The 53,743-nt window shown below is 69.7% G+C and carries 60 protein-coding genes and 3 tRNA genes (1 of these 63 cut by a window edge); 35 read left to right on the top strand and 28 right to left on the bottom strand.

All coding sequences use genetic code 11. The annotated features are described in order from the left end of the window. Positions 1–228 precede the first annotated feature (228 nt). The 3 genes from QBJ89_RS06350 to rimO form a co-directional block, all read right to left on the bottom strand. Positions 229–936 carry a replication protein A gene (locus QBJ89_RS06350; protein ID WP_277979694.1) on the bottom strand — a complete coding sequence of 236 codons (708 nt, stop codon included), beginning with the start codon at positions 934–936 and terminating at the stop codon, positions 229–231. 315 nt (positions 937–1,251) lie between these two features. Then, a tRNA-Met gene (locus QBJ89_RS06355) sits at positions 1,252–1,328 on the bottom strand. Between the two features lie 52 nt (positions 1,329–1,380). Further along, positions 1,381–2,718, bottom strand: a complete 1,338-nt coding sequence (gene rimO / locus QBJ89_RS06360; protein WP_277979695.1) for a 30S ribosomal protein S12 methylthiotransferase RimO — start codon at positions 2,716–2,718, stop codon at positions 1,381–1,383. Positions 2,719–2,812: 94 nt separating this feature from the next. Here rimO and QBJ89_RS06365 point away from each other — a divergent pair, with 94 nt between their 5' ends. Continuing rightward, positions 2,813–3,907, top strand: a complete 1,095-nt coding sequence (locus QBJ89_RS06365; protein WP_277979900.1) for an anhydro-N-acetylmuramic acid kinase — start codon at positions 2,813–2,815, stop codon at positions 3,905–3,907. Positions 3,908–3,910: 3 nt separating this feature from the next. Here QBJ89_RS06365 and QBJ89_RS06370 read toward each other — a convergent pair whose 3' ends face one another. From QBJ89_RS06370 to aroA, 7 genes are all read right to left on the bottom strand, one after another. Continuing rightward, complete coding sequence (locus QBJ89_RS06370; protein ID WP_277979696.1) at positions 3,911–4,333, bottom strand: DUF4112 domain-containing protein; 423 nt, start codon at positions 4,331–4,333, stop codon at positions 3,911–3,913. A gap of 5 nt (positions 4,334–4,338) precedes the next feature. Next, positions 4,339–5,724, bottom strand: a complete 1,386-nt coding sequence (locus tag QBJ89_RS06375; protein ID WP_277979697.1) for an ABC transporter substrate-binding protein — start codon at positions 5,722–5,724, stop codon at positions 4,339–4,341. A gap of 74 nt (positions 5,725–5,798) precedes the next feature. Beyond that, positions 5,799–5,882 (bottom strand) — tRNA-Leu (locus QBJ89_RS06380). Between the two features lie 49 nt (positions 5,883–5,931). Further along, positions 5,932–6,216 carry an integration host factor subunit beta gene (ihfB, locus tag QBJ89_RS06385; RefSeq protein ID WP_277979698.1) on the bottom strand — a complete coding sequence of 95 codons (285 nt, stop codon included), beginning with the start codon at positions 6,214–6,216 and terminating at the stop codon, positions 5,932–5,934. 193 nt (positions 6,217–6,409) lie between these two features. Continuing rightward, complete coding sequence (gene rpsA / locus QBJ89_RS06390; RefSeq protein ID WP_277979699.1) at positions 6,410–8,116, bottom strand: 30S ribosomal protein S1; 1,707 nt, start codon at positions 8,114–8,116, stop codon at positions 6,410–6,412. A gap of 325 nt (positions 8,117–8,441) precedes the next feature. Further along, a complete protein-coding gene (gene cmk / locus QBJ89_RS06395) occupies positions 8,442–9,092 on the bottom strand; it encodes a (d)CMP kinase (RefSeq protein WP_277979700.1) in 651 nt (216 codons plus the stop codon). Further along, positions 9,089–10,432 (bottom strand): 3-phosphoshikimate 1-carboxyvinyltransferase, encoded by a 1,344-nt coding sequence (gene aroA, locus QBJ89_RS06400; protein WP_277979701.1) that lies wholly within the window; start codon positions 10,430–10,432, stop codon positions 9,089–9,091. The genes cmk and aroA overlap by 4 nt, the downstream gene beginning before the upstream one ends. 100 nt (positions 10,433–10,532) lie before the next feature. On the opposite strand from aroA, the gene QBJ89_RS06405 reads away from it, so the two are divergent. The 22 genes from QBJ89_RS06405 to QBJ89_RS06510 all read left to right on the top strand — a co-directional run bounded on the left by QBJ89_RS06405 (position 10,533) and on the right by QBJ89_RS06510 (position 29,198). Beyond that, positions 10,533–10,853, top strand: coding sequence for a TIGR02300 family protein (locus tag QBJ89_RS06405; RefSeq protein ID WP_223010578.1), 321 nt, complete (start codon positions 10,533–10,535; stop codon positions 10,851–10,853). An 84-nt stretch (positions 10,854–10,937) separates the two neighbouring features. Then, positions 10,938–11,013, top strand: a tRNA-Ala gene (locus tag QBJ89_RS06410). 192 nt (positions 11,014–11,205) lie between these two features. Further along, complete coding sequence (locus tag QBJ89_RS06415; RefSeq protein ID WP_277979702.1) at positions 11,206–11,370, top strand: hypothetical protein; 165 nt, start codon at positions 11,206–11,208, stop codon at positions 11,368–11,370. 376 nt (positions 11,371–11,746) lie between these two features. Continuing rightward, positions 11,747–12,118, top strand: a complete 372-nt coding sequence (locus QBJ89_RS06420; protein ID WP_277979703.1) for a CsbD family protein — start codon at positions 11,747–11,749, stop codon at positions 12,116–12,118. A gap of 13 nt (positions 12,119–12,131) precedes the next feature. After that, positions 12,132–13,643, top strand: a complete 1,512-nt coding sequence (locus QBJ89_RS06425; RefSeq protein WP_277979704.1) for a PAS domain S-box protein — start codon at positions 12,132–12,134, stop codon at positions 13,641–13,643. Next, positions 13,640–13,816, top strand: a complete 177-nt coding sequence (locus QBJ89_RS06430; RefSeq protein ID WP_277979705.1) for a hypothetical protein — start codon at positions 13,640–13,642, stop codon at positions 13,814–13,816. Before QBJ89_RS06425 ends, QBJ89_RS06430 begins: the two co-directional genes overlap by 4 nt. Positions 13,817–13,818: 2 nt before the next feature. Further along, positions 13,819–14,700 carry a hypothetical protein gene (locus tag QBJ89_RS06435; protein ID WP_277979706.1) on the top strand — a complete coding sequence of 294 codons (882 nt, stop codon included), beginning with the start codon at positions 13,819–13,821 and terminating at the stop codon, positions 14,698–14,700. Between the two features lie 60 nt (positions 14,701–14,760). Beyond that, complete coding sequence (locus QBJ89_RS06440; RefSeq protein WP_277979707.1) at positions 14,761–14,904, top strand: entericidin A/B family lipoprotein; 144 nt, start codon at positions 14,761–14,763, stop codon at positions 14,902–14,904. Positions 14,905–15,060: 156 nt separating this feature from the next. Then, positions 15,061–16,593 carry a tryptophan halogenase family protein gene (locus QBJ89_RS06445; protein WP_277979708.1) on the top strand — a complete coding sequence of 511 codons (1,533 nt, stop codon included), beginning with the start codon at positions 15,061–15,063 and terminating at the stop codon, positions 16,591–16,593. 309 nt (positions 16,594–16,902) lie between these two features. Next, complete coding sequence (gene leuC, locus QBJ89_RS06450; protein ID WP_277979709.1) at positions 16,903–18,330, top strand: 3-isopropylmalate dehydratase large subunit; 1,428 nt, start codon at positions 16,903–16,905, stop codon at positions 18,328–18,330. A gap of 135 nt (positions 18,331–18,465) precedes the next feature. Continuing rightward, the gene (gene leuD / locus QBJ89_RS06455) at positions 18,466–19,095 is read left to right on the top strand and encodes a 3-isopropylmalate dehydratase small subunit (protein WP_277979710.1); all 630 of its coding nucleotides are present in this window, start codon (positions 18,466–18,468) and stop codon (positions 19,093–19,095) included. After that, positions 19,058–20,059: an NADPH:quinone oxidoreductase family protein gene (locus QBJ89_RS06460; protein ID WP_277979901.1), complete on the top strand. Its 1,002-nt coding sequence runs from the start codon at positions 19,058–19,060 to the stop codon at positions 20,057–20,059. Before leuD ends, QBJ89_RS06460 begins: the two co-directional genes overlap by 38 nt. Positions 20,060–20,200: 141 nt before the next feature. Continuing rightward, a complete protein-coding gene (locus tag QBJ89_RS06465) occupies positions 20,201–20,524 on the top strand; it encodes a DUF1476 domain-containing protein (RefSeq protein WP_277979711.1) in 324 nt (107 codons plus the stop codon). 7 nt (positions 20,525–20,531) lie between these two features. After that, positions 20,532–20,765, top strand: a complete 234-nt coding sequence (locus QBJ89_RS06470) for a BolA family protein (RefSeq protein ID WP_223010306.1) — start codon at positions 20,532–20,534, stop codon at positions 20,763–20,765. A 24-nt stretch (positions 20,766–20,789) separates the two neighbouring features. Beyond that, positions 20,790–21,128, top strand: a complete 339-nt coding sequence (gene grxD / locus QBJ89_RS06475; RefSeq protein ID WP_277979712.1) for a Grx4 family monothiol glutaredoxin — start codon at positions 20,790–20,792, stop codon at positions 21,126–21,128. A gap of 546 nt (positions 21,129–21,674) precedes the next feature. Further along, on the top strand, positions 21,675–22,043 hold the full coding sequence (locus QBJ89_RS06480) for a BlaI/MecI/CopY family transcriptional regulator (RefSeq protein WP_277979713.1): 369 nt from the start codon (positions 21,675–21,677) through the stop codon (positions 22,041–22,043). Further along, positions 22,040–23,584, top strand: a complete 1,545-nt coding sequence (locus QBJ89_RS06485; RefSeq protein ID WP_277979714.1) for a M56 family metallopeptidase — start codon at positions 22,040–22,042, stop codon at positions 23,582–23,584. Before QBJ89_RS06480 ends, QBJ89_RS06485 begins: the two co-directional genes overlap by 4 nt. A 92-nt stretch (positions 23,585–23,676) precedes the next feature. Beyond that, a complete protein-coding gene (locus QBJ89_RS06490; RefSeq protein WP_277979715.1) occupies positions 23,677–24,540 on the top strand; it encodes an MBL fold metallo-hydrolase in 864 nt (287 codons plus the stop codon). Then, a complete protein-coding gene (locus tag QBJ89_RS06495) occupies positions 24,525–25,232 on the top strand; it encodes a DUF4230 domain-containing protein (protein WP_277979716.1) in 708 nt (235 codons plus the stop codon). The genes QBJ89_RS06490 and QBJ89_RS06495 overlap by 16 nt, the downstream gene beginning before the upstream one ends. 37 nt (positions 25,233–25,269) lie before the next feature. After that, on the top strand, positions 25,270–26,268 hold the full coding sequence (gene nadA, locus QBJ89_RS06500) for a quinolinate synthase NadA (RefSeq protein ID WP_277979717.1): 999 nt from the start codon (positions 25,270–25,272) through the stop codon (positions 26,266–26,268). Between the two features lie 238 nt (positions 26,269–26,506). Beyond that, complete coding sequence (locus QBJ89_RS06505; protein WP_277979718.1) at positions 26,507–28,591, top strand: prolyl oligopeptidase family serine peptidase; 2,085 nt, start codon at positions 26,507–26,509, stop codon at positions 28,589–28,591. Positions 28,592–28,778: 187 nt separating this feature from the next. After that, entirely contained in the window at positions 28,779–29,198 is a 420-nt protein-coding gene (locus QBJ89_RS06510) for a Dabb family protein (RefSeq protein WP_277979719.1), read from the top strand. 206 nt (positions 29,199–29,404) lie between these two features. On the opposite strand, the gene QBJ89_RS06515 is transcribed toward QBJ89_RS06510, so the two are convergent. Next, positions 29,405–30,592 carry a thiolase family protein gene (locus QBJ89_RS06515; protein WP_277979720.1) on the bottom strand — a complete coding sequence of 396 codons (1,188 nt, stop codon included), beginning with the start codon at positions 30,590–30,592 and terminating at the stop codon, positions 29,405–29,407. 312 nt (positions 30,593–30,904) lie between these two features. On the opposite strand from QBJ89_RS06515, the gene QBJ89_RS06520 reads away from it, so the two are divergent. Further along, positions 30,905–31,657: a prepilin peptidase gene (locus tag QBJ89_RS06520; protein WP_277979721.1), complete on the top strand. Its 753-nt coding sequence runs from the start codon at positions 30,905–30,907 to the stop codon at positions 31,655–31,657. Next, entirely contained in the window at positions 31,654–32,109 is a 456-nt protein-coding gene (locus QBJ89_RS06525; RefSeq protein ID WP_277979722.1) for a hypothetical protein, read from the top strand. The genes QBJ89_RS06520 and QBJ89_RS06525 overlap by 4 nt, the downstream gene beginning before the upstream one ends. A 79-nt stretch (positions 32,110–32,188) precedes the next feature. Here the strand turns inward: QBJ89_RS06525 and QBJ89_RS06530 are convergent, their stop codons facing one another. Continuing rightward, entirely contained in the window at positions 32,189–32,347 is a 159-nt protein-coding gene (locus QBJ89_RS06530) for a YdcH family protein (RefSeq protein WP_183920558.1), read from the bottom strand. A gap of 193 nt (positions 32,348–32,540) precedes the next feature. Here QBJ89_RS06530 and QBJ89_RS06535 point away from each other — a divergent pair, with 193 nt between their 5' ends. Together QBJ89_RS06535 and QBJ89_RS06540 are read left to right on the top strand one after the other, a co-directional pair. After that, positions 32,541–32,750, top strand: a complete 210-nt coding sequence (locus QBJ89_RS06535; RefSeq protein ID WP_277979723.1) for a YdcH family protein — start codon at positions 32,541–32,543, stop codon at positions 32,748–32,750. A gap of 69 nt (positions 32,751–32,819) precedes the next feature. Continuing rightward, positions 32,820–33,281, top strand: a complete 462-nt coding sequence (locus QBJ89_RS06540; RefSeq protein WP_277979724.1) for a DUF1465 family protein — start codon at positions 32,820–32,822, stop codon at positions 33,279–33,281. A 283-nt stretch (positions 33,282–33,564) separates the two neighbouring features. On the opposite strand, the gene QBJ89_RS06545 is transcribed toward QBJ89_RS06540, so the two are convergent. Together QBJ89_RS06545 and QBJ89_RS06550 are read right to left on the bottom strand one after the other, a co-directional pair. Further along, the gene (locus QBJ89_RS06545; RefSeq protein WP_277979725.1) at positions 33,565–34,536 is read right to left on the bottom strand and encodes an NAD(P)H-dependent flavin oxidoreductase; all 972 of its coding nucleotides are present in this window, start codon (positions 34,534–34,536) and stop codon (positions 33,565–33,567) included. A gap of 366 nt (positions 34,537–34,902) precedes the next feature. Beyond that, complete coding sequence (locus QBJ89_RS06550) at positions 34,903–35,427, bottom strand: gamma carbonic anhydrase family protein (RefSeq protein WP_277979726.1); 525 nt, start codon at positions 35,425–35,427, stop codon at positions 34,903–34,905. Between the two features lie 95 nt (positions 35,428–35,522). Here QBJ89_RS06550 and QBJ89_RS06555 point away from each other — a divergent pair, with 95 nt between their 5' ends. Continuing rightward, the gene (locus tag QBJ89_RS06555; RefSeq protein WP_277979727.1) at positions 35,523–35,696 is read left to right on the top strand and encodes a hypothetical protein; all 174 of its coding nucleotides are present in this window, start codon (positions 35,523–35,525) and stop codon (positions 35,694–35,696) included. 557 nt (positions 35,697–36,253) lie between these two features. On the opposite strand, the gene QBJ89_RS06560 is transcribed toward QBJ89_RS06555, so the two are convergent. Beyond that, entirely contained in the window at positions 36,254–37,549 is a 1,296-nt protein-coding gene (locus tag QBJ89_RS06560; RefSeq protein ID WP_277979728.1) for an MFS transporter, read from the bottom strand. A gap of 130 nt (positions 37,550–37,679) precedes the next feature. Here QBJ89_RS06560 and pgsA point away from each other — a divergent pair, with 130 nt between their 5' ends. Genes pgsA through QBJ89_RS06575 form a run of 3 tightly spaced genes read left to right on the top strand, consistent with a single transcriptional unit; the run spans position 37,680 to position 38,931 of the window. Beyond that, the gene (gene pgsA, locus QBJ89_RS06565) at positions 37,680–38,246 is read left to right on the top strand and encodes a CDP-diacylglycerol--glycerol-3-phosphate 3-phosphatidyltransferase (protein ID WP_277979729.1); all 567 of its coding nucleotides are present in this window, start codon (positions 37,680–37,682) and stop codon (positions 38,244–38,246) included. Between the two features lie 5 nt (positions 38,247–38,251). Then, positions 38,252–38,503, top strand: coding sequence for a molybdopterin converting factor subunit 1 (moaD, locus tag QBJ89_RS06570; RefSeq protein ID WP_277979730.1), 252 nt, complete (start codon positions 38,252–38,254; stop codon positions 38,501–38,503). Then, the gene (locus QBJ89_RS06575) at positions 38,500–38,931 is read left to right on the top strand and encodes a molybdenum cofactor biosynthesis protein MoaE (RefSeq protein WP_277979731.1); all 432 of its coding nucleotides are present in this window, start codon (positions 38,500–38,502) and stop codon (positions 38,929–38,931) included. The genes moaD and QBJ89_RS06575 overlap by 4 nt, the downstream gene beginning before the upstream one ends. A 133-nt stretch (positions 38,932–39,064) precedes the next feature. Here the strand turns inward: QBJ89_RS06575 and QBJ89_RS06580 are convergent, their stop codons facing one another. Continuing rightward, entirely contained in the window at positions 39,065–39,736 is a 672-nt protein-coding gene (locus QBJ89_RS06580; RefSeq protein WP_277979732.1) for an energy transducer TonB, read from the bottom strand. Positions 39,737–39,883: 147 nt separating this feature from the next. Then, positions 39,884–40,786, bottom strand: coding sequence for a hydrogen peroxide-inducible genes activator (locus tag QBJ89_RS06585; RefSeq protein WP_277979733.1), 903 nt, complete (start codon positions 40,784–40,786; stop codon positions 39,884–39,886). Positions 40,787–40,929: 143 nt separating this feature from the next. On the opposite strand from QBJ89_RS06585, the gene QBJ89_RS06590 reads away from it, so the two are divergent. Next, positions 40,930–41,475 carry a peroxiredoxin gene (locus QBJ89_RS06590; protein WP_277979734.1) on the top strand — a complete coding sequence of 182 codons (546 nt, stop codon included), beginning with the start codon at positions 40,930–40,932 and terminating at the stop codon, positions 41,473–41,475. Positions 41,476–41,596: 121 nt separating this feature from the next. Continuing rightward, positions 41,597–42,118, top strand: coding sequence for a carboxymuconolactone decarboxylase family protein (locus QBJ89_RS06595; protein ID WP_277979735.1), 522 nt, complete (start codon positions 41,597–41,599; stop codon positions 42,116–42,118). A 39-nt stretch (positions 42,119–42,157) separates the two neighbouring features. Here QBJ89_RS06595 and QBJ89_RS06600 read toward each other — a convergent pair whose 3' ends face one another. Continuing rightward, positions 42,158–42,928 (bottom strand): sulfite exporter TauE/SafE family protein, encoded by a 771-nt coding sequence (locus tag QBJ89_RS06600; protein ID WP_277979736.1) that lies wholly within the window; start codon positions 42,926–42,928, stop codon positions 42,158–42,160. A 197-nt stretch (positions 42,929–43,125) separates the two neighbouring features. On the opposite strand from QBJ89_RS06600, the gene epsC reads away from it, so the two are divergent. Continuing rightward, the gene (gene epsC, locus QBJ89_RS06605) at positions 43,126–43,812 is read left to right on the top strand and encodes a serine O-acetyltransferase EpsC (RefSeq protein ID WP_277979737.1); all 687 of its coding nucleotides are present in this window, start codon (positions 43,126–43,128) and stop codon (positions 43,810–43,812) included. Further along, on the top strand, positions 43,812–44,153 hold the full coding sequence (locus QBJ89_RS06610) for a DUF2794 domain-containing protein (RefSeq protein ID WP_277979738.1): 342 nt from the start codon (positions 43,812–43,814) through the stop codon (positions 44,151–44,153). The genes epsC and QBJ89_RS06610 overlap by 1 nt, the downstream gene beginning before the upstream one ends. A gap of 45 nt (positions 44,154–44,198) precedes the next feature. On the opposite strand, the gene QBJ89_RS06615 is transcribed toward QBJ89_RS06610, so the two are convergent. The 10 genes from QBJ89_RS06615 to QBJ89_RS06660 form a co-directional block, all read right to left on the bottom strand. Beyond that, complete coding sequence (locus tag QBJ89_RS06615) at positions 44,199–45,224, bottom strand: hypothetical protein (RefSeq protein ID WP_277979739.1); 1,026 nt, start codon at positions 45,222–45,224, stop codon at positions 44,199–44,201. Between the two features lie 67 nt (positions 45,225–45,291). Beyond that, positions 45,292–46,191 carry an SDR family NAD(P)-dependent oxidoreductase gene (locus QBJ89_RS06620; RefSeq protein WP_277979740.1) on the bottom strand — a complete coding sequence of 300 codons (900 nt, stop codon included), beginning with the start codon at positions 46,189–46,191 and terminating at the stop codon, positions 45,292–45,294. A 77-nt stretch (positions 46,192–46,268) separates the two neighbouring features. Further along, entirely contained in the window at positions 46,269–46,787 is a 519-nt protein-coding gene (locus QBJ89_RS06625; protein WP_277979741.1) for a hypothetical protein, read from the bottom strand. Positions 46,788–47,034: 247 nt separating this feature from the next. Further along, positions 47,035–47,727, bottom strand: coding sequence for a phosphate regulon transcriptional regulator PhoB (gene phoB / locus QBJ89_RS06630; RefSeq protein WP_183920541.1), 693 nt, complete (start codon positions 47,725–47,727; stop codon positions 47,035–47,037). Beyond that, on the bottom strand, positions 47,727–48,425 hold the full coding sequence (gene phoU, locus QBJ89_RS06635) for a phosphate signaling complex protein PhoU (RefSeq protein WP_277979742.1): 699 nt from the start codon (positions 48,423–48,425) through the stop codon (positions 47,727–47,729). Before phoU ends, phoB begins: the two co-directional genes overlap by 1 nt. Before the next feature lie 17 nt (positions 48,426–48,442). Beyond that, positions 48,443–49,210, bottom strand: coding sequence for a phosphate ABC transporter ATP-binding protein PstB (gene pstB / locus QBJ89_RS06640; protein ID WP_277979743.1), 768 nt, complete (start codon positions 49,208–49,210; stop codon positions 48,443–48,445). Then, a complete protein-coding gene (pstA, locus tag QBJ89_RS06645) occupies positions 49,210–50,505 on the bottom strand; it encodes a phosphate ABC transporter permease PstA (RefSeq protein ID WP_277979744.1) in 1,296 nt (431 codons plus the stop codon). Before pstA ends, pstB begins: the two co-directional genes overlap by 1 nt. Beyond that, on the bottom strand, positions 50,498–51,874 hold the full coding sequence (gene pstC / locus QBJ89_RS06650; protein WP_277979745.1) for a phosphate ABC transporter permease subunit PstC: 1,377 nt from the start codon (positions 51,872–51,874) through the stop codon (positions 50,498–50,500). The genes pstA and pstC overlap by 8 nt, the downstream gene beginning before the upstream one ends. Then, entirely contained in the window at positions 51,874–52,932 is a 1,059-nt protein-coding gene (locus tag QBJ89_RS06655; protein ID WP_277979746.1) for a substrate-binding domain-containing protein, read from the bottom strand. Before QBJ89_RS06655 ends, pstC begins: the two co-directional genes overlap by 1 nt. Positions 52,933–53,060: 128 nt before the next feature. Then, positions 53,061–53,743 carry the 3' portion of a sensor histidine kinase gene (locus QBJ89_RS06660; RefSeq protein ID WP_277979747.1) on the bottom strand. Its footprint extends 517 nt past the window's final position, so only the last 683 of its 1,200 coding nucleotides appear in the window; its start codon lies beyond the right edge, outside the window — the gene reads right to left on this strand; the stop codon is at positions 53,061–53,063.

The following is a 53,743-nucleotide window of genomic DNA, read 5'->3' on the forward strand; positions in this document are numbered from 1 at the left end:
CATATTCGGCGATGGAGCGAGACGCGGATCGACGCATCCGCGAGCGCCACAACCCGCCAAGTCCGGCACGGATCCTCCTCCGCCCCCCCGGCAGCCCCGGGGCGGCGCAAGCCGCCACGCTCGACCGCCGCATCTGGGCGGTCGAGGAGCGTGGGCCGCACGGTTTCGGCATGGAGGCGAACAAATCAGCGCATGGCCTCGCTCTCGGCGAGGCCATTCCTCATCTCTCTAACCGCGCAGTGCGGGGTTCATACCACCCGGCGGTATCGCGTTGCGGTCGATCGCGCGCCCGAGGCGGGCGAGTTCGCGACCCAAAGCGGTGTCGCCGGCACGGAACCGCGCCAGCTCCTCGGCAGACAGAGTCGCCAGCATCGCCGCGACCCGCTCCTCCTCCTCGCGACGGCGCGTGACGTCATCGTCGGGCGGCGGCGCGCGGCCGAGCAGCCGGCGCACCAGCTCGGCGGCCGAGCGCGGCAGCGTCAGCCGGTAGGCGTTGCTGATCTGGCGCACCTGAGGGCCGAACGGCTCAGCGTCCTCTCGCGGCGCGAAGCGGCGGATCCAGTCGAGGAAGCCGTGCGAGCGGAGCCGCTTCAAGGCCGCGTGCACCGCGCTCCGCGTCCGCCGCAGTCGTTCGGCGAGATAGTCGATCGAGGGGTCGAGCCGGCCGGTGCGAAAGTCGATGATGCGCATCATCTCGCGCAGCACTTCGATCGCGATATGTCCTAGCGGACCGTTGCGCTTGCCCGGCTCCTTGCCTTCGCGGTCGTAGCGCTCGGCCGCGCGCATCCGCGCGTTGCGCTCGCGCCGGTCGAAGGCGGACCAGAAGTCGCCCTCGCGCATGCCGATGCGGTAGCTCGATCGTCGTATCGGCTGACCTGTGCGGTGCTTCTTCGGCCCGACGGCGGAGACGATCTCATGGAGCGAGCGCGCCGTCATTGCCGCGCCTCCGACAGATCGAAATCATAGACGGTGAATAGGAGAGCTCGGCGCTTAAGGAGCGCGCAGGCCGGCATCCCTGGGTGCGACATCGTCGAAATCCCGGAGCTAGCGGTCGTAGGGCGCACGACGTCAGCGGCCGAGGCGACTCCGACCGTGGCAGGACGTGCGAGGCAGGGCGGCGACATCGGTCGCCATCTCGAATCGGGCTCAAGGAGGAACGGGGATGCGCGCTGACGAGCGCACATGCACAAAGCCGCCCGCCACGAGTGACGAACGGCTCAAGCTCTGAACGAGCGGTGTTGGCGATTACGATGGTAGCGGAGGAGGGACTTGAACCCCCGACACGCGGATTATGATTCCGCTGCTCTAACCAGCTGAGCTACTCCGCCCCAAGGGCATTCGCCGAAGCGAGGGCGCCTCTTAGCAGGGCGCGCGGTGCCGTCAAGCGACAACCGGCACGCCGTAAAGATCATGCTCGTCGGCGTCCTCGATCGCCACGCGGACGATGTCGCCGGGCGCGAGATGGCCGGCGTCGCGCAGCTGCACCTCGCCGTCGATCTCGGGCGCGTCCGCCTGCGAGCGCGCGGTGGCGCCGCCGCTCGCCGGGTCGACCGCGTCGACGATCACCTCGAGCGTGCGCCCGACCTTGGCGGCGAGCTTGGCCGCCGAGATCGCTGCGGTCTTCTCCATGATGCGGGCATAGCGCTCCTCCTTGACAGCCTCGGGCACCGGGTCAGGCAGGTCGTTCGCCGACGCGCCAGAGACCGGCTCGAAGCGGAAGGCGCCGACGCGATCGAGCTGCGCCTCGTCGAGCCAGTCGAGCAGATACTGGAAATCGGCCTCGGTCTCGCCGGGAAAGCCGACCACGAAGGTGGAGCGGATCGCGATGTCGGGGCAGATCTCGCGCCAGGCGCGGATCCGGCCGAGTACCTTGGCGTCGTTGGCGGGCCGCTTCATGCGCCGCAGCACCGCGGGCGCGGCGTGCTGGAAAGGAATGTCGAGATAGGGCAGCACCAAGCCCTCCGCCATGAGCGGGATCACCTGGTCGACGTGCGGGTAGGGATAGACATAGTGGAGTCGCACCCAGGGGGCGATCCGGCCGAGCTCGCGCGCCAGGTCGGTCATGTGCGGCCGCACCTCGCGATCCTTCCAGCGCCGCGGCTGATCGCGAATGTCGATCCCGTAGGCGGACGTGTCCTGGCTGATCACCAGCAGCTCGCGCGTCCCTGCCGCCACCAGCTTCTCGGCCTCGCGCAGGATCGCGTCGGGGCGACGGCTGACCAGATCGCCGCGCAACGACGGGATGATGCAGAAGGAACAGCGGTGATTGCAGCCCTCCGAGATCTTCAGATAGCTGTAATGGCGCGGGGTAAGCTTGAGCCCGGCATCGGGGATCAGATCGACATACGGGCTGATCGCCGCCGGCGCGGCGGCATGGACCGCCTCGACCACCTGCTCATATTCATGCGCGCCGGTGATGGCGAGAACGTCGGGGAAACGATCGCGGATCGCCTCCGCTTCCTTGCCCATGCAGCCGGTGACGATCACGCGCCCGTTCTCGGCGATTGCTTCACCGATCGCCTCGAGGCTTTCCTCCTTGGCCGAGTCGAGGAAGCCGCAGGTGTTGACGAGTACGACGTCGGCGCCGGCATAGTCCGGCGACATCTGATAGCCGTCCGCGCGCAGCTGGGTCAGGATCCGCTCCGAATCGACCAGATTCTTGGGACAGCCAAGCGAGACCATGCCGACACGCGGCGGGGAGGGGAGTACAGTTGCCATGAGACGCCGCGCACATAATGCGCGACGGCCGGATTTGCCAGCACCGCTGACGTAGCGATAGGAACGCGAAGTGAACGGGCGGGAGACAGACACGATGCTGGCGATCGGGCTGATGTCGGGCACCTCGCTCGACGGCATCGACGCGGCGCTGATCGAAACCGACGGCGAGCGCGCTGCGCGGCTGGTGGCGTTCCGCGGCGAGCCCTATTCGGACCCGGCGCGCGCGCAGCTCGCCGCCGCGACCCAGCTGGCGCTCGGCTTCCGGCGCCCGCGCGCCAGCCCGCCGATCGTCGCCGCGGCCAAGCTGATCACACGGACCCACACGCTGGCCGTGCAGAAACTGCTGCGCGACGCCGGAGTGACGGCGGTCGAGGTCGAGGTCATCGGCTTCCACGGCCAGACCGTCGCGCATCGCCCGGATCGCGGCTGGACCTGGCAGATCGGTGACGGCCAGACGCTCGCCGACGTCACCGGCATCACCACCGTCGGCGACTTCCGCTCCGCCGACGTCGCCGCGGGCGGGCAGGGCGCGCCGCTGCTGCCGGTCTATCACGCCGCGCGCGCCGCCGCGCTCGACGAACCGGTCGCGGTGCTCAACCTCGGCGGCGTCGCCAACATCACCCTGGTGGCGGATGGTGCCCCGCTCGCCGCCTTCGACACCGGCCCCGCCAACGGCCTGATCGACAGCTGGATGGAGCAGGAGGCCGGCGAGCGCTTCGACCGCGACGGTGCCACCGCCGCGGCCGGACGGGTCGATGAGAGCGTGTTGGGCGCCATGCTCGACCATCCTTTCTTCGACGCGCCCTATCCCAAGTCGCTTGATCGCAGCGACTTCACGATCCAGCCGGCACGTGGGCTGGGCTTGGCCGACGGCGCGGCGACGCTGACGGCCTTCACCGCAGCGAGCGTCGCGGTGGGATTGCGGCTGCTGCCGCGGGCGCCGCGGCGGCTGCTCGTGGGCGGCGGCGGACGGCTCAACCCGACGCTGATGCGGATGATCGCCGAGCAGACCGGATTGCCGGTCGAGCCGGTCGACGTGCTGGGATGGAACGGTGATTCGCTTGAGGCCGAGGGCTTCGCCTTCATGGCGGTAAGGACGCTCCGCGGGCTGCCGATCAGCTTTCCCGGCACAACCGGCGCACCACGTGCGCTGTGCGGCGGTACCGTCTTCCGGCCCCGTGCGCGCTGAGGCTCAGCGCGTGACGGTCACCGTGGCGGGGTGGTGCTTGTCGAGATAACGCTTGATCCGCCTCACGTTGCGCGTGTTCGAGCGATACAACAGGTCGGCCGCGTCGCCGATCAGCGGGATCGCGCCGAGCAAGGTGTCGAAGCCGATCCGCGCGGTCATGCCCATCAGGGCGGCGCGGCTCATGCCGAGATTCCGCGCTTCCCAGACGACCCACATGCCCATTGCCGCGGTGACCAGGTCGCCGATCACGGGGACCAGCCCGATGATGGCGTCGAGCCCGACCCGACGATTGATGCCGGGGATGACGAACAGCCCCTCGAGCAGCTGTTCCATCGCCTCGACTCGGCGGCGCACTGAGGCGGGATCACTGCCGGTCGGCAGCGAGTGGAGCAGCGACGCGGTCAGCGGCGTGGGACGGGCGTTCATGGGACTTAATTGGTGTCGACGCGCAGCCGGTTCAACGGGTGCCAGGCACGCGCGTTCGGCTGCCACTGGCGCAGCCGCAGCGCCACGAGCGACCAGCGGAACGGTTGCGCGAGCGGGATGAACGCGACGTCATCCGTGAGCAGGCGATCGGCGGTGGCGCTCGCGCGCGCGCGCGCGTCAAGCGTGTCGGCGAGACGTGCCGCCTCGATCGCCTCGCGTGCGTCGTCGGAGCAGGCGACGCAGGCCTCGCCGAGGTACCAGCGCGCGCTGTCATAAGGGGCGACCGCGTCGACGAGACGCAGGTCAGCGTCCGCCGCATCGGCGGCGACTCGGATCGGGCGCACGCCGATCGCGTAGAGGTCGCGCGCGAGCCGCGCCCACAGCAAGGTGCCGCCCGCGCCGACCGGCAGCGCGAGCCGAAGCCTCGGTGCCGCCCCGCTGGCGAGCCGCCACGCGCTCACGCGCGCGCGCGCCGCCGCCTGGCGCTGCTCGGTCAGCACGGTGCTCCATCCGGGGTTGGCGGGCGGCGCGGCGGAGTCGAGCTGCTCCGGCAGCACGGTCTCGCGCGTCGCCCAGTCGGTCGAAACGCTCGCCACCAGGTCGCCGCGGTCGAACGCCATGGCGATCGCGCCGCGGTTGGCGGCATCGGCGAGGAAGCCGTCGCGCCGCAGCACCGCCAACCCGAACAGTCCGGCGGCCGGATCGATCTTGACGTTGATCGGCGCGGGGTTGGCGGCGCGCAGGAGCGGCCATGCGGCGATCGTACCGCCGGAAACGAGGTCGGATTGGCGCTCGACGAAGCGCAGGATCGCGGTCGCCGCGCGCTCGCCGCGGAGCAGCACATTATCCTCGGGGGCGGGGCCCGGCTCCTCCGGATCGCGTTCGGGATCGAGCGCGGGGGTGAGCAGCAGCCCGCCCCCGCGCTCGGCACGCTGGCGGAACGGACCCGCGCCGCCCGGCGGGCGCGGACGATCGCGCACCAGCGCGAGTTCGGGCTGGGCGAACAATTTGAGCAGGTCGGGCCTGGGCCGCGCCAGCTCGACCTCGATCACCTCGGGGGTCATCTCGACGATCGACGACACCGCGGTGAGATAGGGGGCGAGCCGGTTGCCTGAGCGCGGGTTTATTTCGCGCCGCAGCAGTGCCACCACCTGCGCCGCACGCACCGGCGCCCCGTCGGGCCAGTGCGCGTCGCGCAGGCGAAAGATGTAGCTGCGCCCCTCGTCGGTGACGATCCAGCGCTCGGCCACGCCCGCCTCGACCTGCCCCGCGGCGTCCAGCCGGACAAGACCCTCGGCCAGCGAGTCGGTGAGTAATCGATCCGGTTCGGTGAGGCGCGCGCGGTCGCGTCCGGGCAGATGGGGCGCGCCGCCGATGACGCTGACCACCACCGGCCCGACATCGGCGCGCCGCCCGCAGCTGGCGGTGGTGAACAGCAGGGCGGCCGCGGTTGCTCGCCCGAAGATGGTGCGGACGGCGGGACTCGAACCCGCACGCCGATGGCAGAGGATTTTAAGTCCCCAGCGTCTACCGATTCCGCCACGTCCGCCCATCGTCGCCCACGAAGCGGTTGCGACCGACCGCGTCAACCCGGCGCGTCACTCACCGACGTTGAGGCGGACGCGCATCTCCTTGCCGGGCTTGAAGAAGGGTACGCGCTTGGCATCGACCTCGACGGTCTCGCCGGTGCGCGGGTTGCGGCCCACACGAGCATCCCGCGCGCGGGTGGAGAACGCACCGAAACCGCGCAGCTCGACTCGGCCGTTGCTGGCCAGGCGCGCGGTGATTTCGTCGAAGAACGTAGCCACGATCGCCTCCACGTCGCGCTGCGCCAGCTCCGGATTACCGGCGACCAACTGCTGCACCAACTCCGAGCGTATCATCCTGCGTCCACTTCCGGCGTATACCAATCGAGCCGGGTTGATACAGATAAGCCTTCCCACGCGATAGCACCGATCTGGTCGTTTTTCAGCATAATGGGTCAGTGTTGTACGGTTGAGCGCTAACATCGAATGAGAAAAGGGGACCGGCCTCGCGGCCGATCCCCCCACGTCACCTCGCGGTGCCGCATCCCGCTTACTTCTTGGTGTCGCGCGCCTTGAGCGCCTCGCCCAGAATGTCGCCCAGCGACGCGCCCGAGTCGGACGAGCCATACTGCGCCACCGCCTGCTTCTCCTCGGAGATCTGCATCGCCTTGATCGAGAAGGTAGGCTTTTTCGAACGATCGAAGCCGGTGACCATCGCGTCAAACTTCTGCCCGACCTGGAACCGCTCCGGACGCTGCTCGTCGCGATCGCGGCCAAGGTCGGTGCGCTTGATGAAGCCGGTCGCGCCGTCATCGCCCTGCTGCACTTCGAGACCCGCGTCGCGAACCTCGAGCACGGTGACGGTGACGACCTGGTTCTTGCCCAGGCGATCGCCCGCGCCCGCCGCGACAGGGCCGCCGCGCTCGAGCTGCTTCATGCCGAGCGAGATGCGCTCCTTTTCCGGATCGATGTCGAGCACCACCGCCTGCACGGTCTCGCCCTTGCGGTGCAGGTTGAGCGCGTCCTCACCCGATACGCCCCAGGCGATATCGGACATGTGGACCATGCCGTCGACGTCGTTGTCCAGGCCGATGAACAGGCCGAACTCGGTCGCGTTCTTGACCTCGCCCTCGACGGTCGAGCCGATCGGGTGCGCGGCGGCGAACGCCTCCCACGGGTTGTTCTGCGCCTGCTTCAGACCCAGCGAGATGCGACGCTTGTCCTCGTCGACCTCGAGCACCACCACGTCCACCTCCTGCGAGGTCGACACGATCTTGCCGGGATGGACGTTCTTCTTGGTCCACGACATCTCGGACACGTGGACGAGACCCTCGATGCCTGCCTCAAGCTCGACGAACGCACCATATTCGGTGATGTTCGTGACGCGGCCCGACAGCTTGGCGCCGACCGGATACTTGGCCGACGCGCCATCCCACGGATCGCTCTCGAGCTGCTTCATGCCCAGCGAGATGCGCTGCGTGTCCTTGTTGATGCGGATGATCTGCACCTTCACGGTGTCGCCGATGTTGATCATCTCGCTCGGGTGGCCGACGCGCTTGTAGCTCAGGTCGGTGACGTGCAGCAGCCCGTCGATCCCGCCCAGGTCGACGAAGGCGCCGTAGTCGGTGATGTTCTTCACCACGCCGTCGATGATCTGGCCCTCGTGGAGCGACTGGATCAGGCCCGAGCGCTGCTCGGCGCGAGTCTCTTCCAGCACGGCGCGGCGCGACACCACGATGTTGCCGCGCTTGCGGTCCATCTTGAGGATCTGGAACGGCTGCGGGATGTCCATCAGCGGCGTCACGTCACGCACCGGGCGGATGTCGACCTGCGAGCCGGGGAGGAATGCCACCGCGCCATTGAGGTCGACGGTGAAGCCGCCCTTGACGCGACCGAAGATCACGCCCTCGACGCGCGCGGTCTTGCTGAACTCGAGCTCGAGCTTGTCCCAGGCGGCCTCGCGGCGCGCACGGTCGCGGCTGAGCATCGCTTCGCCGTGCATGTTCTCGACGCGATCGACATACACCTCGACCTCGTCGCCGACCTTGAGCTCGGCCTTCTGTCCGGGTGCCGGCGCGAACTCGCGGAGCGGCACGCGGCCCTCGCTCTTCAGACCGACGTCGATCACCGCCAGGTCGTTCTCGATGCCGGTCACGGTGCCGAGCACCACGCGGCCCTCGAAGCTGTCGGCACCGCCGAACATGTCATCGAGCAGCGCCGCGAATTCGTCGCGCGAGGGAGTTGCCGTAGAGGCCATAAAATCGTTCGTCCTAGTCGTGTTTCCGGCCAAGCGGTTGGGTCCGCTGGTCTTGGCCATCACTGTCGCGCCGACCCCATGTCGCGCGCGACATCCATGTCGGCACGAGGTGCGAGGAGACGCCGCCCATAAGCGAAAAGGCGCGAGAGGACCTGCCTGTCGCGCCATGCCTCCGCGAGCCCCAGCCCACCGGACGTCTGTTATATAGCGGATGATGCAGGAGGCGACAAGCGTATGGCGCATCGGCGGCAGAGGTGCCGCCAAGGCACTGTCAGACAGGCGCCTGGGCTGCCGCCAACGCTTCGCCGACGTCAGAACATCATGCTCACGCCGGCGGCACGGCCATCGCGGCGGCGCGCGCAAGTCGCGCCTCCACCAGCACGATCGCCTTGGCCACCGCTGCCTCGATCGACAGGAAACTGGTGTCGAGCTGCGCCGCGTCGATCGCGGGCACCAACGGTGCGGTGGCGCGCGAGCTGTCGCGATCGTCGCGCGCACGAATGTCGGCCAGCACCTGGTCGTAGCTGGTGTCGTCGCCGCGCGCGCGCAGCTCGGCATGGCGGCGCTGCGCGCGGATCGTCGGCGTCGCGCGAATGAACAGCTTGGCATCGGCGTCGGGGGCGATCACCGTGCCGATGTCGCGCCCGTCGAGCACCGCGCCGCCGGGCTGGTGCGCGAACCTTTTCTGCCGCTGGAGCAGCGCCGCGCGCACCAAGGGATGCGCCGAGACGATCGACGCGATCTGCCCGGTCGCGTCGTCGCGCAGCGCGGAGTCGGCGAGCAGATCCTCGTCGAAGCCGCAGGCGGCGACCGCATCGGCCTCGATCGACGGATCGAGCTCGAGCCGCATCACGGTGATCGCCACCGCCCGGTACAACAAGCCGGTGTCGAGGTGGGGAACATGGTAGTGACGGGCCAGCGCGCGCGCGATCGTGCCTTTGCCCGAGGCCGCAGGCCCGTCCACCGCGATGATCACGCCGACTCTCCGGAAAGCTCTGCAAGCTGCTGATAGAAGGCGGGATAGCTCGTAGCGACCGGGCTCGCGTCGTCGAGCGTGATCGCGTCGCGCGCGTGCAGGCCGGCGACCGTCATGCTCATCGCGATGCGGTGATCGAGTTGGGTCGCCACGGTGGCGCCACCCGCGATCTTCTCGCCGCCATTGCCGTGCACGGTGAGCCCGTCCTCATGCTCGACGGTGGTGACCCCATTCGCCTCAAGCCCGGCGCGCATCGCGGCGATCCGGTCGCTTTCCTTGACGCGCAGCTCCCCGGCACCGCGCGCGACGGTAGCGCCGGAGGCGAAGGCGGCGGCGACGAACAGTACCGGATATTCGTCGATCATCGACGGCGCGAGATCGGGCGGCACCTCGATCCCGCTCAGCGCGGCGTGGCGCACGTGCAGGTCGGCGACGGGCTCGCCGCCCACGGTGCGCGGCTCCAGCTCGGTGATGTCGGCGCCCATCATCCGGAGCGCGGTGACAAGCCCGGCGCGGGTCGGGTTGAGGCCGACATTCTCGATCACCACGTCGCTGCCGGGCACCACCGAGGCAGCGACCATCCAGAAGGCCGCGGACGAGGGATCGCCCGGCACCGTGATCGACTGCGGCCGCAGCTCGGCCTCGCCCTCGAGCGCGATCACGCGGCCGCGCGGCCCCTGCTCGACCGTCAGCCGCGCGCCGAAGCCCGCGAGCATGCGCTCGCTGTGGTCGCGCGTCGGCACTGGTTCAATCACGCGCGTGATACCCGGCGTGTTGAGCGCGGCGAGCAGCACCGCCGACTTCACCTGCGCCGAGGCGACCGGCAGCTCATAGTCGATCGGCACCGCGGGGACGAGGCCGCGCACCGTCAGCGGCAGCCGCCCGCCCGGCGCCGCGGTGATGTCCGCGCCCATCTGCGCGAGCGGCGTGATCACGCGCCCCATCGGGCGCGCCGACAGCGAGGCGTCGCCCACGAAGGTGGCGCTGATCGCGTGGCTCGCCACCAACCCCATCAGCAGTCGCGTCGAGGTGCCCGAGTTGCCCATGTCCAGCGCCTGCACGGGCTGGAGCAGCCCGCCGACGCCGGCGCCCTGGACGCGCCACACTGCGTCTTCGCCGCGCGCAATCGTCGCGCCCATGGCGCGCATCGCGGCGGCGGTGGCGAGCACGTCCTCGCCCTCAAGCAGCCCTTCTATCCGGCTCTCGCCGACGGCCAGTGCCGAGAGCATCAGCGAGCGGTGGCTGATCGACTTGTCGCCGGGCACTCGAATGCGGCCGGAAAGCCGGGCGGGCACGCGGATCACTCGCGCGGAGGGAGGGGTGTGAGGGGAATGCGCCATTGTGCGCGGTGCTTGCCAGCCGGCTTGTGCTATGGCAAGGCGCGCCCCACTTCGACGGCCATCCATCGTCGATCCACCCATCCGAAAGGCTTTGCACGGCATGATCAAGCCGGAATGGGGCACGAAGCGTACGTGCCCGAAATGCGCGACGCGTTTCTACGACCTCGAGAAAGACGACCCCGTCACCTGCATCAACTGCGGGCACGCGTGGGAGCCCGAGCCGATCCTCAAGTCCAAGCAGCCGATGCCGTTCGAGCAGGCCAAGCCGGACAAGCAGGAGCCCGATCGCGATCTCGCCGGTGACGACGAGGATCTGGAGACGAACGAGGACGAGGAGCCCTCGCCCGACGACGAGGTCGATCTCGGCGGTGACGACGATCTCGGCGTCGAGACCAGCAGCGACGAGGACGAGAACAACTAAGTTCGAAAAAATGCGAGGCAGGCGGCCCAGGCCGCTTGCCAAGCCAGCAGACCCCGGCTAGGGGGCTGCCTCCCGGGACGGAATGGGGCCGTAGCTCAGCTGGGAGAGCGTCGCAATGGCATTGCGAAGGTCAGGGGTTCGATCCCCCTCGGCTCCACCATTCCCTCGTCCCGCCGCCCGCGCGACTGTCGCGGAGCCTCAAAGCCAGTTCTGATCCTCGCGCCGCCGCGATCCTGCTTGGCTACCAACCTGGCCTACTAGCCGGCTGGTACTTCAAGCTCATTTTCTCGTCTCCACGCGCAGCCTAGGTCGGGGATCCGGCCTGATCGGCCGTTTGAGGGATGAGGCGAGCATGGCGGCCAAGAAGATCGACCGGGCATATCTCCTGCGCCGCTCCGAGGAGCATCTGATCCGCGCCGCCCGCGCGAGCGACGATTCCGCGCGCCTGCTGCACCAGCGCTTCGCCGATCTGTACCGCGCGCGTGCCAATGGGGAGCGCCTGGTACAACAGGACTAGTCCTCAAGCGCAAAGCTACCAGGAACCCCCTAATCTGCGATAGGTTTAGCTCCCGAACCGGATGCATGTAGCGTCCGGACCGGAGGGTTGATCGTGCGCTACCTCGTCGGCCGGATCAGTGCTGCTTCGTCGCCGCTCGGCGCCGTGGCGGCGGTGCGTTCGTCGTCATCTGGTTCGCGTTTCCGCTCGGCCCAGCCGCGGCAGCGTCACGACGCGGCAGCCGCGAACCGGCCCGCTTTGCCGGTCCTGAGCCGCTACGCTGCACCGGGCGCGGTGCGGGCGGGGTCGATGAGGCCGGGAGGGCGTGCGGCCGATCGAGCGCGTCACTCGCGGCGCGCGGCGCCGAGCCGTCCGGGCGACTGACAGGAGGACCAAGATGAACAAGCATGAGCTTCACGGTGGTGCCCGCTATCTCGGCGGCAAGGTGGAGAAAGCGATCGGCGATGCGGTGGACAGCCGCGACTGGCAGGTCAGCGGCGTCAAGGATCAGGTCGCCGGCGGTGCTGAGAACGTGTTCGGCCGCGCCCAGTCGGTCGCCGAGAACGTCGCCGACGCCACCCCTGGGCTGATCGAGGAAGCCCGCGAGAAGGTCGGCGACGCCGCCACACGAGCGGCCGATGCCGCAACGCGTGGTGCGCACGAGGCGCGCGACGCGGTGCGGAACGGCGACGAGCGCTTGCTGTGGGCGGCGGTCGCCGCGATTGGCGGCTTCGCGCTCGGCTGGCTCGCCAGCGGCCGGCGCGGCTGACGCGGGAGCGCGCGTGTCACCGTCGCTGAAATCGCTGCGCGAGACCGCCGATCTGCGCCACCTGCGCCAGATCATCGCCGGTCTCGACGAGGGCGTGATCCTGATCGATCCCGACGAGACCCTGCTGTGGGCCAATGCCGCGGCGCTGGCGATGCATGGGGTCGAGCGGATCGAGGAACTCGGCAGCACGGTCGACGCGTATCGCGCGCGCTTTCAGCTAAGATACCGTAACAACCATCGGCTCGAGGCGGACGATTACCCGATCGAGCGGGTAGCGGCGGGCGACTCCTTCTCCGAGGTGGTGGTCGAGGTCACCGTCGCGGGCGATGAGGAGCCGCGCTGGGTGCATCAGGTGCGCAGCCTCGTGCTCAACGACGGCGACGAGGATGCACCATCGTGCGTGGTGCTGGTGATCCAGGACGTCACCGCGCGCTACGAGGCGGAGGACCGCTTCGAACAGTCCTTCAACGCCAACCCCGCGCCGGCGGTGATCTGTCGCCTCGCCGACCTTCGCTTCGTTAAGGTCAACCAGGGCTTCCTCGAGATGACCGGGCATGCGCGCGACCAAGTGCTGTGCAAGACCGTCTACGACATCGACGTGTTGCGTGGCGCCGACCGACGCGAGCTCGCCAAGGAGCGGCTCGCCGAGGGGCGCACGATCCCGCAGATGGAGGCCGAGCTCGAGCTGCCGGGCGGCGGCACCAAGCTGGTGATCGTCGCCGGCCAGCCGATCGACATGGGCGATCAGCCCTGCATGCTGTTCACCTTCGCCGATCTCGAACCGCGGCGAAAGGCGGAGTCGCAGCTGCGCCACAGCGAGGAGCGCTTCACCCGGACCTTCCAGATGGCGCCGGTGCCGATGGCGATCGGCGCGCGCGACGGACATCTGCTGTGTGAGGTCAACGCCAGCTTCACCGCACTGACCGGCTATGCCGCGACCGAGATCATCGGCCGTTCGCTCGCCGACGCCGGCCTGTGGTCGAGCGATGCGGTGCGCGTCGACATCGAGGCCGCGATCGAGAACGGATGCGACCTGCGCGCGCACGAGGCGCGAATCGCCGCCAAGGACGGCGGCGCGATCGACTGCCTCGTCTCCACCGAGGCGATTACGCTCGGCGACGATGCCTGCCTGCTCTGGGCCTTCCAGGACATCACGCGGCGCAAGGCGACCGAGCTCGAGCTGGTCGAGGCGATCGAGGCGGTGATGAAGGATACGAGCTGGTTCAGCCGCTCGATCATGGACAAACTCGCGCGGCTGCGCGCGCCTCAGCCCGACGCGGGCGGGCCGGGGATCGACGATCTCACCGCGCGCGAGCGCGAGGTGCTGGCGCTGATCTGCCGCGGGCTCGACGACAAGTCGATCGCGCGCGCGCTGGGCGTCTCGGGCAACACCGTGCGCAACCATGTCGCGCGGATCTACGCCAAGATCGGCGTCAACCGCCGCACCGCCGCCGCCGCCTGGGCGCGCGCGCGCGGGTTCGAGAGCGAGGCGGTCGCGGTCGGTGTGCGGGAGGTGCCAGCATGACGAAGGATCCCGAGCGGCGTGAGGCGGCGGATCGTCGCCGCGCCAAGGGAGCGGCGCGCGCGGCGATCGGCAAGCTGATCGGCGACGATGCCGCGGTGCGCGAGGGGCGCGCGCAGCAGGAGGAGGTGGGGCGCACGCCCCGCCCCGACCGCAAACAGGAAGAACAGGAGTGACTATGGCGACGAATGTGACGGGCGGCTACGCGCCGCTGGATGAGGTGGCGTTCGCGCGCGCGGGCAAGCGCGTGTCGTGGGGCGCGATCTTCGCGGGCGTGGTACTGGCGGTGGCGGTACAGCTGCTGCTCGGCATCCTCGGCACCGGCATCGGTCTATCGATGGTAGACCCGGTCGAGGGCACGACGCCTGGCGCGACCGGCTTCGGCATCGGCGCCGGGCTGTATTGGCTGATCACCACCGTCGCCGCCCTCGGCGCCGGCGGCTACGCTGCGGCGCGGCTGTCGGGCGTGACCGAGCGGTTCGACGCGCTGGTCCACGGGCTGGTCGTCTGGGGGGTGACGCTGATCCTCACTTTGTATCTCCTCACCTCGGCGGTGGGCGGCATCATCGGCGGCGCGTTCCGCACCGTCGGCGCGGTCGCCGGCGCGGCGGGCACGACGGTCGGCGCAGCGGCACCGAAGGTCGCGCAAATCGCGGGCGTCGATCAGAATGACGTGCGCGACGAGGCATCGGCCTATCTTTCCGACGCACCCAGCGACCCGGCGCAGATGACGCCGGAGCAAGCGCAGAAGGAGATCGCCAAGCAGCTGCCGGGGCTGACGCGCGGCGGCACCGACGGCGCTCGCGCCGAGAGCCGCATCGTCGACATCGTCGCGGCGCAGCGCAAGATCAGCCGCGCCGAGGCGCAGGCGCAGGTGACTCGCGCCAAGCAGGATTTCGTGAAGGCGAAGAACGACGCCGTGCAGACTGCCAAGTCTGCCACCGACGCCGCCGCCGGTGCTGCCGCCAGCACCTCGTTCATCCTCGTGCTCGCGCTGCTCGCCGGCGCCGGTGCGGCCGCGTTCGGCGCGATGTCGGCGACTCGCCGCCGTCTGCGCTGATGACCGGCGGCGGGCAAGCGTACCACGCCCGCCGCCACCTTTCTCTGCAAGGAGCCTGACATGACCAAGAAGATTGGCCTGGGCATCGGCCTTGGTGCACTGCTCGCGCTCACCGCCTGTAACACCGTCCACGGGGCGGGCAAGGACCTCGAATCGGCCGGTGCCGCCGTGTCCGACGCGTCGGGTACCAGCAAGAAGAAGTAATTGCCGCTTCCCTGTGCGACCATGGCGGCCGGGTCACGTCGAAGGGCGCGGCCCGGCCGCTCGCGTCCTAACGAGGCGACGCGGCAGCTTCCCGCCGCGGCCCGGCTGGGCCAAAGACGGCGGAGCGCCGCGTGACGCGCGACAAGGGGAGAGCGGTTGGTCAACGAGCATACGATCCGCGACGTGGTCATCCTCGGCGGCGGCACCGCGGGCTGGATGACGGCGGCAGCGCTGTCGCGCTTCCTCGACAATGGCGTGACGCGGATCACGTTGATCGAGTCGGAGGAGATCGGCACCGTTGGCGTGGGCGAGGCGACGATCCCCCCGCTGATCACCTTCAACCAGATGCTGGGCATCGACGAGGACGAGTTCCTGCGCGCCACGGCAGGGACGTTCAAGCTCGGCATAGAGTTCGTCGACTGGGGCGCGCTGGGCGAGCGCTATCTGCACCCATTCGGCGCGCACGGGCGCGACCTCCAGGGGATTCACTTCCACCAGCTCTGGCTGCGCGCGGCACGGCGGGCGCGAGCGGCCGGCGGCAGCATGCCCGATATCGCCGACTGGGCGGTCAGCGGCGTCGCCGCCCGCGCCGGCCGCTTCGCGCGCCCCGCGTCCGACGCACCCGCGTCGCTGCGCGAGTTGCGTTACGCCTTTCATTTCGACGCGGCACGCTACGCCGCCTTCCTGCGTCGCTACGCCGAGGCGGCGGGCGCAATGCGGATCGAGGGGCGCGTCGTCTCGGTCCGCCGCGACGCCGCGACCGGGCAGGTCGCCGCGCTGCGCCTTGCCGACGGTCGTGAGGTGGCGGGCGAGCTGTTCGTCGATTGCTCCGGCTTCCGCGGACTGCTGATCGAGGAGACGCTGGCGACGGGCTATGAGGATTGGCGTCACTGGCTGCCGTGCGACCGCGCGGTCGCGGTGCCCTGCGCGCTGTCGGGCGACCCCGAACCTTACACGCGTGCAACCGCGCGACCGTTCGGTTGGCAGTGGCGCATCCCGCTGCAGCACCGGCTCGGCAACGGCTATGTCTATGCCAGCCGCTATCTCGACGACGACGCGGCCGAGACGGCGCTGCTCGGCTCGCTCGAGCGCGAGCCAGAGGCGACGCCGCGCCGCCTATCCTTCGTCGCTGGGCGCCGCACGCTGGCGTGGAACGCCAATGTCGTGTCGCTCGGGCTCGCGAGCGGCTTCGTCGAGCCGCTCGAGTCGACTTCGATCCACCTCGTCCAGGCCGGCATCGCCAAGCTGATCGCGCTGTTCCCCGACCGCCGCTTCGATCCGGAGGAACGCGACGAGTACAACCGCCACATGCGCGACCTGTTCGAGGACGTGCGCGACTTCATCATTCTCCACTACAAAGCGACGCGGCGCGCCGACACGCCTTTCTGGAACGCGGTGCGTACGATGGACGTGCCCGAAACGCTGCGGCGGCGGATGGCGCTGTTCGCGGGCAAGGGACGGATCTTCCGCGACACCGCCGAGCTGTTCACCACTGCGAGCTGGGTCGCGGTCGGGCTCGGTCAAGGGCTGATGCCGGCGGACTACGAGCCCGCAGTGGACGCACTCGACGAGGCGAAGGTCGCCGCCGCGCTGCGCCAGATGCACGCTGCCGGCGCGGCCGCGGTGGCGACGCTGCCGACCCACGCGGATTATCTGCGGCGGTCGGGGATCATGGCGCAGGTTGAATAGAGGCGGACGGCGTTTCCGTCGTCTTCGCGGCGACTGATGGGTCGAGACGGAACATCGCGTTTGTACGACGGCGTCATTCTGCGCTCGTGTCGCCCACCGTCCGCACACCCACATGCCGAGGTGTTCGCGACAGGGTGGACCCTGAAACGAGTTCAGGATGACGCCAGCAAGTGCGGTGATGTCAGCCGCCCCTCGCGTGAGAGACGTGTCCACGCTTACCCATTTCGCCGATTACCAGCCCCTATCCCACGACATTTCCTATCTCCCCGCCTTGGACGCGCACGCCTTTTCGGTTAACAGCCGCGGATCATGCCAAGCCCGCGCACCTTGTACGAGAAGGTCTGGGACGCTCACGTGGTCGAGCGCCGAGACGATGGTTCCTGCCTGATCTACATCGACCGCCACCTCCTTCACGAGGTGACGAGCCCACAGGCGTTCGAGGGCCTCCGCGCCGCCGGCCGCTTTGTGCGCCGACCCGACCTCACGCTCGCGGTGCCCGACCACAACCTCCCCACCACCGCGCGCACCGACGCCGCAGGGCACGAGCTGCCGATCGCCGACCGCGAGAGCGCCGAGCAGCTCGCCGCGCTGCGCCGCAACGTCGCCGAGTTCGGCGTCCCCTATATCGACGCGCTGTCGGCCAGGCAGGGGATCGTCCACGTCGTCGGCCCCGAGCAGGGCTTCACGCTGCCGGGCACCACGATGGTGTGCGGCGACAGCCATACCTCGGCACACGGTGCGATGGGGGCGCTCGCGTTTGGCATCGGCACCAGCGAGGTCGAGCACGTGCTCGCGACGCAGACGCTGATCCTCTCGCCTTCCAAGACGATGGAGGTGCGCGTCGACGGCGCGCTCGGCTATGGCGTCAGCGCCAAGGACGTGGTGCTGGCGATCATCGGCCGGATCGGCGCCGCGGGCGGCACCGGCCATGTCATCGAGTTCACCGGCGAGGTGATCCGCGCGCTGTCGGTCGAGGGGCGGCTGACGATCGCCAATATGTCGATCGAGGGCGGCGCGCGCGCGGGCATGATCGCGCCGGACGAGACCACCTTCGCCTATCTGAAGGGGCGCCCGATGGCGCCGCAGGGCGAGGACTGGGCGCGCGCGGTCGACTGGTGGCGCACGTTGCCGAGCGACGCGGGCGCGCGCTTCGATAAGGTCGTGCGGCTGGCGGCGAGCGACATCGCCCCGGCGCTCACCTGGGGCACCAGCCCCGAGGACGTCGTGCCGATCACCGGCAGCGTTCCCGCGCCCGACAGCTTCGCCGACGCCTCGAAGCGCGCCGCCGCGCAGAAGTCGCTCGATTACATGGGTCTCACCCCGGGCATGCGGATGCAGGACGTGCCGATCCAGCACGTCTTCATCGGCAGCTGCACCAACAGCCGCATTGAGGACCTGCGCGCCGCCGCCTCGGTGGCGAACGGCCGTCGCGTCGCCGACGGCGTGCGCGCTCTGGTCGTGCCCGGCTCGGGCCTGGTCAAGCGCCAGGCCGAGGCGGAGGGGCTCGACCGCATCTTCACTGCGGCAGGCTTCGAGTGGCGCGAGCCGGGCTGCTCGATGTGCCTCGCGATGAACCCGGACAAGGTGCCGGCGGGCGAGCGCTGCGCCTCCACCTCGAACCGAAATTTCGTGGGAAGACAGGGACCTGGCTCGCGTACCCATTTGTTGTCGCCGGCAATGGCGGCGGCGGCGGCGGTGACCGGGCGGCTCGCCGACGTGCGCGAGCTGATGGGATAATCGACGCGATCACCCGAGGGGATAGTCCATGAAGAAAGTGCTCATGTTCCTGATCGCCGGCTCGGTGCTGAGCGGCGTGGCGGCTTATGCGGCGATCGCCAAGCCCGCGATCCCGCCGAGCAACCCGGCGCGCTGATGCAGGCCGTCACCCGCGTCAGCGGCACCGCTTATCCCTGGGGCGCCGAGAACGTCGACACCGACGTCATCATCCCGGCGCATTGGCTCAAGACGATCACGCGCTCGGGGCTCGGCCGCGGCGCGTTCGAGACGGTGCGCGCGCAGCCCGGCAACCTCTTCGACGACCCGCGCTACGCCGGCGCGCCGATCCTGATCGCGGGCGACAATTTCGGCTGCGGCTCGAGCCGCGAGCATGCCGCCTGGGCGCTCGCCGACATGGGAGTGCAGGCGGTGATCGCGCCGAGCTTTTCCGACATCTTCTCGGGCAACGCCTTCAAGAACGGCATCGTCACGGTCGTGCTGCCGCAGGAGGCGGTCGATCGGCTGGTCGAGGTAGCAAAGACCGACCCGGTCACCGTCGATCTCGAGACCATGACCGTCACCACGCCGTACCAGGATCGCTATACGTTCGAGCTCGACGCGTTCCGCCGCCGCTGCCTGATGGAGGGGCTGGACGAGGTCGGCCTCACGCTGGCAAAGGATACCGTGATTTCGAAATTCGAGGAGCGGCTCGGCGTCGAGCGGCCCTGGATCAGCGGGAGAGCGGATGATGCGGGCCTTGCTGTCGAGGGCGCCCGGCGGACCTGACACGCTGGAGATCGGCGAGCTGCCCGATCCCGTCGCGGGCGCGGGCGAGGTGGTGGTCGCGGTGAAGGCCTGCGCGATCAACTACCCCGACGTGCTGGTGATCGAGGATCGCTACCAGATGCGTCCGCCGCGCCCCTTCGCGCCGGGCGGCGAGATAGCGGGCGTGGTCGCTGCGGTCGGGGAGGGCGTTACCCGCTGGCGGATCGGCGACCGCGTCATGGGCAACACGTTGATGGGCGGGCTGAGCGAACGACTGCGCTTCGCCGAGGACTCGCTCCACGTCGTTCCCGACGGGCGCAGCTTCGAGGAAGCCTCGGCGCTGCTGCTCACCTATGCGACCACGATCCACGCCCTGGTCGATCGCGGCGCGATCGTCGCGGGCGAACGCCTGCTGGTGCTCGGCGCCGCAGGCGGGGTCGGGCTCGCGGCGGTGGAGCTGGGCAAGGCGCTCGGCGCGCACGTCGTCGGCGCGGTGTCGAGCGAGGTCAAGGCGGCGGCGGTGCGCGACGCCGGGGCGGACGAGGTGCTGGTCTACGAGCGCGCGCCGTTCGACAAGGACCAGAGCAAGGCGCTGGCGGACCGCTTCAAGGCGGTCGGTGGGCCGGATGGTTTCGACCTGGTCTACGACCCGGTCGGCGGCGCCTATGCCGAGCCCGCGCTGCGCGCGCTCGGCTGGGGAGGGCGCTACCTCGTGGTCGGCTTCCCCGCCGGCATTCCCAGGCTGCCGCTCAATCTCACGTTGCTGAAGAGCTGCGACGTCCGCGGCGTCTTCTGGGGCGCGTTCGCCGCGCGCCATCCCGAGCGCAACCGCGCGCACATCGCCCGCCTGTTCGCGCTATGGGGCGAGGGCAGGATCGCCCCGCGTGTCACCGAGGTGTTCCCATTCGAGCGTGGCGGCGACGCGATCGCGCGCATGGCCGCGCGCGAGTCGGTCGGCAAGCTGGTGGTGCGGGTCGGGACGTAGGTTCATCGCTTGCGCCGCCGCGAACAAGTCCGGATGACGGAAGGTGTGAGGAGCGCGCCCCCACATCCCCACCGCCTGACCGCCCGTTGCGCCGCGCCCCCGCGCGCACTATCCCGGTACGCTACACCGTGGGGAACCAGCATGACCGCTTTCGAGGACCGCCAGCGCGCGTTCGAGGCCAAGTTCGCGCGCGACGAGGAAGTGGCGTTCCGCATCGTCGCGCGGCGCAACCGCCTTGTCGGGCAATGGGCCGCCGAGCTGATGCAGCTCACCCCGGCCGAGACCGACGCTTATGCCAAAGCGGTCGTCCAGGCCGACTTCGAGGAGGCCGGCGACGAGGACGTGGTGCGCAAGGTCTACGGTGACCTCACTGCCGCCAACGTCGACGTCGAGGAGGCCGCGGTGCGCCGCGCGCTCGAGGAGAAGACGATCGAGGCGCGGCGTCAGCTGCTGCAGTCGGAGTAGGACGGACATGCCGATGGAGGGAGCGGAGATCGCCGCGCTGATCAAGGCGGGCATCCCGGATGCCGAAGTGGAGATGACCGATCTCGCCGGCGATGGGGACCATTGGTCCGCACGCGTGGTCGCGCCGTCGTTCGCGGGCATGCCGCGGGTGAGGCAGCACCAGGCGGTCTATGCCGCGCTGGGCGGGCGCATGGGTGGCGTGCTGCACGCCTTGCAGTTGACCACCGCCGTTCCGAAATAGGCGCGGTACAAGAGGGTTTAAGCGATGACCGACGACACGAACGCCCGCATCGACGCGGTGGTGAAGAACAATCCGGTGGTGCTGTTCATGAAGGGCACGCCGCTGTTCCCGCAATGCGGTTTCTCCAGTCGAGCGGTGGCGATCCTGGAGCGGCTCGGCGTGACGTTCGAGAGCGTCGACGTGCTGCAGGACCAGGCGATCCGGCAGGGCATCAAAGGCTATTCGGACTGGCCGACGATCCCGCAGCTCTATGTCGGCGGCGAGTTCGTCGGCGGCTCGGACATCATGATGGAGATGTACGAGTCGGGCGAGCTGGCCGAACTGTTCCAGAACGCCGGCGCCGCGGCGGCCGAAGCGAAATAAGCTGAAAGCGGGGAGGCGGCGTCTCCCTACCTGAAGCGATCGTCACCCCGGCGAAGGTCAGGTTTCAGGTGGGAAGGCGGTCGTGGGGATCACGTGCGTCCCCCGCCGGGCCCCGGCCATCGCCGGGGTGACGTGTAATGGGAGCGGCGCGATCGCGGCACTTCCGCGAGCGAGTGCGATCAATGCTCCAGCCCATGCAGGAGCCTAGCGCCGCAACTACCTGCCGCTCGTGGCTCTGGGTTCCTGCGCGCGCAGGAACACGGCGGGCCGGTGAGCGCAGCCTCCGCGGAGCAGAGGCGGGCGAGAGCGCCAGATCGTTGGAACGGCGCCGTGTTCGTTGGAAGCACGTGAACGCTTTCTGCCGCTCCCTATCGCAGCCGGCGTGCGAAGGCCCCGCGCTATTCCGCCGCATTCTTCTGGTCGGCTGAAGCGAGATCCCGAACCGCTCAAAAAGCAAGCGATAGCGGCAGGCCGACCCTCGTTCGCGCGTTTGACTACAGCTGTAATCGCTGGCATGATTACACCTGTAGTCGATAGGAGCGAGTCGTGGCCGAGCGGATCAGCGATGCCGAGCATGCGGTAATGGAGGTGCTGTGGGACGACAGCCCGCTTACCGCACAGGACGTGGCCGAGCGGGTCGACCCCGCGCGCGGCTGGAGCGCCGCGACGGTAAAGACCTTGCTCGGCCGGCTGCTCGCGAAGGAGGCAGTGCGCCACGACGTCGACGGCCGCCGCTACCTGTACAGCCCGGCGGTGCAGCGCGAGGAGTATGTCGAGGGCGAGTCGCGTCGGTTGATCGACCGGCTGTTCGGCGGCCGGCTCACGCCCCTGGTCGCGCACCTCGCCGAGCGCGATGCGCTGACCGAGCAGGACATCACGGAGATCGAGGCACTTCTGCGGGAGTTGAAGCAATGATCGGCTGGGCCATGGAAGCCTTGCTCGCGTCGGCGCTGCTGATGCTGGCGGTGCTGGCGCTACGCGCGTCGGTGCGGCGGGCCTTCGGCGCGCCGGTCGCTTACGCGCTGTGGGCGATCCCGGCGCTGCGGCTGCTGCTCCCGCCCTTGCCCGCGGGCTGGCGCGCCGAGGCGCTGCCGACGCTTGCCTCGCTGCCCGCCGCCGCGCCGATCGCCCACGCGCTCGAGCCGGTCACCGCGCTGCCCGCGCTGGTGCCGCAGACGGCGTCGCTGCTGCCGGCGATCGTGCTCGGTACCTGGGCCGCCGGCGCGGTCGCGCTGCTGTTGTGGCAGGTCGCCGATTACTGGCGGTTCCGCTACCGGCTGCTGCGGCGCGGCATCGCGGTCGACCGCGTCGGCGCGATCACGATCGTGCAGAGCGAGGCGGCGAGCGGACCGGTGGCGTTCGGCGTGTTCGACAAGGTCGTCGCCTTCCCGCGCGACTTCGCCGCGCGCTTCGACGCCGAGGAGCGCGCGCTCGCGCTCGAGCATGAGCTGGGCCATCACCGCCGCGGCGACCTCGTCGCCAATTGGGTGGCGCTGGCGGTGCTCGCGCTCCACTGGTTCAACCCGCTTGCCTGGATCGCCTTCCGCGCTTTCCGCGCCGACCAGGAGATGGCCAATGACGCAGGCGTGCTCGTGCGGCTCGGCGGTGCCTCGCGCCACGCCTACGGCTGCGCGATCGTCAAGGCGGCGCATGGCCGCGCCGTGACCGCCACCTGCCACCTCCACACCGTCAAGGACCTGAAAGGGAGACTGCGCATGTTGAGCAAGACGCGCGCCTCGCGCACCCGGACGACGCTCGGCGTCGCCGCCACCGCCGCGATCGCGCTCGGCGCGCTCGGGCTCACCGCCTCGGGCACCCAGGCGGCGGAGCGGATGCGGGGCGGAGTCGAGGAGGCGGTCGGGATCGACCCGCATGCGTTCGACGACGCGCTGTCGCTGATGGCAAGCTTCCCCAAGCCGCGCGCCGCGCCGGCGGTGTCGAGCGTGCGAGCGGTGCCCGCGGCCGGCCACCACGGCCAGCGGGTCACGATCGTGCACGACGGCCGAACCACGACCTACGAGGACCAGGACGCGGCCGACTATATCGCGGCGCACCCGGTGCCGACCCCACCGGTGCCCCCGGTCGCGCCGCTGCCACCGGTGCCGGCCTTCGCCGCGGTTCCGCCGCTGCCGCCGGTGCCGCCGGTGGCCAGCCGCCGCTGCGGCGGCCAGCCGACGCGCTTCGTGATGAGCGCGACGCAGGATGGCCAGCGCGTCACCGTGATCTGCTCCGACCATGTCGAGCGCGCCGCGCGCGAGGCGAGCCGGGCGGCGGTAGAGGCGCGCGGACAGCGCGACGGCGCGATGCGCACCGCGCTCGCCAGCCTGGAGCAGACCCGCGCGCAGCTCGCCGCCAACCGCGACATGCCCGCCGAGGCGCGCCGCGAGGCGGTGCAGGGGGTTGAGCAGGCGTTGCGTGAGCTGCGCGACGAGATGGCGCAGCGCGACGACGACTGAGCAACGTCGCTTGCTTCGCCCCCGCTTGCTTCGCCCCCGCTTGCTTCGCCCCCGCTTGCTTCGCCGTCGCGCAGCCGCCATCTGGTGGCGCGATGGCGAAGCCTCCTCCCACCGGCGTGGCCGTGCCGCTCGAGCCGCTCGTCACTCGCGTGCTCGCCCCTAACGCCTCGGCCTATACCTACACGGGGACGCAGACCCATATCGTCGGGCGTGACGATGTCGCAGTGATCGATCCCGGCCCCGACGATGCCGGGCATCTCGCCGCGCTCCACGCCGCGATCGCGGGACGCCCGGTTCGCGCCATCCTGATCACCCACCACCACCGCGACCATTCCCCCGCCGCGCGCGCGCTCGCCGCCGCGACCGGTGCGCCGATCGTCGGCGCCGCCGCGATGGTGCGCGGCGTGGCGGGCGAGGGCGCCGCGGTCGATGCCGCGTTCGATCGCGACTATGCCCCCGACCGCGTCCTCGCCGACGGCGACAGCGTGAGCGGCGACGGCTGGACGCTCACCGCGCTCGCCACGCCGGGCCACACCAGCCAGCATCTCGCCTACGCGCTGGAGGAGAGCAAGGCGCTCTTCTCGGGCGACCATGTGATGGGCTGGGCCACCAGCGTGATCTCGCCGCCCGACGGCGACATGGGTGAGTATCTCGCCAGCTTGGAGACGATGCTCGCGCGCGACGACCGCGTCTATTACCCCGGCCATGGCGAGGCGGTGGAGCGGCCGCAGCGGCTGGTGCGCGGCATGCTCGGGCACCGCAAGCAGCGCGAGGGGCAGATCGTCCGGCTGCTCGGCACCGCGCCGCACACCGTCGCCGCGCTGGTCGAGCGCATGTACGTCGGGCTCGACCCACGGCTGGCGGGGGCGGCGGCGCGCTCGGTGCTGGCGCATCTGGTCGATCTGGAGCGGCGCGGCGTGGCGACACAGGAGGAGGGCGCGTGGCGGATCACCTGACCGGGCTGGGCAGGCTGCTGGTGTCGCTGGCGATCGCCACCGCGATCCTGGTCGCGACCTTCGTCGGCTATCGTTATTATACCGAGCGCTACACCGTGACGACCGATGATGACGGCGTCGCGGTGGCGCGCGTGGTCGCCGGGCGGCTGTACGGCAGCAGCGATCTGCGCGTCAGCCATCTCGCCGGCACGGTGCAGTCGACCGCGGCCACCACCCGGATGTTCGGCTGGCTGCGCTACGTGCGGCTGATCAAGGCGCCCTACGACGTCGACTATTTCGTCGACCTCGGCGCGCTGGCGCCGCGCGACTTCCGCTACGACTCGCGCCGGCGCACGTTGCTGGTCGAGGTGCCCGACGTCGTCGTCGGCAATCCCAACGTCGACGAGAGCCGCGTCACGCTCGACACCACCACCGGCTTCCTGCCGCCGCGCGGCGCGATGGCCGAGCTGCAGAAGATGGTCTCGGCCAAGGCGACCGCGGTCGTCGCCGCCAAGGCGCGCGAGCCCGAGAACATGCGCAAGGCGCGCGACAACGGCCGCGTCGCGCTGGAGCGGCTGTTCGCGGGTAGCCTCGACGCGGCCGGGCTGCCCGTGACCGTCACGGTGCGCTTCGCCGGCGAGCCGCGCGACGGCAGCAGCGAGCGCTGGGACCTCAGCCGTTCGCTCGAGGAAGTGCTCGGCAACAGCAGCTGACTTGATCCCGCGGCGCTGCCGGGCCATCTGCGCACCCATGGACCAGCCGACCAACCTCGCCGGGCTCGACCTGCGCGCCGAGATCGACCGCCTCCGCAAGGAGCGCAACGCCGTGATCCTGGCGCATTATTACCAGAAGCCCGAGATCCAGGACCTGGCCGACTTCGTCGGCGACAGCCTCGACCTCAGCCGCAAGGCGCAGGCGACCGACGCCGACGTGATCGCCTTCTGCGGCGTGCGCTTCATGGCCGAGACCGCCAAGATCCTGTCGCCGCAGAAGACCGTGGTGCTGCCCGACATGGACGCGGGCTGCTCGCTCGAGGACAGCTGCCCGCCCGACCAGTTCGCCGCCTTCCGCGCGCAGCACCCCGACGCGATCGCGCTGACCTACATCAACTGCTCGACCGCGGTGAAGGCGCTGAGCGACGTCATCGTCACCTCCTCCTCGGCCGAGACGATCCTCGCCAAGATCCCGCCCGAGCAGAAGATCATCTTCGGTCCTGACCGCAACCTGGGCGGTTATCTCGCGCGCAAGACCGGGCGCGACCTGATCCTGTGGCCGGGCGTGTGCATCGTCCACGAGGCGTTCAGCGAGACCGAGCTGCTCAAGCTCAAGGCCGAGTATCCCGGCGCGCCGGTGGTGGCGCACCCGGAATGCCCCGCGGTGATCCTCGACCATGCCGATTATGTCGGCTCGACCCGCGGCATCCTCGAATATGCGATGGCGATGCCGGGCGAGACGCTGATCGTCGCGACCGAGCCGCACATCATCCACCAGATGGAGAAGGCGCTGCCGGACAAGCGCTTCATCGGCGCGCCCGGCGCGGACGGCAATTGCAACTGCAACATCTGCCCGTACATGGCGCTCAACACGATGGAGAAACTGTATCTCGCGCTGCGCGACCTGAGCCCGCGGATCGAGATCGAGGAGGGTCTGCGGCTGCGTGCGAAGAAGAGCCTCGACGCGATGATGAGCATGGCCGGTGCGACGATGGGGCAGGGCGACCTCGGCAAGGTGAAGGTGACGGGGGACTGACGGAGGCGGGCGCACCACCACCTCGTCTGCTCTCCTTCGTCCGTCATCCCGGACTTGGTCCGGGATCCACCCGACCACATCCGCGCCGGCCGCTGGGCGCGCGGAACGATGGATCCCGGACCCAGTCCGGGTCGACGGCGGGTATGACTGGGATGACTTCCGGTTTCCTCTGCCGTCCACCATCCCCCGCCACCCGCGCGCTTCCCCTCCACCGCCGCCATCGTTACGCAGGGCGGCGATGAAGACCCTCCTCCCGCTCGCCCTCCTTCCGCTGATTGCCGCCGCCGCACCCGTTGCCGACCCGTATCGCTGGCTCGAGGAGATCGAGGGCGCGCGCGCGCTCGATCAGGTCAAGGCGTGGAATGCCGAGACCGAGGCGGCGCTCACCAAGGACCCGCGCTTCCCGCAGGATCGCGCCCGCGCGCGCGAGATCCTCGACGACGAGGCGCAGATCGCCGACCCCAACGCGGTGCTCGGCGACCAGGTCACCAATCTGTGGCGCGACGCGCGCAATCCGCGCGGGCTGTGGCGGGTGTCGCCGCTCGCCGACTATCGTGCGGGCAAGCCCAAGTGGCGCACGCTGATCGACGTCGACGCACTCGGCAAGGCCGAGGGCAAGAGCTGGGTGTGGCACGGCGCGAGCTGCCTCGAGCCGGCCTATGCGCGCTGTCTCGTCGAGCTCAGCAACGGCGGCACCGACGCGCAGGTGGTGCGCGAGTTCGACCTGACCACCGGCCGTTTCGTCGAGGGCGGCTTCGTCGTGCCGGAGGCGAAGAACGACGCCGCCTGGGTCGACGCTGACACGCTGCTGGTCGCGACCGACTGGGGCAAGGGCTCGCTGACCGACTCGGGCTACCCGCGCATCGTCAAACGGTGGAAGCGCGGCACCCCGCTCGCGGACGCGAAGCTGGTGCATGAGTCGCCGGTCACCGCGGTGGAAGTGACCCCGCTCGCCTTCGTCGATGCGAAACGTCGATGGCCGATGATCAGCGTCGGGCGCAGCTTCTTCGATCGCGCCCTGCTGCTCGGCACCGACGACGGCCGCTTTGTCCCGCTCGGCCTGCCCAAGAACGCCGACGTGATGGAGGTGATCGACGGCCGCGTCGTGGCGCGGCTGAGCCAGGGCGCGCTCGGCTTCCCCGCGGGTGCGCTGGTCGCCTGGTCGCTCGCCGACATTGCCGCCGGCCGCCGCGCGACGCCCGAGCTGGTGCTCGCGCCGACCGAGCGGCAGGCGATCGAGGAGGCGGGGGCGAGCGACCACGTGCTCTGGGTCAAGCTCCTCGACGACGTCTCGGGCAAGCTGCTCGCGCTGCGCCGGAGCGGCGACGGCAGATGGACGCAACGCGCGGTCGCGCTGCCGGGCAACAGCACGGTGCATCTCGCGACCCAGATTGGCGCCAGCGACGAGACCTTCGTCTCGGTCGAAGGCATGCTGACGCCGCCGACGCTGTACGTCGCGGGCGAGCAGGGCGCGCCGCGCGTCGTCCAATCGCTGCCAGCGCGCTTCGACGCGAGCCGGTTCGCCGTGGCCCAGCGCTTCGCCACGTCACGTGACGGCACACGGGTGCCCTATTTCCTCGTCACCAAGAAGGGCGCCAAGGCACCCGCGCCCGCGCTGATCCACGCGTACGGCGGGTTCAAGCTGGCGCAGACGCCGACCTATCTCACCGGCCAGCCCTATCGCGCCGGGCCGCTGGCGCTGTTCTGGGTCGAGCAGGGCGGCGCCTATGTGCTCGCCAATCTGCGCGGCGGTGGTGAGTATGGCCCGCGCTGGCATCAGGCAGGGCTGCGCGAGAAGCGCCAGAACGTCTACGACGACCTTCACGCGGTGGCCGAGGATCTGGTGTCCACCGGCGTATCGGCGAAGAAGAAGATCGCAGTGTCGGGGCGCTCCAACGGCGGGCTGCTGGTGGGCGTGGCGCTGACGCAGCGGCCCGATCTGTACGGCGCGATCATCGCGGGCTCGCCGCTGGAGGATATGAAGCGCTACGCGCACCTGTCCGCCGGCGCCTCGTGGATCGACGAGTACGGCGACCCCGACAAACCCGCCGACTGGGCCTTCATCCGCCGCTACTCGCCGTATCAGAACGTGCGCGACGGTGTGCGTTACCCGCCCGCCTTCTTCTATCTCTCGACCAAGGACGATCGCGTCCATCCCGGCCACGCACGCAAGCTGGCGGCACTGCTCAAGGCCAAGGGCAACCCGGTCTATTTCCACGAGTATCTGGAGGGTGGCCACGCGGTCGGCGCCGATCACGCCGAGGACGCCAACCGCGCCGCGCTGCTCGACGCGTTCCTGCGGCGCGAGCTGATGGGGAAGTGAAGAGTGTGCCCCGGCGGAAGCCGGGGCCCAGGTGGGAGACTCCGGTGAGTCTCACCACCGCCCGCCCGACTGGCCCCCGGCCTTCGCCGGGAAACGGTGAAGGTGGAGCTCCGCCCCAAATACCTTGACTCGCCCCCGTCCGCTTCCAGACAAGGGCGCCATCCAAGATACTTACGGGAGCAAGCGCGTGGAGAGCAGCCGGCGGGACCTGATGATGATGATGGCGCTCGGCGGCGCCGGGGCGGTGGCCGCGACCGCCGCGGCGGGCGAGGCCGAGGCGGCCGCCCCCGCAATCCCCGCCAAAGTGGTCCATCACGTCTTCTTCTGGCTCAAGAACCCCGGCGATGCGGCCGATCGCGCCAAGCTGATTGCCGGGCTGCGCACGCTGGCGGGCATCCCCGCGCTGCGCGGCCTCCATATCGGCGTGCCCGCGCCGACCGAGCAGCGCGACGTGATCGACTCGAGCTGGGACGTGTCCGAGCTGATGTTCTTCGACAATGTCGCCGACCAGAAGGCCTATCAGGACCATCCGATCCACCGCGCCTTCGTCGCCGCATGCGAGCCGCTGTGGCGCAAGGTGACGGTGTACGACGTGCTCAGCGCGTGAGGTAAGGGGGCGGGCGATGGCCCCTGTCCTCCCGTTCCCCGGCGAAGGCCGGGGCCCAGTTGGAAGGCCTTCGTGGATCTCACCGGCGTTCCCCAGCTGGACCCCGGCCTTCGCCGGGGTACGGAAGCGCGTGAAGCGGGCCGGACAAGCGTGCTGACAAAAGAGCGGAGCGCGCGCGACCACCCGAGCCGCGCCGCTCCCGGCCCTCAGTGCATCAGCTCGACCGCCATCGCGACCGCCTCGCCCCCGCCGATGCACAGCGAGCCGACGCCGCGCTTGGCGCCGCGGTTCTCCAGCGCCGCCAGCAGCGTCGCCAGGATGCGCGCGCCCGACGCGCCGATCGGGTGACCCAGCGCGCAGGCGCCGCCGTTGACGTTCACCACCTCGTGATCGAGCGCGAGCTCCTGCATCGCCACCATCGCGACGCAGGCGAAGGCCTCGTTGACCTCCCACAGGTCGACCTCGTCCTTGCTCCAGCCGGCGCGCTCCAGCACCTTCTTCATCGCCGGCACCGGCGCGGTGGTGAAGCGCGCGGGGCGGTGCGCATGCGCGGCATGCGCGACGATCCGCGCCACCGGCGTGATCCCCAACTTCTCCGCGATCGACAGCCGGGTCAGCACCAGCGCGGCGGCGCCGTCCGAGATCGACGAGGCGTTCGCCGCGGTGATCGTGCCTTCCTTGGCGAAGGCGGGCTTGAGCGTCGGGATCTTGGTGATGTCGCCCTTGCTCGGCTGCTCGTCGACGCTCACCGTGGTGGTGCCCTTGCGCCCGACGACGTCGACGCTGACGATCTCGCGGTCGAACGCGCCGCTCTGCTGCGCCGCCTGCGCGCGCTGGAGCGAGGCGATCGCGAAATCGTCCTGCGCCTGGCGGGTGAACTGATACTCCTGCGCGGTGTCCTCCGCGAACACGCCCATCGCCTTACCGGCGTCATAGGCATCCTCGAGCCCGTCGAGGAACATGTGGTCGAACAACCGGTCGTGGCCGATCCGCGCACCGCCGCGGTGCGCCTTGGAGAGATAGGGGGCGTTGGTCATGCTCTCCATCCCGCCCGCAACGAGAAGATCGATCGAGCCCGCGGCGAGCGCGTCGCTGCCGAGGATCGCCGCCTGCATGCCCGAGCCGCACACCTTGTTGAGCGTGGTGGCCTCGACATGCTCGCCGAGCCCGGCGCGGATCGCGGCCTGGCGCGCGGGCGCCTGGCCGACCCCGGCGGAGAGCACGTTGCCCATGTAGATCCGCTCCACTGCGGCGGCGTCGACCCCGGCGCGCTCGACCGCGGCCTTCACCGCCGCCGCACCGAGCTCGCTCGCGCTCAGCCCCGCCAGGCTGCCCTGCATCGAGCCCATTGGCGTGCGCGCGTAGGACAGGATGACGACGGGATCGGTGGCCATGGCGGGGTTCCTCTCGTGCGATATGTTGCGCCGCATCTAATCGCTCGCGGGGTGCTTTACAAACCGCTAGGCGGTCGCGGGTGACCAGCGGGACGGCAGCGAGCGAGCGGTGGACGGGGCAGGGCGAGCGCTCGTCGAGCGCCTTCGCCGCCGCACCTTTCTCCCTTCTTGTTCCCCGGCGCAGGCCGGGGCCCAGGTGGGCCAACTCGCATTTCAGTCACGACAGCCTTCCCTACTGGATCCCGGCCTTCGCCGGGGAACAGCGAGTGGTTGGTGGGGCGCCCGGTTTGCGTCGCCGGCCGGCGCCTCACCATGGCTGATCCGCTCGTCTGGCCCGCGCTGCTGGGCGTGCTCGGCGCGATCGTCGGCAGTTTCCTCGCGACGATCGCGGTGCGCTGGCCGGCCGGGCGCTCGGTGCTCACCGGCCGCTCGGCGTGCGACTCGTGCGGTCGCACGCTCGCGGCGCACGAGCTGGTGCCGCTCGTCAGCGGCGCGGTCGCGCGCGGCAAGTGCCGCAGCTGCGGCGCCGCGATCGACCAGCGCCACCTGCTCGTCGAGGCGGGCTGCGCCGTGATCGGAGTCGCCGCCGGGCTCGCCGCGCCGGGCTGGGAAGCAGCGGCGGGGGCGCTGTTCGGCTGGCTGCTGCTGGTGCTCGCGATGCTCGATGCGAGCGACTTCTGGCTACCCGACGAGCTGGTCGCCGCGCTTGCGCTCGGCGGTGCGGCGAGCGCCTGGTGGTGCCCGCCCGATCTCGCCGAGCGCGTGATCGGCGGTGTCGCCGGCTTCGCGCTGCTGTGGCTCGTCGCGGCCGGCTACCGCCACTGGCGCGGGCGCGATGGGCTGGGCGGGGGCGACCCCAAGCTGCTCGGCGCGATCGGGCTGTGGCTCGGCTGGCGGCTGCTCCCAGCGGTACTGCTCGTGGCAGGGCTGATCGGGCTCGGCTGGGTCGCGTTCCAGCACCTGCGCGGGCGCGGGCTGGCGCGCGACGACGCGCTGCCGCTGGGGACGCTGCTGGCGATCGCGGCTTATCCGGCGTGGCTCGCCATGATAGTCTCGGCGCCATGACGCTCGCTCTCCTGCTCGCGCTGGTCCAGGTCGCGCCGGCGCTCCCGGCCGACTCGATCGACGGCCTCCCGCTCAGCACGTTGCCGCGCCAGGAACTGCCCGCGCGCGGCTGCGCCGCTTATCTCTTCTCCACCGGCCAGGTGCGCGGGCTCGCCGCGGTGGCCGCCGCGGATCCGGCAACGCTGCGGATCGCGCTCGACGGCGCGATCCGCGACCTACCGCGCGCCGCGTCGGCGGGCACGGTCGCGCTCGGGCTCAACGCCGAGTCGGTCTATCGAGCCGACGACATGACCGCGACGGTGCAGCTCACGATCGAGCCGCGCCCCAATCTCAACAACGGCGCCGCGGTGCCCAGCGCGACGCTGCGGCTCGACCGTCCGGGGCAGGACACACTCGTGGTACCGCTCGCCGGACTGGTCGGCTGCGCGCCCAGTGCCGCCAAGTCGCGCTGAGCGGGACGCCATGAGAAAGGCCCGGCGGACCATGTCCGCCGGGCCCCTGCCCACGGCTCGTGCCGCCGACGCTGGCGCGTCAGTGCAGCGAGTCGATTTCCTCCTTCAGCCTGAGCTTCTGCTTCTTCAGGTCCGCGATCACGATCGTGTTCGGCGCCGGTCGCTGCGACTCACTGGCGATGCGCTGCTCGAGCGTCGCGTGCTTCGCTTCCAGGGCCGAGAGGTGCGCGGTCTGCATGGCAGTAGCCTCCTTCTTGGTTGAACGGGACTCCGGATAAAAACACGAAACGCCCGAAGAGTCGCGTGTCATTTGATGACGCTCGATCGACCGCCGCGACGATGCGACGACTCGTGCGGCGCGCGCCGTTTGCGCTAGGGAGGAAGCGGGCGCCGCTGCTAGGGACGGCGGCGCACGATCAAGGGGGTGGCAGATGCAGGCGGACGCGGACGAGGTGGAGATCGCGGCGCGGCTCGGGGCGCTGCGGGTCGAGCACCGCGACCTCGACGCCGCGATCGCCGCGCTGGGCGAGGGCGCTACCGCCGACCAGCTCCAGCTGATGCGGCTGAAGAAGCGCAAGCTGCGGCTGCGCGACGAGATCGCGCTGCTCGAGGATCAGATCATCCCCGACATCATCGCCTGAGCGCAGGCTCGCGCGAAAGATGGTCAACGCGCTTGGCGGCGCGCGGCAGTTCGTGGCAGAATCAACGGCATGGCACAGCTACTCGACGCCGAGCGAATGCAGCGGCGGCTGATCGACACCGTCTACATGGAAGCGATGGTGCTCGCCGACGAGGCGCGCCACTATTTCGACGAGGGCGGACGTGCCGAACGCGAGTCGCTCGCGCCGATCGAGCGGGTGACGTTCAGCTGCGAGTCGCTCAAGGTGACGACACGGCTGATGCACGTGATCGCCTGGCTGCTGATCCAGCGCGCCGTGATCGCGGGCGAGCTGACGCCTGGCCAGGCGATCGACCCGGCGCGCCGGCTCGGCGCCGCGCCCGTGACCGAGCCGGGTGAGGTCGAGGCGTTGCCCGAGCGCGCGCGCGCGATGATCGCCGCGAGCAGTGAGCTGCACCGCCGCGTCGCCCGCCTCGATCGCGCGCAGGTGGCGGATCAGCCGTCGACGAGCCCGGCGCGCTCGATGCTCGACCGGCTCACGACCGCATTCTGAGGCGGGCGCGACGTTCTAAGACGGTCGAAACGGACAGGAGCGGTGGCAGAAGGCGAGGTAAGCTCAGGACAGGCCGTCTCCTGTCGTCGCGCTCTATTCCCTTCCGCCGTCAGCCCCGCGGAGGCGGGGACCCAGACACGCTGACGATGCGGCTCCATCCAGGGCCTGCGCGTCTGGATTCCCGCCTCCGCGGGAGTGACGGACGAAAGGATGCGATGACACTCCGCGCCGACAACATCGACCCAGCACGGCCGCACGCGCCCGCGCTACCCTCCTCAACTCCTCACGCGCCGATCCGCGCCCGCGCCGCCGCATATTCGCGCGCGATCCGCTCCACCCGATCGGCCACCGGCTCGACCCGGTCGACCGCGCCGATGCCCTGGCCCGAGCCCCAGATATCGCGCCACGCCTTGGCCTTGGCGCCGCCCTCGTTGCCCGCGGCCGAGCCGAAGTCCATCGTGCGAAAGTCGCCCTGCGGCAGGTTGTCGGGGTCGAGCCCGGCCGCGGCGATCGATCCGCGCAGATAGTTGCCGTGCACGCCGGTGAAGAGGTCGGTGTACACGATGTCGGCCGCGCCGCCGTCGACGATCCCCTGCTTGTAGCGCGTGTCGGCGCGCGCCTCCTCGGTGGCGATGAAGGCGGAGCCGATATACGCCAAGTCCGCGCCCATTGCCTGCGCCGCGAGCACCGCGTCGCCGGTGGCGATCGCGCCCGACAACGCCAGCGGGCCGTCGAACCAGGCGCGGATCTCCTGCACCAGCGCGAAGGGCGAGAGCTTGCCCGCGTGGCCGCCGGCGCCGGCGGCGACCGCGATCAGCCCGTCGGCACCTTTTTCGACTGCCTTGCGCGCGTAGCGGTCGTCGATCACGTCGTGCAGCGTGATCCCGCCCCAGGCGTGGACCGCGTGGTTGAGGTCCTCGCGCGCACCGAGCGAGGTAATCGTGATCGGCACCTGCCACGTGGCGCAGACCGCGAGGTCGCGCTCGAGCCGATCGTTCGAGCGATGGACGATCTGGTTGACCGCGAACGGCGCCGCCGGCCGGTCGGGATGCGCGCGATTGTGCGCCGCGAGTTCCTCGGTGATCTGGTGGAGCCATTCGTCGAGCAGCGACTCGGGGCGCGCATTGAGCGCGGGAAAGGACCCGACGATCCCCGCCTTGCACTGTGCGATGACCAGCTCCGGCCCGGATATGATGAACATTGGCGAGCCGATGATCGGCAGCCGGAGGCGGGACAGGAGCGGCGGGATCGACATGATCCGGTTTATGTGGAGGCGCCCCGGCGCTGGCAAGGCTGACGCCACGTCAACCGTGATCGCAGCCGGCCGCGTCGACGTCTCCGCTTTGCTCTCGTGCAAGGGACGCCTTACGCATCGCGGTCGTGGGAGGGTTTACGAATGTGATTCCCGTGCCGTCATCCCGGACTTGATCCGGCATCCATGCCTTCGCGAGAACAACGACTTGAGCGGACGCGGCACCATGTAGCCCGGCTTGGGGCCGGGATGACGGCACGGGATGAGCTTCACGGCATCACATCGTCCTGCGCGATAACTCGGCTTCGCGGTGAGGGATCGATGGTGTCAGCACACCATCGTGCGTCCGGGCAGATCGAGGGGCCTCGCCTATTCCACTTGCTCCAGCGTCGCTGCGGCGGCGTGCGCGTTCTCGACGTAATGCGCCGCCGAGGCGCGCAGCGCCGCCACCGCGGCGTCGTCGAGCTCGCGCACCGCGCGCGCGGGGCTGCCGATGATCAGGCTGCGCGGCGGGAAGACCTTGCCCTCGGTCACCAGCGCGCCCGCGCCGACGAGGCAGTCGTCCCCGATCACCGCTCGGTTGAGCACGATGGCCCCCATGCCGATGAGCACGCGCTCGCCCAGCGTGCAGCCGTGCAGGATGGCGCGGTGGCCGATCGTGCAGTCGGCGCCGATGGTCAGCGGGGTGCCGGGATCGGAGTGAAGCGTGCAGCCCTCCTGCACGTTGCTGCGCGCGCCGATCACGATGTCGGTATTATCGCCCCGGATCGTCGCACCGAACCACACCCCCACATCCTCGCCCAGCCGCACAGCGCCGATCACGTCGGCGCTCGGTGCGACCCAGGCGCGGGCGGCGAGCGTCGGTTGCTGTCCCTTGAAGGCATAGAGCGGCATCGGTCGTCTCTCCTGTCGCTGCTGTCCCGCGGCGGGAAGCGCGCACGGCACGGGGAACATGGTCCTAAAAGTAAATTTCGCGTTAAAGCATAGTCATGGATCGCAGACTCGTCCTCACCAATGAAGGCGCCCGCCACCCGTTCCGCCGGTCGCTGCCGCCGCCCCCGCCGCTTCTCGCCGCGCCGCCGACGCGCACGCGGGAGGATGCGAAGCTGTTTCTGCTGAGCTTTTCGGCCTTCTTTACCTGCTTCTATACGCTGATCGCCTGATCGCGGCGCGGCGCCCGCGCTTTGTGGCGCAGCGTGGCGCCGGCGAGCTCGCGACGACGAGTCGTGGAGGCGGACAAAGGCCTCCATTTCACCGGCGTCATCCTGCATTCCTTCAGGATCCACCGTGCCGCACGAGCCCATGGCGCCGCTTGTGCGGACCTGTGGGATCCGGCAGCAAGTTCAGCATGACGCTTGCAGGACGTGTTGCTGCGCCATCCAGCACGCGCGGCGACGGCAAGCGCGTTCACCTCTTCCCCGCTGTCCTACACGCATGCGGCCTGGCACGACGCTCGACCGCGCTCTGTCTCATTGCCAGCGCTCGCGCGCGACGACACACGCCGGCACCACAACTCGGCTACGCGCGAGCCCTCGAGCGGCTCAACGTTCGCGCGTGTCGCGCCCGCGACTCAACATTCGCAACATTCGCGTGACCGGCTGCCGCGTCTCTCCGCTACGTGGAGCCGCTGTTTCACGAACAATAGCAACCACTTGTGAGGCAACCTTCGGGCCGACCCAAATGGCCCGCGAAAGTTGAGTCATGTTGGAGCCGGCCCGGCTCAGTCGCAGGCGCGGTGCAGCCGTTGCGCGATCCAGGCGGAGACAACGCACATGCCCGCCACCACTAGCAGCAGCTGCGCCGGAGTAACGCCCATCGCGGTGATCGCCGCCACCACGATCGAGCCGATCGTCATCGCGCCCGCGTTGACGACGTTGTTCGCCGCCACGGTGCGCGCGGTATGGTCCTTGGTCACCGTGGTGGTGAGGAAGGCATAGAGCGGCACGACGAACATGCCGCCGAAGATCGCCACCCCGAGCAGCGCCAGCAGCACCAGCGCAGCGTGCGGCTGGTGCAGGAAGCCGACCATGTCGAACAGATGACCCGGCGACGCGGGGATCCACAGTCCCACCACCCAGCGGAACGCGAGCACCGCCAGACCCATCGCGATCACCGAGGCGGGCGAGTAGCGCGCCGAGATCTGGCCGCGCAGCAGCAGGTTGATCACCACCGACCCGATCGCAACGCCGACCGAAAAGACCGCCAGCACCAGGCTGGCGACGCTCGCGTCCGCGGTCAGCACGTTCTTTACCAGCGGCGGGAAGACGATGATCAGTACCGAGCCGATCGTCCAGAAGAAGCTGATCGCGCAGATCGCCAGGAACAGCCGCGGGATGTGCATCGTCCCCGCGATCAGGCGCCAGGAGGCGCGGAACGGATTGAGGTCGACCGCCAGCTTGGGTCCGAGCCGCGGCGCCGGGGGAACGGCGCGCGCGGTGAGCCAGCCGAGCAGCGCCACCGCGAACGTCAGCGCCGCCACCAGCGCGGTGGAGCGATAGACGAAGCCCGCCACGATGGTGCCGAGCAGGATCGACAGATAGGTCCCCGCCTCGACCAGTCCGGTGCCGCCGAGCACGTCGTCCTCGTCGAGATGCTGCGGCAGGATCGCGTATTTGATCGGGCCGAAGAAGGTCGAGTGGACGCCCAGCCCGGTCACCGCGGTGAGCATGAGCACCAGCGGGAAGGTCACCGCGCCGGTGCGTGCCAGCATCAGCCCGGCGGTGCCGACCGCCATGATCGCGATCTCCACTGTCTTGACGATGCGGATGATCCGCGCCTTGTCCATCGTGTCGGCGAGCTGGCCGGCCAGCGCCGAGAGCAGGAAGAAGGGCAGGATGAAGAGCGCCGCGCTCAGCGCGTTGAAGAAGCTCTCCTGCGTCTCATCGGCGAAGATCTCATAGGTGGCGAACAGCACCATCGAGGTCTTGAACAGATTGTCGTTGAAGGCGCCGAGGAATTGGGTGGTGAACAGCGGCAGGAAGCGCCGCCGCTTGAGCAGCCCGAGGGCATTGATCATGACGCGGGACCAGGCCCTTCGGATAGTTGGTACTTGTCGCGGCCATAGCCTCTGGGCGCGCGCGTTCCAAACGCTGTTTTTCGCGGGCGCGGGTTGCGCCGCGGGCGCGGGCGGTCCACGTCGGCCGGCGATGCTGTCGCTGCCCAATCTCCTGACGCTGTCGCGGATCGTCATGGTGCCGCTGCTGGTCGCCTTCCTGTGGTGGCCGAACTGGCAGGCCGGGTTTGCGATCGCCTTTTGCCTTTACTGCTTGATGGGTATCACCGACTATTTCGACGGCTATCTGGCGCGCGCGCAGGGCACCGTCTCCAAACTGGGCGTGTTTCTTGACCCGATCGCGGACAAGATCATGGTCGCCGCGGTGATCCTCATGCTGGTGGGGACCCGCCACGACGATGTCGCGGTGATCACCGGCGTCCATATCATTGCCGCTCTGGTGATCCTGCTGCGCGAGATCGCTGTGAGCGGTTTGCGCGAGTTCCTCGCGGGCCTTCAGGTGTCGCTGCCGGTGTCGCGATTGGCCAAGTGGAAGACGACGCTGCAGCTGGTGTCGCTCGGTGCCTTGATCCTCTCGGGCGCGGTGCCCGCGGCGGTGTGGGTCCACCAGGTCGGGCTCGCCAGCCTGTGGGGCGCGGCGGCGCTGACGATCGTGACGGGGTGGGACTACCTCCGCGTCGGCCTGCGGCACATGGATTGAGCGCGGTGCGGCTGCTGTATTTCGCCTGGGTGCGCGAGCGCGTCGGCGTCGGCGAGGAAGAGGTGACGCCTCCGCCATCGGTGACGACGGTGGCCGAGCTTGTCGCCTGGCTCGCTGCCGCGAGCGAGCGTCACGCCGCTGCATTCGCCCAGCCGGCGCGACTGCGCGCGGCGGTCGACCAGGCGTTCGTGCCGCTCGAGGCGTCGATCGCGGGCGCGCGCGAGGTGGCGATCTTCCCGCCGGTAACGGGCGGGTGATCCGCGTCGCCGTCTCGCCCGCCGCGATCGACGTCGCGGCCGAGCTGGCGGCACTCGAGCGCGACGGCGCAGTGGCGAGCTTCACCGGGCTGGTGCGCGGAGACGACGGCGTCGCCACGCTGGAGCTGGAGCATTACCCGGGAGCGACCGAGGTCGCACTGGAGCGTCTCGCCGCGGCGGCGAGCGCGCGCTGGTCGCTCACCGCGGCGACGATCGTCCACCGCGTCGGGCCAATGGCGCCGGGCGAGCGAATCGTCTTCGTCGGCACGTGCGCACCGCACCGCGGCGCGGCGCTGGAGGCGTGCGCCTATCTGATCGACCGGCTCAAGACCGACGCGCCCTTCTGGAAGCGCGAAACGGTGAACGGCGCGGCGCGCTGGGTCGAGGCGCGCGACGGCGACGGCGAGGCGGCGGCGCGCTGGGAGTAGAGGTCGGTCCCGTGCCGCTAGTGTCCCGGCGAAGGCCGGGGCCAGTTGCGAGGCTGGGTGGACTCACTTGCGCCTTCCCAGCTGGACCCCGGCCTGCGCCGGGGAACAGTGGGTTGAAGCGGCGCGGCTCACCTCATTGCGGCAGCACCCAGCGGACCCGGTCAGTGTAGGTCGCGGCGACCGGGGTGCCGGCATCGTCGAGCGCCGCAGTGAAGCGGCCGCGGCGCTGGTAGAGCCGGCAGGTCGCCCGGTCGAGCGCGTCATGCCCGCTCGACGCGGTGACGCTGCACCCGGTGACCTTGCCCGCAGCGTCGACCTGGAGCGCGATCGCGACCACGCCCTGCTCGCCGGCCCGAATCGAGGAAGGCGGGTAGTCCTCGGTCGAGATCCAATTCGTGCGATCACCGCGGGCGCGGACGCCGACGGCCCTGCTCAGCGGCGGCGGGGGCGGGGTGACCGCCACGGTGCCGCTGCCACCACCGATGATCGGCGTGATCGGAATGATGGGCGTGACAGGCTCGATCGTGAAGGGCTTGTCGATCGCGGTCTGCACGACCGGCTCGGGCGTGACGCTCGTCTGGGTCGGCTGCTGTTTGGACGCGGTCTGCCTCGGCTGCGGCGCCGGATCAGGTGGCGGCGGCGCCTCCAACGGGATGTTGCGGATGGTCAGTTCGGTCGCCACGTCGCGGACGAAGCTCGCCGCCATGCCGCTGACGAACACATAGCCGATCAGGCCATGAATCGCGGCGACCGCGGCGAGGGTGGCGAGGCGTCTCGAACTGGGGACCCGGTCTGCATAAGCCATGCGACAACCCTCCAACCTGGAGCGCCGTGGGGACCATATTGCCCGACCATCGGCGAGCTCCGGACCTGAGAAGCTGCGCCCCGGCCGCAGCGTGGTCAAGTTGAGGTTCGACGCGCAATGGGCGGAAAACGGGACATCTTCTGCCACTCAGCCCGCCGCCTTGAGCACCTCGCCGAGCAGCTGGAAGTCGCGCTCGCGCGGCGAGGCGCGGCGCCAGACCAGCGCCAGCGTGCGCACCGGATGCGCCGCGTCGAGCGGGCGCGCGGCGACGTTGGTATGCTCCAGGATGCCGGCGTCGAGCGCGATCTTGGGCAGCATCGTCACGCCCAGTCCGTTGTCGACCATCTGCACCATCGTATGCAGCGAGGTGCCCAGCATCGTCGCCTCGGCGCGTAGCTCGGCGCGGTTGCACGCCGCCAGCGCATGGTCCTTGAGGCAGTGGCCGTCCTCGAGCAGCAGCAGCCGGGTTTCGTCGATCTCGGCCGGGCTCACCGCCGCGGGCGTCGCGGGCATCTCGCCCGCGGGAAAGGCGAGGAAAAGATGATCGTCGAACAGCGGCAGCGTCGTCACCTCGCCGCAGGCATAAGGGAGCGCGAGCAGCACGCAGTCGGTGCGGCCGTTTTGCAGCGCCTCGCACGCCGGGCCGCTCGGCTCCTCGCGCAGGAATAGCTTGAGGTCGGGATAATCACGTCGCAGCCTTGGCAGCACGCGCGGCAGCAGGAAGGGCGCGATCGTGGGAATCACGCTCATCCGCATCTCGCCTGAGAGCGGCCGCCCCGCCGCACGCGCCATGTCGCCGAGCTCCTCCGCCTCGCGCAGCACGGTGCGCGCCTTGGCCGCGATCTGCTCGCCCAGCGGGGTGAAGCGGACGACCCGTCGGGTGCGCTCCACCAACGTGACGCCGATCAGCGTCTCCAGCTCGCGCAGCCCCGCCGACAGCGTCGACTGGGTGACGAAGCACGCTTCGGCGGCGCGGCCGAAATGCCCATTGTCCTTGAGCGCCACGAGATATTGCAGCTGCTTCAACGTGGGTAGGTAGATGGCTGCCATTTATCGCCTCGGTCGATCAACAGCTTCGTAATAACCGACTTGATCGATCATGCGAACCCTCTTAGTGTTGGGTCAACCAGAGGCGGCCGACCGCCCGCACGCGAGAGGATGGCTGGAACTCCCTTTCTCATCAGGAGCCTTCCATGCTGACCATCGGCGACACTTTCCCCGCCATCACCGTCCCCGTCCAGCAGGGCACCGGCGCGCTCCCGGCCGGCGAGACGCTCGACCTCACCACCGCCTTTCCGGGCAAGTGGAAGGTGCTGTTCTACTGGCCGAAGGACTTCACCTTCGTGTGCCCGACCGAGATCGTCGGCTACAGCCAGATCAAGGGTGACTTCGAGGACCGCGACGCGGTGCTGATCGGCGCCTCGACCGACACCGCGCACGTCCACCTGGCGTGGCGTAAGTCGGATCCGGATCTCGCCGCGGCCGACTTCCCTTGGCTGGCGGACAATGGCCGCAAGCTGGCTGACGCGCTCGGCATCGTCGACAAGAACGAGCATGTCGCCTTCCGCGCCACCTTCATCGTCGATCCCGACAACGTGATCCAGGCGGTCCAGGTTAACGGCCTCAACGTCGGCCGCAACCCGGCCGAGACGCTGCGTGTGCTCGACGCGCTGCAGACCGACGAGCTGTGCCCGTGCAACTGGAACAAGGGCGACGACGTCCTCCAGGTCGCGGCCTGATCGATCGGGGGCGGGGCCGCGCGTTCCGCCTCCTTCAACTACCCGTCGCCCCGGCGGCTGCTGACCCCGCGCAACCGCGGCGGCCGGTCGCGCCGGGGCGACTCACGTCCGAGAGAGAGACATGGCACTCAAGGAATTCGCGGGCACCTTGCCCGACTTCGCCAAGGACATCCGGCTCAACGTCGGCTCCTTGCTCAACGAGACGGTGCTCAACGACCAGCGCAAATACGGCCTGCTGCTCGCCTGCGCGCACGGCTCGGGCCACAAGCCCTTGGTCGAGGCGACCGAGGCCGAGGTGGCCGACAAGCTCTCGCCCGAGGCGGCCAACGCCGCGCGCGCTTCGGCAGCAGTGATGGCGATGAACAACGTCTATTACCGTTTCACCCACCTGGCCGGGAACGACGAATACCAGCGCATGCCTGCCAAGCTGCGCATGAACGTGATCGCGGCGCCAGGGATCGACAAGGTCGACTTCGAGCTGTTCAGCCTGGCGGTCAGCGCGATGAACGGCTGCGGCATGTGCATCGACAGCCACGAGCAGGTGCTCAAGAAGGCGGGGGTCACCGCCGAGGTGATCCAGTCCGCGGTACGCGTCGCCTCGGTGATGAAGGCGGTCGCGACCGTCCACTCGGTCAGCGCCTGAGCGACGCCCCGGCGCGGTGGCCGCGCCGGGGCCGCGACGTCACATCAGCACCGCGCGCACGAAGCCGTAGGTGCTGGTGATCGTCAACACGGTGCCGACCAGCACCAGCATCAGCTTCATCGGGATCCGTTTGGCGAACAGCGCCCCGAGCGGCGCCGCAGCCACGCCCCCGATCAGCAGACCGATCGTTGCGGTGGCAAAGTCCTCGAGCCCGAGATGGTAGATGAAGGTCGCCGAAACGATCGTGGTGAGGAAGAATTCCACCGCGCTGACCGTGCCCACCACCTTGCGCGGCTCAACCCCCTGCACCAGCAGGTTGGAGGTGACGATCGGCCCCCAGCCGCCGCCCCCGGCCGCGTCCATGAAGCCGCCGATCAGTCCGAGCGGCTCGACCACCTTCGGCGTGCTCACTTTGGGCGGGAACATCAGCCCGCGGATCAGCAGATAGATGCCCACCGCGATGAGATAGCCGAGCACGAACGGCTTGACTGTGTTGCCGTCGAGATTGGTGAGCAGATAGGCGCCTGCGACGCCGCCGATCACACCGGGGATCAGCAGCCGCAGGAACAGCCCACGGTCGATGTTGCCGTGCAACGCATGGCTGATTCCCGACACCGCAGTCGTGAAGGTCTCGACAATATGGACGTTGGCGGAGGCGCGCGCTGGCGCCACGCCCATCACCGCCACCAGCAGCGTGTTGCAGATCACGCCGAAAGCCATGCCGAGCGCGCCGTCAACCAGCTGAGCACCGAAACCGACGGCGATGAAGGGGAGCAGGCCGGCGACGTCCAGCTGAGAGAGTAACTGCATGCACCTTCCTGAACGCACCCGCCGCGGGCCTGATGCTAAGGGCTTGAGCGATCATCCACAACCACGATAGGAAATTCGAGTTTCCGGCGCCCAAGCAGTGCTTATGGAAACCGCCGCGGGTTCGCCTTATCTGTGGGCGACAACCATGCTCATGCGTCGGCGCCGCCGGCGTCTCAGGGGAGCCGGCGGGGACACGGATGGCGCGACTGAACGAATATCTCGACTCGATTCGCGCGCGCGATCCCGCTCCACATTCGCGGCTCGAGATCCTGACGTATCCGGGGGTGTGGGCGCTCGGCTTCCATCGCATCGCCCACCGCCTTTATCGCCGGCGCTGGTTCTTGGGCGCCCGTGTGGTCAACCATGTCTCGCGGCTGCTCACCGCGATCGACATTCATCCCGGCGCCAAGATCGGGCGGCGCTTCTTCATCGACCATGGCTTCGTGGTGATCGGCGAGACTGCGGAGATCGGCGACGACGTCACCATCTACCAGTGCGTCACGCTGGGCGGCACCAGCCCTGACAATGGTGTCGCGGGCAAGCGCCACCCGACCATCGCCGACGGTGCCATCATCGGCTCGGGCGCGCAGGTGCTCGGCCCGATCTTGGTAGGCCCGCGCGCCAGGGTCGGTGCAAACGCGGTGGTGACGCGTGACGTGCCCGCCGGCGCGGTGATGGTCGGCATTCCGGCGCGGCCGACGATCGTCGAGGGAGGTGCCGCGCCTGAGCCGCGCTTCGTCCCGTACGGCACGCCGTGCAGCGAGGTGTTCGATCCCGCGACGCAGAAGGTGGAGATCCTTCGCTGCGAACTGGAGGCGATGAAGAAGCGGCTCGACGCGCTGATCGCCGAGCGCGGCGACCAGCCGGAGCGCGACCGCGCCTGATGGGGATCGTCACGCCCTTTCCCGGCGGCGCGCGGCCGAGCCAGGTGGGTTTCGAGCGGCTCGAGCTCAACCGCATCCTCGATCTCTACGGCCGCATGGTCGCGGCCGGCCACTGGCGTGACTATGCGATCGATCTCGGTCGCGACGCCGCGGTGTTCAGCGCCTTCCGCCGCACCGCCGAACGGCCCGAGTTCCGCATCGAGAAGCGACCGGCGCTGCGGCAGCGACAGGGCATGTGGGCGCTGGTGGGGGAGGCGGGGCAGGTGGTCCGCCGCGGCCATGAGCTCGGCCCGGTGCTCGCCCCGGTCGAGCGGCGGCTGATGAAGTTGGTCGAGGAGTAGGTCCGCGTCGCGGCTGGATCGCTGCCGGCCCTGTGCCTCATGGCCTTATACCACCGCACCGATCGGGGGCAGCCGGCGGCCGAGCGCGCCCAGCCGCCGCACCAGATGCGCGCGGATGACCTGCCAGAAGGCGGACAGAGACAACAGCGCGGCGCCGATCACCAAAGCGGTAAGCGCGGCGGAGAGCTCCACCGCACCGGTGGTACGGATCAGCGCCGACATCGCGTAGAGTACATAGACCAGGCTCGACACCAACAGGGCGCGACGGTCGATCGCGAGGGCCACGAGCGCGAACATCAGGTAAAGCAGCAGCACGGTGACCGCCGTGCCGAGTGCGAGGCGATCCTCGAACACGCCGAGCAGCTGGAACACGGGATGCGCGATCATCGGCGCGGCGACGAGATGGAGCCAGAAAGCGACGTCCGCTCGCCGCGTCTCGCGACGGGGGTCGCTCATGTCCCAGCGCATCGCGACGGTGAACACGGCCAGGCCGCCGGTGAGGAGCATCGCCGAGACGAGCGACCGCGACGTCGGTACCGCCGCCACGATCAGGCTGATGACGAGGCCGACCGACGCGGCGGCGCCGGCCGCGGGGGTGATGGGCACGCGAAATCGTCGCCAATGCATCCACGCCCCGAGCGCGGCCAGTCCGGCCGCTGCGCTGACCGCCGCGGCGCTCGACCGCTCGTTGATCAAGACGGCGTGCGGCTCCGGGATCGCGACGACCGCAGCCGCGACGCCGCCGACGAAGGTCAGCAGCAACACGATGCTGGGCAATGCCATACGCCGCCGCGCGGTGAAGTAGAGCGCAAGCACCCACGCGGTGGCAGCGATCGCCGCTGCTCCCGCCGCGGGAGCCACCAGCCCGCCGAGCTGCGCCACCGCGACGAGCAGCAACGTGATCGCAATGGTGACGAAGACATCGTTGAAGCCGGTGAGGAAGCGGAAATGTTCCTCGTCTGCCGCAGGGGTCGCGCGCAGGACGGCGACATAGTCGCGGAAGTCCGCGGCAAGCTGCGGCGGGAGCACGCCCGCGGTCACCGCCTGATCGAGGTCGCTGTCGCTGTACATGGGCGCGACTGTCGCGCTGGTGCCCACGATGCGCAACCCGTCCTACGACCCGATCCGGGTTGGTCGCTCAGCCGCGCGTGAGTTTCGCCCCTATCAGCATCGCCTGCGCCGTGCCGGAATCGGGCACGATCTCGCCGGCGCGATCGATGATCGTCGACCAGTGCGCCGCGACGCCCTCGGGCGAGAGCGCCTCGCCCTCGAGCAGCACGCCCGGCGTGAGCGTGATCTGACTCGCCTGGAACACGCCGGCGCCGGCACCGACGATCTGGTTGCTCGGAGCCTCCTCGCTGACGAGGAACAGCGCGGCGGGCGCGACCTTCTCCGGCGCAAAAGCGGCATAGGCCTCGGCCGGGAACAGCTCCTCGGTCATCCGCGTGCCGGCCACCGGCGCGATTGTATTGACGCGAATGTCGTAGCGCGCACCCTCCAGGTGAAGCGTGCGCGCCAGCCCTACAATGCCGAGTTTGGCGGCGCCGTAATTCGCCTGACCGAAATTGCCGAACAGGCCCGAGGACGAAGCGGTCATCAGCACACGGCCGTAGCTCTGCTCGCGGAACGTGTCCCAGCACGCCTTGGTGGCGTTCGCCGAGCCGATCAGGTGGACGTCGACGACGAAGGCGAAATCCTCCAGCGTCATCTTGGCGAAACTGCGGTCGCGCAGCACGCCGGCGTTGTTGATCAGCACGTGGACGCCGCCCCAGGCCTCGCGGACGCGCACGACCATCTCCTCCATCGCGGCAGGATCGGTGACGCTGGCGCCGTTGGCCATTGCCTCGCCGCCGGCGCGGCGGATCTCCTCGACCACCGCCTGCGCCGCCTCCGAACCACCCTGGCCCGAGCGGTCGCCGCCGGGATCGTTGACGACGACGCGCGCACCGCGACGGGCGAGCTCGAGGGCATAGTGCCGACCCAACCCGCCGCCGGCGCCGGTGACGATGGCGACGCGGTCGTCGAAGCGGATGGACATAAGAAAGGCGCTCCCTCGTGCGATGGAGCGCCTCTCCTAGTCAGGTGCGCGGCGGGCGAGAAGCCCGCCCCGTCCGATCAGCGACGACGCGCGCGTGCGCGCTTCTTGCCGCCGGCGTCGCTCGCCTGCATGCAGCCGTCATATTGGCCCTTCTTGCAAACCGGGTATTCCGACTTGGCCGCGGGCGCCGGAAAGGCCTGATCGGGCGACGGCGCAGGCTGGAAGCGCACGGTCGCGCCGGGTTGCGGCGTCCCCGACAGCGCCGGTTGCGACGGCTGATAGCCACCCGCGGTCTCGGTGCCCATGGCACCACCCGCGGCGGGCTGCGGCGAGGCCGGGCTGGCGGACGGTGGGGTCGCGGCGTCACCGGTTGAGGGCGCGGTCTGCATCGGCGCCTGCTGCTGGCTCATTGCCGGGTCGGCGGTGGTGTCGGCCGACGGGGCCGGCGCGGCATCGGCCGGCGCCGTGGCGTCGGGCGCGGTGGTGGTGTCGGGCTGCATCGTGCCGGTCTGCGGCGTCTGCTGCGGAGTGTCCTGGGCGATCGCCATCGTCGGGACGGCGATGACGGCGGCTGCTGCCAGAAGGATCGTCTTCATGTCTTCTCTCCTGCCGTGCGTTCGATCAGAAACGCGTAAAGTCACGCGGGTCGGCCAACGAACTGACGGCGAGAAAAGGTCCCTCGTTGCGCCGGCGCACCGAAGAAGAGGCGTGGACAATCCATCCGAAGTGTCGTGTTCCCGCGAACGCGCGTACCCAGGTTCGGGAGCGTAGCGCTCCGCCGCCCTGAGCTCCCGCCTTCGCAGGAACACGAACACCTCAGTAGTAACTAATTGTAGTTGAGCCTCAATGTCCCGTATCTAGTGCGTAGCCGGCCGAGCGCACGGTACGGATGATGTCGGGCCGTCCGCCCTCGTTTATCGCCTTACGCAGACGGCGGATGTGGACGTCGACGGTGCGGCTCTCGATGTCGCTGTCGTGCCCCCAGACGCTGTCGAGCAGCCGCTCGCGCGAGAAGACATGGCCAGGATGCTCGAGGAAGTGCTTGAGCAGGCGAAACTCGGTCGGCCCGAGCGCGACCACCTCGCCGCCGCGGCGAACCTTATGGCCGACCGTATCCATCTCGAGGTCGGCATAGGTAAGCTGCTCCCCCGCCAGCGCGGGACGGACGCGGCGCAGCACCGCCCCGACGCGTGCCACCAGCTCGCGCGGCGAGAAGGGCTTGGTCACGTAATCGTCGGCGCCCGTCTCCAGCCCGCGGACCCGATCCTCCTCCTCGCCGCGCGCGGTGAGCATGATGATCGGCACATTCTGCGTCTCGGCGGCGCGGCGCAGTCGGCGGCATACCTCGATCCCCGAGATGCCCTCCACCATCCAGTCGAGCAGCACGATATCGGGCGGGGTCTCGCGCGCCATGAGCAAGGCCTCCTCGCCGTCGATCGTGTGCTGGACGGCGAAATGCTCGCGCGTGAAATGCCACACGAGCAGTTCGGCGAGGCTGGCGTCGTCCTCCACCAGCAGCATGCGGGCCTTGGCCATCAGATGGTACCCCCGTGATGAAGCTTGTCGCGCTCGGTCAGTCGCGTCCCCGTCGCCGCGAAATAGACCATCTCCGCCACGTTGGTGGCGTGATCCCCGATCCGCTCGAGGTTCTTGGCGACGAACAGCAGGTGCGCGCACTGGCTGATCGTCTTGGGGTTCTCGACCATATAGGTCACCAGCGTGCGGAAGATGCTGTCGTAGAAATCGTCGAGCGCGCGGTCGCTCTCGCACACCGCCAGCGCCTTGTCGGGGTCGCGCGCGGCGAAGGCGTCGAGCACCTCGTGCACCATGCCGGACGCCATCTTGGCCATGGCGGGGAGCGTGGAGATCGGGTCGATGCGGTGCTCGCTCTCGATCTGCGGCACGCGGCGCGCGATGTTCTTGGCATAGTCGGCGATGCGCTCGACCACGCCGGCGATCTTGAGCGCGGCAACCACCTCGCGCAGGTCGTCGGCCATCGGCGCGCGCAGCGCGATGATCCGCACCGCGGTGCGCTCCACCTCCGCCTCCAGCGCATCGATCTTGCGGTCGCCCGCCGCCACGCGCGCGGCCTGCTCGGCGTCGCCGCGCTGCAGCGCCACCATCGCCTCGGCTATCGCGCGCTCCGCCAGGCCGCCCATCTGCGAGATCAGCCCGCGCAGCTGGCCGATGTCCTGGTCAAAGGCCTTGACCGTATGCTCCTGGCTATTCGGCATTCGTCCCATCCCGTCTCTCAGCCGTAGCGCCCTGTGATATAATCCTTCGTCCGCTCCTTACGCGGATTGGTGAAGATGTCGGACGTGTCGCCGTATTCGACCAGTTGGCCCAGGTGGAAGAAGGCGGTGCGCTGGCTCACCCGCGCCGCCTGCTGCATGTTGTGGGTGACGATGACGATCGCGTAACGGCCGCGCAGATCGTGAATCAGCTCCTCGATCCGCGCGGTGGCGACGGGATCGAGCGCGCTGCACGGCTCGTCCATCAAAATCACCTCGGGATCGACCGCGATCGCGCGCGCGATGCACAGCCGCTGCTGCTGCCCGCCCGACAGCGCGGTGCCGGAATCGCCGAGCCGGTCCTTGACCTCGTTCCAGAGCCCGGCGCGGGTGAGCGAGCGCTCGACGATCTGAGCCAGATCGGCCTTGGAGCGCGCGAGCCCATGGATGCGCGGGCCGTAGGCGACGTTTTCGAAGATCGACTTGGGGAAGGGGTTGGGCTTCTGAAACACCATGCCGACGCGCGCGCGCAGCTGCACCACGTCCATCGCCTTGGCGTAGACGTCCTCACCGTCGAGCCGCACGTCGCCGGAGACGCGCGCGCCCGGGATCGTGTCGTTCATCCGGTTGAGCGTGCGCAGGAAGGTCGATTTGCCGCAGCCCGACGGGCCGATGAAGGCGGTGACGTCCTCCTGGCGGACGTCGATGCTGACGTCGCGGATCGCCTGCTTCGCGCCGTAGAAAACGTCGACGCCGCTCGCGGTCATCTTGGGCGGGGCGTTGCTCATCACCAGCGGGTCTCGAAGCGGTTGCGGAGGTAGATGGCGAGACCGTTCATCGCCAGCAGGAAGACGAGCAGCACGATGATCGCGGCCGAGGTCTTCTCGACGAAGCCGGCCTGCACGTCGTCGGACCACAGGAAGATCTGTACCGGCAGCACGGTCGCCGGATCGGTCAGCCGCTCGGGCGGAGCGGCGATGAAGGCGCGCATGCCGATCATCAGCAGCGGCGCGGTTTCTCCCAGGGCGCGCGCCATGCCGATGATCGTGCCGGTCAGGATGCCGGGCAGCGCCAGCGGCAGCACGTGATGGAACACCACCTGCACCGGCGAGGCGCCGAGCGCGCGCGCGGCGTCGCGGATCGAGGGCGGGACCGCGCCGATCGCGTTGCGCGCCGCGATCACGATCACCGGCGTGGTCATCAGTGCCAGCGTTAGCCCGCCGACCAGCGCCGCCGAGCGTGGCATGTGGAAGGTGCCGAGGAACACCGCCAGTCCGAGCAGCCCGAAAATGATCGATGGCACAGCGGCGAGATTGTTGATCGACACCTCGATCAGGTCGGTCCAGCGGTTTCGCGGGGCATATTCCTCAAGGTACAGCGCCGAGAGCACGCCGATGGGGAAAGCCAGCAGCAGCGTGACCACCATCGTCAGCAGCGAGCCTTTGAGCGCTCCCCAGATCCCTGCGCGGGTCGGGTCGGTTGAGTCGGCGCCACCGAGAAAGTCGCGGTTAAGTCCGCGCGAGAGGAGCGGCCCGAGCGCATGCGCGACCGAGCGCTCAGCGGGGGTGCCGCCACCTTTGAAGGCGATGTCGAGCCGGGAGGCGACCGGCACGTCGATCGTGGCGCGACGTCGCAACAGGCTAGGATCGCGTTTTACGGCCTCACGGACGCGCAGCCAGGCCGCGTCGGACAGCAGGGCCGCGCCGCCGGCGCGCGGGAAGGCGCTCTCGGCGGCGGAGTCGACCGCTCGTTCCAGCCCCGCCCCGGCGAGCGCCAGGTCGGAGCGCGGACCGCGCAGCTGTTCCGGCGTGACGTTCAGCCCGGCGCGCGCTAGGTCAAGCGGTAGCCCGATCCGCGTCTCGACGAAGCCGCCGGCGCCGCGCGCCAGCATCGACGCAAGCAGGAACAGCAGGAAAGCGGCCGACGCGGCCACGGCGGCAAGCCCGAGCAGGCGGAAGCGCCGCTCGGCGGCATAGCGCTGGCGCACGCGCCGCTGCATCGACGCGGTGCGCCAGTCGGTCGGGCGTCGCTCTGCCGACACGGCGGCGCTCACCGGCGCCTCAGGGCGAAGCGACTTACTCATAGGCCTCGCGGTAGCGCCGTACGACGATCAGCGCGACGACGTTGAGCAGCAGCGTGATGACGAACAGGGTGAGCCCGAGCGCGAAGGCGGCGAGCGTCTTTGCCGAGTCGAACGCCGCTTCGCCGGTGAGCAGATCGACGATCTGCTTGGTGACGGTGGTGGTGCTGGCGAACGGGTTGAGCGTCAGCGTCGCCACGCCGGAAGCTGCCATGACCACGATCATCGTCTCGCCGATCGCGCGGCTCACCGCCAGCAGCACGCCGCCGACCACGCCTGGCAGCGCCGCGGGAAGAAGCACCTGCCGGATCGTCTCGGAGCTGGTCGCGCCCATCGCCAGGCTGCCGTCGCGCATCGCCGCAGGCACGGCGGAGAGCGAGTCGTCCGCCATGGACGAGACGAAGGGGATGATCATCACGCCCATCACCGCCCCGGCGGCGAGCGCGCTCTCGGACGAGACCCAGCTCACCCCCAGCGCGACGCCGAGATCACGCACCGCGGGCGCCACCGTCAACGCCGCAAAATAGCCGTAGACGACGGTCGGCACGCCGGCGAGGATCTCGAGCAGCGGCTTGACCCAGCGCCGCGTCCGTGGCCGCGCATATTGCGTCAGATAGATGGCGCTCATCAGCCCGAGCGGGATCGCCACTGCCATCGCGATCACCGCCCCGATGAAGAACGTGCCCCAGAACAAGGGCACCGCGCCAAGCGCGGCACCCGGGTGGCGGGGGTCGATCGCCTGCGGGCTCCAGTGCGTGCCGAGCAGAAAGTCGGTCAGCGGCACGATCCGGAAGAAGCGCGCGCTCTCGAACAGCAGCGAAGCGACGATGCCGATCGTGGTGACGATCGCGATCAGCGAGGCGCCGAGCAGCGCGCCCATGATCGCCCGTTCGACATGCGTGCGCGCCGAGAAGCCGGGGCCTACGCGCAGGTAGGAGAGGGCGCCCCCGACGAAGGCGAGCAGCAACGCCACCGCGGTGGCGATCCAGTCGTACCGCGCCTGCGCCGCAGCATAAGCCGGCGCGAGCTGCTCGGAGAGCGGGTGAAAGGCGCCGTAAGCGCGCCCGGCGGCGAGATTGCGCGCTTCCGCCAGGATCGCCGCGCGGTCGAGCCCAGGCGAGGGCAGCGCCGCGGCGCCGGGCGTGGCGAGCACCGCCTCGGTCACGAGTGCGGGCGAGGTGAGATGCCAGACGGTGAGAAAAAGCAATGCGGGCAGCAGCGTGCCCATCGCGACGAACCAGCCGTGATGCTGCGGCAGCGAGCTGAAGCGGCGGGTCGTACCGCGGCGAAAGCGCGCGGCGCGCGCGCGCGCGGTGACCCAGCCGATCAACGCCAACGCGGCGATCACGAAGGCGAGCGCGAGCGGGGACATCAGCGCAACACCGCCGGATCGAGCGCGATCTCCTGCGCGATCACCGCCGCGGCGCGGCGCTGCACCGGCTCCGGCGAGGCAATCAGCCCGCGCCGCACCAGCGGACCCTGCCGGCCCCACAGCGTAGCATATTGCCGCAGGAAGGCACGCAACCCCGGGATGGCGCGCAGGTGCGCCTTCTTGACGTAAAGGTAAAGCGGTCGCGCGCCGGGATAGCTGCCGTCGGCGATCGTGGCGTAGCTCGGCGCCACGCCACCAAGCGTCACGCCGCGCACCGCGCCGGCATTCTCCTCGAGATAGGCATAGCCGAAGATGCCGATCGCGTCAGGGTTGGCGCGGAGCTTCTGAACGATCAGATTGTCGTTCTCGCCCGCGTCGATATAGGCGCCGTCGTCGCGCAGCCGATGGCAACGTGCGGCGAACTGCTCGGGCGCGCGCTCGCGCAGCGCGCGCGTATCGGGTTCGACCGCCTCGCAGCCCGGCGCCATGATCAGCTCGACGAAAGAGTCACGCGTCCCGCTCGTCGCCGGTGGCCCGTAGACCTGGATCGGGATGGCGGGCAGCGCCGGGTCGACGTCGCGCCACAGCCGCGCGCTATTCCGGCGGCCGCCGGGCGCGGCCGCGAGCGCGCGATAGAGGTCGGTCGTGGTCAGCGCCATGCCGGACCCATGCAGCGACTCGGCCAAGGCGATGCCGTCGATGCCGACCTGCACCTCGAGCACCAAACCGACGTCGTGGCGTGCGCACGACTCATATTCGGACCGGTGCATCCGCCGCGAGGCGTCCTCGATATCGGGGTGCGCGGCGCCGATGCCGGCGCAGAACAATTTCATCCCCGCGCCGGTACCGGTCGACTCGATCACCGGCGGCTTGGCACCGACCGTGTTGGCAAGGAACTGCTCGGCGACCAGGGTCGTGAAGGGATAGACCGTGGAGGAACCGACGACGCGGATCTGGTCGCGCGATCCCGCCGCTCCGCCAGCGGCCTGGTCGACGCAGCCGCCCAGCGCGCCAAGCGCCGTCGCCGCCAGCACGAGGTGCGGCAGCGTCGCCGGCATCCTGGCCGCGAGCGCTTGGACGAGGCGCAACATCATTCCCCCGAGCGGGCGACCGACACGGCGCCGCGATGGCGCCGCCAATGTGACACGTGAGTTACGCCTTGATGACAGCGGCGGCCGAGCCGCACTCAGGGCAGCGGCATGGCCACGGCTGCAGGCAGGGTCACCGCCACGCGCGTGCCGACGCCGACCTGGCTGGTGATGTCGAGCCGCCCGCGATGCCGCTCGACGATATGCTTGACGATGGCGAGCCCCAGCCCGGTGCCGCCGAGCGAGCGGCTGCGACCCGGATCGACGCGGTAGAATCGCTCGGTGAGGCGCGGCAGATGCTCGGGTGCGATGCCCTCGCCCTGGTCCGCCACGACGAGGCAGAGGTTGCGGTCGACGGCGCTCAGCGACACCTCCACCGGCGTGCCGGCGCGGCCGTACTTCATCGCATTGCCGACCAGATTGTGGACCAATTGCGAGAGCTGCGCCTGGTCGCCCATCACGCGCGGTATGTCCTCGGCCAGCTCCAGCCGGATGTCGTCGCCGCGATTGCCGTGCGTGGTGTAGAGCGAGTCACACGCATCCTGCACGAGCTCGGCGAGATCCACCTCGGCGCGCGGCAGCCGGAACTTCTCCGCCTCGATCCGTGACAGGCTCATCAGGTCCTCGACCAGCCGCTCCATCCGCCGCGCCTCGTCGAAGACGATACCGAGGAAGCGTTGGCGTAGCCCCGGATCCTCGCCGGCGGCGTCGGCGAGCGTCTCGACATAGCCGAGGATCGAGGCGAGCGGGGTGCGCAGCTCGTGGCTGGCGTTGGCGACGA

The sequence above is a fragment of the Sphingomonas phyllosphaerae genome (genome assembly GCF_029623345.1).
GTDB classification, from domain to species: domain Bacteria; phylum Pseudomonadota; class Alphaproteobacteria; order Sphingomonadales; family Sphingomonadaceae; genus Sphingomonas; species Sphingomonas phyllosphaerae_C.

Coding starts and splice junctions, on each gene's coding strand:
- QBJ89_RS06350 (WP_277979694.1), bottom strand. CDS start 936: ATGACGGCGCGCTCGCTCCATGAGATCGTCTCCGCCGTCGGGCCGAAG.
- rimO (WP_277979695.1), bottom strand. CDS start 2,718: ATGGCAACTGTACTCCCCTCCCCGCCGCGTGTCGGCATGGTCTCGCTT.
- QBJ89_RS06365 (WP_277979900.1), top strand. CDS start 2,813: ATGCTGGCGATCGGGCTGATGTCGGGCACCTCGCTCGACGGCATCGAC.
- QBJ89_RS06370 (WP_277979696.1), bottom strand. CDS start 4,333: ATGAACGCCCGTCCCACGCCGCTGACCGCGTCGCTGCTCCACTCGCTG.
- ihfB (WP_277979698.1), bottom strand. CDS start 6,216: ATGATACGCTCGGAGTTGGTGCAGCAGTTGGTCGCCGGTAATCCGGAG.
- rpsA (WP_277979699.1), bottom strand. CDS start 8,116: ATGGCCTCTACGGCAACTCCCTCGCGCGACGAATTCGCGGCGCTGCTC.
- aroA (WP_277979701.1), bottom strand. CDS start 10,432: ATGGCGCATTCCCCTCACACCCCTCCCTCCGCGCGAGTGATCCGCGTG.
- QBJ89_RS06405 (WP_223010578.1), top strand. CDS start 10,533: ATGATCAAGCCGGAATGGGGCACGAAGCGTACGTGCCCGAAATGCGCG.
- QBJ89_RS06415 (WP_277979702.1), top strand. CDS start 11,206: ATGGCGGCCAAGAAGATCGACCGGGCATATCTCCTGCGCCGCTCCGAG.
- QBJ89_RS06420 (WP_277979703.1), top strand. CDS start 11,747: ATGAACAAGCATGAGCTTCACGGTGGTGCCCGCTATCTCGGCGGCAAG.
- QBJ89_RS06430 (WP_277979705.1), top strand. CDS start 13,640: ATGACGAAGGATCCCGAGCGGCGTGAGGCGGCGGATCGTCGCCGCGCC.
- QBJ89_RS06435 (WP_277979706.1), top strand. CDS start 13,819: ATGGCGACGAATGTGACGGGCGGCTACGCGCCGCTGGATGAGGTGGCG.
- QBJ89_RS06440 (WP_277979707.1), top strand. CDS start 14,761: ATGACCAAGAAGATTGGCCTGGGCATCGGCCTTGGTGCACTGCTCGCG.
- leuC (WP_277979709.1), top strand. CDS start 16,903: ATGCCAAGCCCGCGCACCTTGTACGAGAAGGTCTGGGACGCTCACGTG.
- leuD (WP_277979710.1), top strand. CDS start 18,466: ATGCAGGCCGTCACCCGCGTCAGCGGCACCGCTTATCCCTGGGGCGCC.
- QBJ89_RS06460 (WP_277979901.1), top strand. CDS start 19,058: ATGCGGGCCTTGCTGTCGAGGGCGCCCGGCGGACCTGACACGCTGGAG.
- QBJ89_RS06465 (WP_277979711.1), top strand. CDS start 20,201: ATGACCGCTTTCGAGGACCGCCAGCGCGCGTTCGAGGCCAAGTTCGCG.
- QBJ89_RS06470 (WP_223010306.1), top strand. CDS start 20,532: ATGCCGATGGAGGGAGCGGAGATCGCCGCGCTGATCAAGGCGGGCATC.
- grxD (WP_277979712.1), top strand. CDS start 20,790: ATGACCGACGACACGAACGCCCGCATCGACGCGGTGGTGAAGAACAAT.
- QBJ89_RS06485 (WP_277979714.1), top strand. CDS start 22,040: ATGATCGGCTGGGCCATGGAAGCCTTGCTCGCGTCGGCGCTGCTGATG.
- QBJ89_RS06490 (WP_277979715.1), top strand. CDS start 23,677: ATGGCGAAGCCTCCTCCCACCGGCGTGGCCGTGCCGCTCGAGCCGCTC.
- nadA (WP_277979717.1), top strand. CDS start 25,270: ATGGACCAGCCGACCAACCTCGCCGGGCTCGACCTGCGCGCCGAGATC.
- QBJ89_RS06505 (WP_277979718.1), top strand. CDS start 26,507: ATGAAGACCCTCCTCCCGCTCGCCCTCCTTCCGCTGATTGCCGCCGCC.
- QBJ89_RS06515 (WP_277979720.1), bottom strand. CDS start 30,592: ATGGCCACCGATCCCGTCGTCATCCTGTCCTACGCGCGCACGCCAATG.
- QBJ89_RS06520 (WP_277979721.1), top strand. CDS start 30,905: ATGGCTGATCCGCTCGTCTGGCCCGCGCTGCTGGGCGTGCTCGGCGCG.
- QBJ89_RS06525 (WP_277979722.1), top strand. CDS start 31,654: ATGACGCTCGCTCTCCTGCTCGCGCTGGTCCAGGTCGCGCCGGCGCTC.
- QBJ89_RS06530 (WP_183920558.1), bottom strand. CDS start 32,347: ATGCAGACCGCGCACCTCTCGGCCCTGGAAGCGAAGCACGCGACGCTC.
- QBJ89_RS06535 (WP_277979723.1), top strand. CDS start 32,541: ATGCAGGCGGACGCGGACGAGGTGGAGATCGCGGCGCGGCTCGGGGCG.
- QBJ89_RS06540 (WP_277979724.1), top strand. CDS start 32,820: ATGGCACAGCTACTCGACGCCGAGCGAATGCAGCGGCGGCTGATCGAC.
- QBJ89_RS06545 (WP_277979725.1), bottom strand. CDS start 34,536: ATGTCGATCCCGCCGCTCCTGTCCCGCCTCCGGCTGCCGATCATCGGC.
- QBJ89_RS06550 (WP_277979726.1), bottom strand. CDS start 35,427: ATGCCGCTCTATGCCTTCAAGGGACAGCAACCGACGCTCGCCGCCCGC.
- QBJ89_RS06555 (WP_277979727.1), top strand. CDS start 35,523: ATGGATCGCAGACTCGTCCTCACCAATGAAGGCGCCCGCCACCCGTTC.
- QBJ89_RS06560 (WP_277979728.1), bottom strand. CDS start 37,549: ATGATCAATGCCCTCGGGCTGCTCAAGCGGCGGCGCTTCCTGCCGCTG.
- pgsA (WP_277979729.1), top strand. CDS start 37,680: ATGCTGTCGCTGCCCAATCTCCTGACGCTGTCGCGGATCGTCATGGTG.
- QBJ89_RS06580 (WP_277979732.1), bottom strand. CDS start 39,736: ATGGCTTATGCAGACCGGGTCCCCAGTTCGAGACGCCTCGCCACCCTC.
- QBJ89_RS06585 (WP_277979733.1), bottom strand. CDS start 40,786: ATGGCAGCCATCTACCTACCCACGTTGAAGCAGCTGCAATATCTCGTG.
- QBJ89_RS06590 (WP_277979734.1), top strand. CDS start 40,930: ATGCTGACCATCGGCGACACTTTCCCCGCCATCACCGTCCCCGTCCAG.
- QBJ89_RS06595 (WP_277979735.1), top strand. CDS start 41,597: ATGGCACTCAAGGAATTCGCGGGCACCTTGCCCGACTTCGCCAAGGAC.
- QBJ89_RS06600 (WP_277979736.1), bottom strand. CDS start 42,928: ATGCAGTTACTCTCTCAGCTGGACGTCGCCGGCCTGCTCCCCTTCATC.
- epsC (WP_277979737.1), top strand. CDS start 43,126: ATGGCGCGACTGAACGAATATCTCGACTCGATTCGCGCGCGCGATCCC.
- QBJ89_RS06610 (WP_277979738.1), top strand. CDS start 43,812: ATGGGGATCGTCACGCCCTTTCCCGGCGGCGCGCGGCCGAGCCAGGTG.
- QBJ89_RS06615 (WP_277979739.1), bottom strand. CDS start 45,224: ATGTACAGCGACAGCGACCTCGATCAGGCGGTGACCGCGGGCGTGCTC.
- QBJ89_RS06620 (WP_277979740.1), bottom strand. CDS start 46,191: ATGTCCATCCGCTTCGACGACCGCGTCGCCATCGTCACCGGCGCCGGC.
- QBJ89_RS06625 (WP_277979741.1), bottom strand. CDS start 46,787: ATGAAGACGATCCTTCTGGCAGCAGCCGCCGTCATCGCCGTCCCGACG.
- phoB (WP_183920541.1), bottom strand. CDS start 47,727: ATGGCCAAGGCCCGCATGCTGCTGGTGGAGGACGACGCCAGCCTCGCC.
- phoU (WP_277979742.1), bottom strand. CDS start 48,425: ATGCCGAATAGCCAGGAGCATACGGTCAAGGCCTTTGACCAGGACATC.
- pstB (WP_277979743.1), bottom strand. CDS start 49,210: ATGAGCAACGCCCCGCCCAAGATGACCGCGAGCGGCGTCGACGTTTTC.
- pstA (WP_277979744.1), bottom strand. CDS start 50,505: ATGAGTAAGTCGCTTCGCCCTGAGGCGCCGGTGAGCGCCGCCGTGTCG.
- pstC (WP_277979745.1), bottom strand. CDS start 51,874: ATGTCCCCGCTCGCGCTCGCCTTCGTGATCGCCGCGTTGGCGTTGATC.
- QBJ89_RS06655 (WP_277979746.1), bottom strand. CDS start 52,932: ATGCCGGCGACGCTGCCGCACCTCGTGCTGGCGGCGACGGCGCTTGGC.